Consider the following 54,058-nt stretch of genomic DNA (forward strand, 5'->3'; position numbering starts at 1 on the left):
CCCGCCGGTAAAGTGCCACGAGCGGTTAAAGATGCGCGCGGCCGTCAAAGAGGGATTCACGCCGGTGTCGGTTTGTGCTTGTATTGTTCCCATGTTCCAGCCAGATTTCTTCTCGCTCGAAGAGCAGGTTGCACCGGCCGTTCCCAAGGAGCGCCGCCGCCCGCTCGATCTGCCGGCTATTCTGGAACGGTTGACGGCGATGTGCGAGCGACCGCGCTACAGCTTCATGGTCCTCAATCTGATCGCCCAGGCCAGCGCGAAGACAGGCTCGGCCGGTCCGTATGTCCGCGAGGGCGATCAGCATATTCCGGTGCGCGACTGGCTCTGCGAAGCATTGGTTCCCGTGGCCCAGCGCGACCCCCGGCGGCTGGCGATCACCGACAAGGTTCGAGAGGAGCTGAAGGCGAAGCACGCGCTGCCGACGGACCGCGAGGCGGCGGATCGGCTGGTGCAGAGCGAGGTTCGCAGGCGGATCAGGCTTTCGGGGCGGACCAATGTCAGCCGCGCGGTTTCGGAGCTGGTCCGCGCCGGCTTCGTCCGCCGTCATTATCAGGGCTACCGGGTCGACCATCAGAATCGCGGGGCGCAGCGGCAGGCGGTCTATACCGTCACCGAAGAGGCGATGCAGGCGCTCCACGCCACGCGCTGAGGGGTGTGGGTCGCTTCATCCTGGATTCGTCCAGCCATGGCCTCCGTGCCCCCGTCTCGCATATGTCGTCGATGCGCCGTGGCCTGGAGACCTTGGGGCTGACGAGCGCCAGGGACCGGTCGGCCCCTGGTCCTGCAATCCAGACGGGCGAGCGCGGGCAGGTCGCTCGGAATGACAGCAATCAGGGGCGAATATGATCCTTATTGTCGCGGCAGGCCGGGTGGGTTCGTCTGCGAGCGCGGGATCGCCTCCGACGCCAGATGCCAACGATCGAGCAGATGCCGGTAGTTGCCGTTCGCGATCTGGGCGTTGATCGCTGCGGTGATCCCCGTCGCCAGCCCCGAGTCCTTGCGGGTCGCGACAGCGATATAGGCGGTGAGCGGCCACCCTCCGGCGACGGTGCCGACCTTGCGGGTACGTCCATCGCGTGCCTCATAGGCCGAAATGGCATTGGGACCGAAGGAAACGTCGACGCGTCCCGACAGGACCGCCAGGCGTGCGATACCGGTATCGTCGTAATATTGCGGTTCGGCCGGCTTTAGCCCGGCCGCCACATTCTCCGCATTCCAACGGTCCAGAATCTGCGACTGGTTGGTGCTGGCGCCCACTGCCACCTTCAGACCCGCGATGTCTTTCGGCGATGCGACCGACTGGACCGGGCCATCGGCGCGGGTGTAGATTCCCAACTGATCGTCGCGATAAGTGGAAAAATCGTATTTGTCCTTGCGTTCCTCCGTCACCGTCACGTTCGACATGACGGCATCATATTTCCCCGATGTGAGGCCTAAAGGCCAATCGGCCCAGGCCACGGGAACGATCTTCAGCCGCAGTCCCAGAGCGTCGGCGACGAGTTGCGCGACACCGGGCTCCACTCCGACTACGCCCTTGCCGTCCTTGGCATAATCCGCGAGCGGAAGCTGGCCGACGGCCATGCCGACCGTCAGCGCGCCCGGTTCGGCGAGCCTCAGCCCTTTGGGCAGGAGCGCGACAGCGCGGTCGTCGCGTTGCGCGCGGATCGGTGGCAGCGTCTCGGCGCCGGGTTTTTCCTCTGGTGGCTTGCAGGCGGCAAGCGCCAGTAGCGTCAGGGCGACGATGGCACGGCGCATCACCGGACCTTCGACAGGAATTCGGCGGTGCGCGCCTCTCGCGGATTCTCGAACACGCGCGCGGGCGATCCTGTCTCGACGATGCGACCCTGATCCATGAAGACGACCGTATCGGCAATCTCGCGGGCGAATCCCATCTCGTGCGTCACAATCACCAGGGTCGCCCCTGATCGCGCCAGTTCCTTGATGACGTCCAGGACCTCCCCGACCAGTTCGGGGTCGAGCGCGGAGGTCGGCTCATCGAACAGCAGCACCTTGGGCCGCAGCGCGAGTGCACGGGCGATTGCGACGCGTTGTTGCTGGCCGCCGGACAAATGGCGCGGATAGGCGTCGATCTTGTCCGAAAGGCCGACCCGGGCCAGCAGATCGCGCGCTTCCGCCTCTGCCCGTGCGCGCGGCACGCCACGAGCATGGATCGGTGCCTCGACCACATTCTGCATCACAGTCAGGTGCGGGAATAGGTTGAAGCTCTGGAATACCATGCCAACGTCGGTGCGGCGACGCAGGATCTCCGCCTCGGGCAACTCGAACAACAGGTCCGCCTGCACGCGATAGCCGATCAGGCCACCGTCGATCGTGATATAGCCTTCATCGACGCGCTCCAGATGGTTGATAGTGCGCAGCAGTGTCGACTTGCCCGACCCGGACTGGCCGATGATCACGGTCACGCTCCCCGGCGCTGCGGACAGCGACACATCGGCAAGAACGCGATTGTCTCCATAGCTCTTCGAGACACGCTCGATGACAACGGCACCGCCCTGCACCGCAGGCAGGGGCAAACGCGCCGTCGCCGTGGTGGAGGAATGGGGGGTGGAGGAATGGGGACGCGAGCGGACGCGTGCGGCCGTACCCGCCGCGCCGCGCGCAAAATGCCGCTCGATCCGCCGTTGGACGAGCGAGAGCGCGGTCAGGATGACGAAGTACCAGACCGTCGCAACCATCAGCAGCGGCACGACGTCCAGGTTGCGCCGGTAGATGACCTGGACGGTATAGAATAGTTCAGGCAGCGCGAGGATGTAGACGACCGATGTGCCCTTGGCGAGACCAATGACATCGTTGAACCCGGCGGGCAGGATGCTGCGCATCGCCTGGGGCAGAATGATGCCGGACGCCTGGCGCCAGCGGGGCAGGCCGAGCGCGGCGGCCGCCTCGCGCTGGCCATGGTCCACGGCCAGGATGCCGCCGCGAATGACCTCCGACGAGAAGGCGGCCTGGTTCAAGGTCAGGCCGATGACGGCGGCGGCGAACGGGCTGATGAGCGCGGTGGTCGACCAGCTGGCAATCGTGATGTCGGTCAGGGGAATGCCGAGCGAGATCGTCGCATATAGATAGCCGAGGTTGTTGAGCAGCAGCAGCAATACGATGAGCGGGATCGAGCGGAACAACCAGACATAGCCGAATGCCACGGCCTTCAGCAGCGGCGCGCCCGACATGCGCGCCAGCGCGATCGTCAGCCCCAGGGTCGAACCCAGCAGCGTGCCGAGCGCGGTGAGCAGCAGCGTGCGACCCAGACCGACAATGACGGGCTCCGACAGGAACCAGCTGGCGAAGACGGGCCAGCCCCAGCGGGGGTTGCCCAGCACGGACATCGCGATCGCAGCCAGCACGAGCGCGGCGATCGTCGTGCCCAGCATCCGGGCCGGATGCCGGGCGGGTACGATTTTGTAGCGCGCCGGCGGCGTGCCGTGTGAGGACGCCGTCGCATCCGGCACGGGCAGGGGGTGGGCAAGCGCCACGTTCATGCCTCGGCCTCCGTATGAACGAGCGTCTTCTCGAACGGCAGGGTGAAGCGCGCGGCAAGATCCGAATCCGGATCGTAAAGGCCGGTATAGCCATGGCGATGGTAAAGCGCCGCGGCTTCCGGCTGGCGGAACCCGGTCGTCAGGTGGATGCGGGTATAGCCAAGAGCGATGGCCCTTGCCTCCAGCGCCTCCAGCACGCGCCGCGCAAGCCCCTGACGGCGATGCGCATCCGATGTCCACATGCGCTTGATCTCCGCCGTGCCCGCGTCGGCATGGGGCATGAAGCCGCCACCCGCGATCGGTGCCCCGTCGCGCAGGATCAGGATGAAGCTGCCGTGCGGCGGATCGAACAGCTCGGCGGGGTAACGTTCATAGACCTCATAGGCGGCGGCATTGGCGTCCCGCCCGGCAAGGTCATGATAGCGGCGCGAATATTCGGCCACCAATGCCTCCAGCAACGGTCGGGCGAGCGCATCCCGTGGCGAGGATTCGACAATAGTGTCTATCTCGCCGGGCGGCGGCGTTGGCCGCCGGTCGGTGGGCGAGGCGAGCGTGAAGCGCATCGGCATTCTCCGTGCTCCGCGGCGTCAGCGAAGCCAGGTTTCGGCAAGCCGTGCCCAGAAGGCGGCGGCGGGGGCGATGACGTCGTCGTTGAAGCGATAGCGAGGGCTGTGGAGAGGTTCGCCCTCGCCAGCGCCCACGAACAGGAAGCTGCCGGGTCGCGCCTCCAGCATGAAGGCGAAATCCTCGCTGGCCGTGCGCGGCGCGAGGTCGACGATCAGTGCGTCCTCGCCCAGAAGGTCGCGTGCGACCTCGCGTGCGAAGGCCGTTTCCGCCGCATGGTTCACGACGCTGGGAAAGCCGCGCTTCAGTTCGATTTCGGCACGGGCGCCGAAGCCATCGGCGATCATGTGCGCCAGGGCCTGGACCCGGCGCAGCAGCATCTCACGCACGTCGGGCCGGAAGGATCTGGTCGTGAGCGTCAGGTCGACGCTGTCCGGGATCACGTTCGCCGCGTCACCGCCATGAATCGCTCCGACGGTGACCACGCCCGTGTCGAGCGGAGCGACATTGCGCGCAACGATCGATTGCAGCGCGGTCACGAAATGGGCCGCGACGACCACGGGATCGATCGTCTCATGCGGTGCGGCGCCGTGGCCGCCCTTGCCAATGATCCGCACGCCAATCCAGTCGACCGAGGCCATCGCGGGGCCCTCCACAAAGCCGAGCTTGCCTGCGGGAAGGCCAGGCCAATTGTGGAGACCGAACACCGCGTCGCAGGGAAAGCGGTCGAACAGTCCGTCCGCGATCATGGCTCGTGCGCCTTGGCCGATCTCCTCCGCAGGCTGGAAGATGAGGTGGATCGTGCCCGAAAAGTCACCATCCTCGGCAAGGTAGCGGGCCGCGGCAAGTAGGATCGCGGTGTGGCCGTCATGGCCGCAGGCGTGCATCTGCCCCTTGTTCGCGCTCGCGAACGCGACGCCGCTCGCCTCCTCGATGGGCAGCGCGTCCATGTCGGCGCGGATTCCGATCGAGGCGGAGCCGTTGCCGCGTGTCAACGAGCCGACCACGCCGGTGCCGCCGACGCCGGATGTCACGCGATAGCCCCACTCCTCCAGCAACGTCGCGACCCGCCCGGCGGTGCGGTGCTCGTTCCAGGCGAGTTCGGGATGGCGATGCAGATCGTGGCGCAGCGCGATCGCCTCCTCAATCCGGGCCTCAATCCGGTCGAGCACCGGTGCGACATTGCGCTGCAATTCCGCGACGGCGCTCATGCCAGGCGCCGTTCGGCCGCTGGCTTCGCCGCCGCGTTATATCGGCTCTCCTTGAACGGGAGACCGAGATGATCGCGCAGCGTCGCACCGTGTAGAACCCGGTCGTAACGACCGCGGGCTTCCAGCGCCGGCAGGACATGGGCGATGAAATCGTCCAGCCCTTGCGCCGCGATCGGGAAGCCCAGGATAAAGCCGTCCGCCGCGCCGTCGTCGATCCAGCGGATCAACGTGTCGGCGACCTTTTCTCCGCTGCCCAGGAAGTTCGGCCTTGGTGTAGCGGAACGCAGTGCCACTTCGCGCAGGGTAAGGCCCTGGTCGCGCGCTTCCGCCTTGATGCGGTCGGTGGTCGAGCGGAAGCTGTTGGCGCCGATGTCGCCCAGATCGGGAAAGGGCGCGTCGAGATCATATTGACCGAAGTCATGGTGGTCGAAGAAGCGACCAAGATAGGCCAGCGCATCCTCGACGGTCAGCAAATCCCGGATCGCGGCGAGCTTTTCCTCCGCCTCGGCATCGGTCGCGCCGGTGATGATCTCCGCGCCGGGAAAGATCCTGACATGGTCAGCCGGTCGCTCGTGCACCACCGCGCTCGCCCGGACCTGGGCGCGGAAGTTGATCGCCTCCTCAAGCGTGGCGGGGCCGGTGAAGACGGCGTCGGCGAACTTGCCGGCAAGGCCGATGCCTGTGGCCGAGCTGCCAGCCTGGAAGATCACCGGCTGCCCCTGCGGCGAACGCTGGATGTTCAGCGGTCCCTCGACCTGGAAGAACCGTCCCTTATGGTCCAGCCGATGAAGGCCTTCGGGATTGAAGAAGATGCCGCTTTCGCGATCCCGCGGAAACGCCGCTTCGTCCCAGCTGTCCCACAGCCCCTGAACGACCGTCAGATATTCGTCGGCGATCTCGTACCGCAGCGCATGATCGGGATGCGCGCGGCTGTAATTGCGACCGGATCCCTCCAGCGGCGAGGTGACGACGTTCCACCCCGCGCGGCCCCCGCTGATGAGGTCGAGCGAGGCAAATTGGCGCGCGATGGTGAACGGATCACTATAGGATGTAGACACCGTGCCTGCGAGGCCGATCCGGCTGGTCGCAGTGGCGAGCGCGGACAGGATCGAGATCGGTTCGAAGCGGTTGAGGAAGTGCGGAATCGACTTCTCATTGATGTAGAGCCCATCGGCGATGAAGGCGAAAGCAATCCCCGCGGCCTCGGCCTTCAGCACCTGACCGGTGAGAAAGCCCAGATTGACGCTGGCGTCCGCTGGATTGCTGGGATGCTTCCATGCGTTCATGTGCCCGCCCGGGCCGTGGAGCATGATGCCGAAGGGGATGGATGCCTGGCTCATGTCGTATCTCCTCGTTTGAAGGTCAGGCCGCGCGCGAGACCGGTAGGGTGCGATTGAGGACTTCGCGCGCCAGTTCCTCCAGCGACGCGCGCCGCGCCGCATGGTCGGCGACCGGGGCGTCGAGAACGAATTCCTCCACGCCCAGTCGCTCGTGCAGGTGATCCAGCGCGGCGCGGACCTGCGCGCCCGTGCCCGACACGACGTTGGGAACGATCGCGGTGACGCTGTAGTCATCGACCCCCGACTGGCGCGCGAATTCGGCGGCCGCCTCCTCGCTTGGCAGATTGATCTGCGCGCCCGTCGACAGTCGCACCCGGTAAAGGCGCAACGGTCCGACCAGACGACGCGCTTCCTCCTCGCTCGAAGCGGCGAAAGCGACGAGCGAGAGCAGCGGCGTGCGGCCGGTGGCGCCACGATAGAGATCGAAGGCCCGAGCCATGCGATCCGGATCGCCATCGAAATGACCCGCGTAGCAGAATTGCCAGTCCATCTCCGCCGCTACGGCGGCGCTCTCCTCGCTTGCGCCCAGTAGGAAGCGCTGCGGCGGTTCAGGGGGGGATGGGGCTGCCAGCGCGCCCGCGAAGATGGAATCGTCCGGCACGCGCGCGGTGACGAAGGCGTCGAGCTCACGCAGCTTGTCGGTGAAATCCTGAGGCGCGGCGCCGGCCTGGTTGGCCCGCAATGCGCGCGTCGCGTGGGGCATCCCGCCCGGTGCCTTGCCGATGCCCAGATCGACGCGCCCCGGCGCCAGTGAGGCCAGGAGATTGAAGGTCTCTGCGACCTTGAACGGGGCATAATGCTGCAGCATCACGCCGCCCGAGCCGACGCGGATCCGCTGCGTGCGGGCCAGTACGAAGGCTGCAAGCGTTTCCGGCGCGGAACTGCCGAGTGCCGCGAGGCCATGATGCTCGGCGAACCAGTAACGGTGATAGCCCAGCGCATCTGCCAGCGTGGCAAGCGCGACCGTCGCCTCAAGCCCGTCCGCCGCTTCGACGTCATCAGGGATCAGCGCCTTGTCGAGCAGGCTCAACCGATAACTCATGGGAGCCGCACTCCATTGTCCATGCCGATGTTGGAGGCTTAACTCCTATCTAATCGGTATGATATAAACTTCAGCATTCCGCTCGCAAAGATATTCTTAGTGGCCTTCGATCCCGACTCACCGTCAGTTTTCCATGAAATTAGGAAATATATCGAACTACAGTGAATCATCATTGATAGTTCTATTGATTCATGAACCAGCATAAGATTCACGAAACTAAACATTCGCATCATGCGTGCGGAGAAAAACATTATGTATATTTCCTATATACATAGATATAATTCGGGGAATCGGAAAATGCCAAGATCGATGCTGCTTATAACGACACCTTTGCTTATATATGCATGCCCATCGGTTGCGGCTGAGCGGCATCCGGTTTCCTTGAAGATTCCTGCCAGCGACGTCCTGCCCAGTTCCGACGCCGTGCATGGCCCCACGGCGAAGGACGACATCATCGTCACTGGCACGCGCCAGACCGGCGTTCGTGCCGCCGACAGCGCCGCGCCGGTGCAGGTTTTCAATGCCGAGGCGCTGGCCCGCGTTGGGCAGCCGAACCTGAACCAGGTGCTGACGCAACTGGCCCCGTCCTTCACTGCGCAGGCGTTTGGCGGCGACGCCTCCAACCTCACGCTCACGGCGAAGCTGCGTGGATTGAGCGCCAACCATGTCCTGATTCTGATCAACGGCAAGCGTCGGCACGGCACCGCCAACCTCCACGTCGCGAGTGGCCCGTTCCAGGGCGGCGCGGCGCCGGACCTCGACCTCATCCCGCCCGAGGCGATCGAGCGCATCGAGGTCCTGCAGGATGGTGCGGCGGCGCAATATGGCTCGGACGCGATTGCGGGCGTCATCAATATCATCCTGAAGTCGGACCGGACCGGCGGCGCGGCGAGCGCCACGGCGGGGCAATATTATGCGGGCGATGGGACGACGGCGGCGGGCAGCGTACGGCTCGCCGTGCCTCTGGGCGAGAGCGGGTTCCTCGACGTGACCGGCTTTCATCGCTTCCACGACTTCAGCCAGCGGGCGGGCGCTGACCGTCGGCTCGTCGCGCCGGACGGCACGCCGCTGAGCGGGCTTCCTGCCGCCTGGCAGGCGATCCCCGGCTATCCGCGGCTCAATCCGATCATCGGTGACGCGCGATCATCGCTGACCACCGGCTTCGTCAATGCCGGCTATGATTTCGGCTCGATCGAGGCCTATGCCTTTGGCAGCTATTCACGCCGCGTCGCCCGGGCCAACGAACAATATCGACTGCCATCGCGCGTCAGTCGCACCGTGGCGGGCGTCAGCACCTTCCTCTTCCCGAACGGGTTCGTGCCGCAATTGGGGCTGGAGGAGGATGATTACGCGTTCACTGGCGGGGTGCGCGGCGTCGCCAGCGGATGGAACTGGGACCTGTCGGCAACCTATGGCCGGGACACGGCGCGGATCAGCACCCTCAACTCGGCCAATGCCTCGCTCTACGCCGATACCGGGTTCACGCCACGGGACTTTTATGACGGGCGTTTCGTCGCGCCGCAGTTCACCGGGAATCTGGACATCCGGCGCAAGGTGGAACTGGGCCTTGCCCAGCCCGTCACGCTGGCGTTCGGCGGGGAATTCCGGCGCGACAGCTACGCGATCGGCGCAGGGGACGCGGCCTCGACCTACAAGGAAGGGGGGCAATCCTATCCTGGCTTTCAGCAGACCGACGCTGGCAGCTTTTCGCGCAACGCCTGGTCCGCCTATGGTGACGTGGTCGTGCATCCGGTCGCGGCATGGACGCTCGACCTGGCGGGGCGCTACGAACATTATCAGGGGATCGGCGACACCCTAATCGGCAAGGTGACGACCCGCTACGACTTTTCCCCTTCGGTCGCGGTGCGCGGCACAGTCAGCACCGGGTTCCGCGCGCCCACGCTCGCCGAATCCCATTATTCGGCGACCAACGTGTCGCCTGTCGTGGCGGTCATCCAGCTACCGGCGAATTCCGCAGCGGCGGCGATCGTCGGCTTTTCGCCGCTCCGCTCGGAACATTCGACGAGCCTGTCGGCCGGCGTCGTGTTGCGTCCGGTGGAGCGCTTGACGATCACACTCGACGCCTATCACATTTCGGTGCGCAACCGTGTCGCGGGGTCGGGCGTGATCCTGGGCAAGATCGGGACGACGATCGTGGATCAGCGCGTGCTGGACGCGATCGCGGCGCGCGGCAACGTCGTCGATCCCACCGCGACCTTTGTCGGTGTCAGCGCCTTCACCAACGGGGTCGATACCCGCACGCGCGGTGTGGAACTGTCGGCGACGTACCCGATGGAGACCGGAGTGGCGGCGTTGGAATGGTCTCTGAGTGCGAATTACAACCGTACCGAGATCACGCGCAACCACCTGGGTGACACGCTGTTCAACGCCATCGCGCGCAGCAACCTCGAAACTGCCTCGCCGCGCTTCAAGGGCATTCTCGGCCTCCTGGCTCGGCGTGGCCGATTGTCGGCCAATCTGCGCGAGACATTATACGGGTCGTCGCGCGCATTTGTCTCGCCATCGGGCGCAGCGCCCTTCTATGAGACGAAGGTCGGGACCGCTTTCCTGACCGATCTGGAATTGACCTACGCGACGCGGCTGGGGCTCGATCTGTCGGTCGGCGCCAACAATCTGTTCGATCGGCGTCCGGAAACCGCGGGACTGGTGCCGGGCTCTGTGACGACCGCGACCGCCGGGCCGGTCTCGATCAGCGGCGCGCAGGTATATGATGCACCCTTCTCCTTCTCGCCCTACGGCATCAACGGCGGCTATTATTACGGGAGAGTGAGCGTGCGGTTCTGATCCGGCGCCGTCGCAATGTGGCGGCGTGCCACGCGCGGGCATCGTCTCCCACCAGATGCCGGGACTGAACACCTGATGCGCACTGCCGCCGATCGCCGGGAATTGGGCGATCAGCGAACCGCCCGATGCTATATGGAAGGGATCGATGCAATTGTCGGGCAGGGGAAATCTCTGCTGCACTGGCCTGGTTCTTGTCAATTCAATGACGGCTTGCGCGCTGCCCCTTTCGCGAAGCGCTGGCGAAAACCGGTCAGCGTGACGGTGAAGTCGTCCTTCGCCCGATAGTCCGCCGCGCTGGCCCGGGGGGCGTCGTCGGCCTTGTACCAGGCCGCATAGGCCGGAACCTGCGTGCTGTACGCCTTGTAATAGGTCGAATAGGTCCGCACCCGGATGACCGGCGAGGCGGGCCGCATGTCGAACGAGAGCATCCGCAGCCAGCCGTCCCCGGTTGGCCGCGCCGTGGTGGACGATCCGTCGCCGCTGGTGTTGCGATAGCTGGCGTTGCGGTCCTGATAATCGGCCATCATCTGATAGACCGGATGGCCGAAGGCATTGGCGTCGACCCGGTAAGCCTGCCCGCGCTCATGCCCGCTCAGCACGAGGAAGATCTGGTCGTGGCGGCGGATGAACTTGCGCCATACATCCTCGGGATTGTTGTTGGCGGGATCGACCGCCTTCATGTCGACGACCGGATTGGGGGTGCGCGATCCGTCCGAGTTCAGGAAGTCGTGCGTCGTGACGATGGTCGGCAGGCCGGGATGCCGGGCCATGACCCGCGCGGCCCAGTCCAGCGCATCGTCGGGCGCGGCGAACTCCAGCCCGATGTGAAGGAAGCGATAGCCCCCGGCGGTGAAGATCTGCGCGCTGTCCGCGCCGCCGCGATAGGATGCCACATACCATGGCTTGCCGCGGAAGAACGGCGTGTCCGCGCCGAAGACGCTGGTGAAATTGCGCAGGCCGCCGACATGCAGCATTCCGTAATAGGCGGGGGTCGCCGCGCGTTTCATGGCGGGGTCGGTCGTGGGCGGGAATTTCGCGCTGGTGAACTGGGCGTCGTAATCGTGATTGCCCGGCACCACCGAGAAGGGGAGCTTGCCCGCCAGCATCGCATAGCCGCGCCGTGCCGCGGGCATCTCGACCGTGCGGGTGCGGGGCGTGGCTTCGAGGATGCCGCGCAGCTTGGGATTGTCGATGGCGTGGATGCCTTTGGCGGTGTTGTCGGGGTCGACCGGCAGGCTCTGATGCTCCCACACATCGCCGACCGCTGTGGCGAAGGCGATGTCGCCGCCCGCCGCGACGCTATGGTCGGCGATGAAGCGCATCTGGTCGTAGAACAGCGCGACCCCATCGAACGGATAGCCCGCCCCGGTCTGCTTCCGGTAATCGAGATAATGCTGGGTGTCGGGGATCACCGCGATCCGAAAGGTGAGGGGGGCATCGCCGCCCCCCGGTTGCGCGGCGCGCGTCGATGCGGTGCCCGGCATTGTCAACGCGATCAGCGCCAGCGCCTGCCGCGCTCCTTTGCTCAGAAGCGCCATGCGATCTCTCCCCCCAGCGTGCGCGGCGTGCCGACGATGCGCTGCGTTCCGATCACCGATCCGCCGCTGACCGCCGGGACCAGGCCGACGAAATAGGTCTTGTCGGTCAGGTTACGGCCCCAGAGCGCGAAGGTCCATCTGGCCCCCGGCGGGGACAGTTCGATCCGCGCATCGAGCAGCGCATAGGCGCCATTCTCGATATAATGATCGATCTCCTTATACTGTTTGCCGACATAGGAGATGTTGGCGCCGGGCGAGAGCGTCCAGCCGCTACCCAATTGCTGGCGGTACTGGACGCCGGTGGTGAATGACAGGCCGGGCGCGTTGGGCAGCGGCTTGCCCGCGCGCCGCGCCGCCTCCGCCGCATTGGCGGACAGGACATCCTCGATCCGTGAATGGAGCAGCGCGATACCGCCGGTCAGGTCCAGCCCTGGCAGCGGGCGCACCCCGAACTGCATGTCGCCGCCATAGATTTTCGCGGCGGCGATGTTGGTGCGGACATTGGTCGGCAGCCCGCCGACATTGACCACCGCCGTCGCCTGAAGATCGCTGAAGTCGTTGTAGAAGCCCGACACCGTCAGATGATAGGGCTGGTCGTGCGGAAACCATTTCGCCCCCGCTTCATAGGCCCAGACCCGCTCCGACCGGAAGGGCAGCGCCTTGGCCGCCGTGAAGATCGTCGCGCCGTCGAACCCGCCGCTGCGGAAACCCCGGCTGGCCGAGGCATAGAGCGTCGCCCCCTCGACTGGCTGCCAGCTAATCAGCGCGCGCCCGGACAGCTTCTCGTCCGAAAAGCGGTTGTCGAACGTCACCGGCAGCGTGAACGCGCGTGACAGGATCGTCGTGCCATAGGGGTTCAGGTCGGTGGTCGCGCCGCGATAGGTCGCCGTCTCCCAATTATAGCGCAGGCCCAGCGTCGCGGTCAGCCTGGGCGCGACGTGCCAGTTCGCCTCGCCGAAGATCGCGGTGCTGCGGCGATGCTGGGTCGCATCGGCATCGATGACGGTGCGGAACAGGTCGGACACGTCCTCATTCTGGTTGCTGTGGACGCGGTCGCGGAAATGATAGAGGCCGACCTGCCAGTCGACCGCGCCGCCCTGCGGGCTGGCCAGCCGCGCCTCCAGCGTCGTCTGGTTGAGCCGGTCGCGATAGAGGATGTCGAACGCGCGCAATGGCGATCCGGGATCGAGCGTATAGGTGCGCGTCAGATGCTGCTGCGCGGCGATGGCGGTCAGCGTATAGCCGCCCAGTTGTTGCTCCAGCATCAGCCGCCCGCCGACCTGATCCGCATGGATGAAGGGCAGGACGTTGGCATAGAAGGTATAGGGATCGCGGTCCGGCTCGGTAAAGCCGGTCGCGGATCGGCCGAGCACGTCGGTCTGGCTGTTGGCACCGCGATCGCGACCGTAACTCGCTTCGGCGGTGATCGTCGTCGTCGCGGATGGCGTATGGCGCAGCGTGCCGCGCGTGCCCCAGTAATCGCGGTCGCCGAACCCGGTCTGCCGCCCGACCAGCGGCAGCGGAGGGACCTTGCCGGGGACGGGCGTGTATCCGGCCTGCGCCGCATTGCCCTCGCTGGTCAGGAAGCCGCCGCCCGACTGGCGCAGCACCGCGATCCGGCCGGTCAGGTCGGTGGCGACGGTGCCGCCGACCGCGCCCTCGATCCGCAGCGCGTTGTAGCTGCCATAGCTGGCGGTCAGGAAGCCCCTGGTCGCGGCGGTCGGCTGGTTGGTCAGGACGTTGATCGCACCCGCCGTCGTGTTCTGGCCGTACAGCGTGCCCTGCGGCCCCTTCAGGATCTCGACATGGTCGATGTCGAACAACTGGCCCGCGATCCAGGCGTTCGACCCCTGATAGACCTGATCGACATAGACCGCGGCGGACGGGCTGCCCAGCGCATGGTAATCGTCGAAGCCGATGCCGCGGATCGTGATCGACGGCCCGGCCCGCCCCCCGACATCCTCGCGGAAGCTGACCCCCGGCGTCACGGTCGCGATATCGGACAGCGTCGTCAATCCGCGATCGCGCAAGCTGTCGCCGGTGATGGCGGTAACCGAAATCGGCGTCTGGCTGAGCGGTTCGCTGCGTTTGCGGGCGACGACCAATATGTCGCCGGCATTGCCACGGCCCTTTTCCTCCAAGGCCGCAGCCGGGGCTTGCCCGGTCCCGCCGGACTGGCCCAGCGCGGTGGTCGGATACAATACCAGACTTAAGGCCGTCATGGTCGCGATGGGCAAAGGCTTCATAGGATCCCCCGATAAAGATACATTGATGTATGTATCCTCATTGGCGATCATATGAGACAGGGTGATGACATTTCGGGTAGCGATCCGGCGCGTCGAGGAATCGAAGGAACAGTTTTTGCGGGACCGAAATGACAAGCGAAGCGCCGAAACCTTCGGCCGCCTGATGCGGGCCACGGTGGAGGAGGTGTTCGCGCATGGCTATGCCGGGGCGACCATGACCCGGATCGCGCGGCGGGCGGGCGTCACGCGGGGCGCGATCCAGCATCACTTTGGCGACCGGCGCGTCGACATCGTCGCGCGCGTGACCGAGGACATCATCGCGCGTCGGCAACGGGCCTATGAAACCGTCTATGCCTCGACGGGCGCGATGCCGATCGACCCGCGCGCGGCGATGAAGGCGGCCTATCGCGACCCGGAGACCTGGTTCCTGATCGAGGTGTGGATCGCGGCGCGCGCCGATCCCGACCTGCATGAGCGCGTCAACGCGCTGCTGAGCACCGGCAACGACCAGCGGGATCGGGAGTTCTTTCCCACCCGGATGACGCTGGACAGCGAAGAATTCCGGACGTTGAAATATCTCCTGCGTTCGCTGACGCGCGGGCTTGCCCTGGAATATAGCCGCAAGCCGGACGACCGGCTGTTCGATGCGGTGGTGGATCTCGCCTTCGATGTGCTGGGTCGGTCGATCGACGGGATCGAGGCCGCGTCCTAGACCGATCTGGCCCAGGCGGCGATGGGCAAGCCGGAAACCAAGGTCGCCGAGCTGTGCGCCGAACTCGGGATCACCCGCCAGACGCTTTACCGCTTCGTCGGACCCAAGGGAGAGATCAGATTGGACGGCGAGAAGCTGTTGAAGAGCAAATCACGATCACTGGTATAGGGGGGGCACAAGAATGCCGAAAATACGGGCCGCATACCGCTTCCTCGCCATGTCGCTGGTATTGATGGCAACGTCAGCCCTGGCCCAGCACCAACAGAGTACTTCCCTGCCGCAATCCTTAGGGCGTGGCGTGGCCTCCGTCGATCTCCAGCGACAGGATCGGTGGATCGAGCTAAATGCGGACGCGGACGGCCTCGTCATCATGCCGATCATGCTGAACGGTCAGCGTCTGATGGCGATGGTCGATACCGGTGCCCCGACGACCACAATCGATGCCGACTGGGCGACGCAACACGGTCTGCAGCTTCAGCCTTATCAGAAGATCCACGCGATGGGCGGTAATGCGGTGCAAGCCTTTATAGCGCCCATAGACCGACTTCAGATTGCCGGGTTTCAGCAGGCCGGTGGTGCCGTTCAGGTTGCGGACCTCAGCCCCTTGTCGTCGACTGCGGGCATACCGATCGACGCCGTGATCGGTGTGGACGTCCTGTCAGCCTATGCCGTCACGCTGGACCTCGACAAGCATCGTATTCGCTTTCAGCCTAGCGGCTCGCCGCGTCCTTCGGGGGATGTCGTGCCGGTCGAACTGCGCGACCGCGGACGCGAATTGAGCACAAAGCTCTTCATTGGGAAACGCCTGCTGTCACCCGTCATGATCGACACCGGAGATGACGCCAGCATGGCGATCACCAAGGGTGCCTGGCACGCGTCGGATGTGCCACTGCGTCTGACGGATATCGCATCCACCGGTTTGAGCGGGGATGTGATCCTGTCGGAGTTGGGCCACGTCGACGGCGTTCGGTTCGGGAGTAAGGTATTCGACAAAGTCCCGATGATGTTCGAGCCGGCGCCGCTTGTTCCTGGAGATGAAGCCCGCATCGGCATGAAGCTGCTCGACCGCTTCAACATCTTCCTGGACATCGGGCAGCGGGTGATGATCCTGTCGCCCCGATCTGTTCCCCCGACGCCCGCCCCCGTCACCATGTCCGGCATACAGGGAGTATGGTCGGACGCCGGCTTGCAGATCGTCCATGTGATGAAAGGCTCCCCTGCCGAAGCCCTGAGGTTGCGCGCTGGCGACCGCATCTGCGCGATCGACGGAACGAGGATCACGGCCGATGATCAGTCGCCGCTCAGAACGTGGAGTTTGGGGCCAGCGGGCAAGGTGATTCCGCTGACGATGTGCGACGGCCGTATCCTACCAATCACGCTGCGGGAGTTTTACTGACGCGGCTTCCTATCCCAACGCCAATCAGCCCTTAGCGTACGCGGGTGAAGAGATTCTGCGATCACGCCGATCTGGCGCGATATCCTCGGCTTGGATCGATCTCCTGGGATCAGCTGCAAAAAAGGGGCATTCCACCCCGCTGGCCCAGTCTGCGCGCGTGGCGGTGCCCCCGTCCTGGGGCCGCTACAACGCCGCCGTCCGCTCCAACGGCGCCCCGCAGCGCGCCGTTGGAGCGGATGGTCCGGCCTAGAAAACGACCTTCATCGGCTTGCCCGTATAGGTCACGCTGCGCGATTCGGGCAGGGGATTGGTGCCGCCCGCCATGCCGGGCTTCACGACGACGATCTGCAATTGCCGGGTCGCCACCATGCCGGGGAAGCTGCCCTGCCGCGCGCCGATGGTCAGGGTGCGGCGGCCGTCGTTCCAGCTCAGGTCGTAGGTGGCGCGACGGCCCTTCTCATAGGCATAGGTTTCATTGTCGTCCTCATAGATCGTGAACTGGCCGTTCGCGCCGGGATAGACCCGGATTTCATAGGGGGCGTCGGGCTTTTCGGTGGCATATTGCTGGAGCGGACCGAGCGGCAGGATCGCCCCCGCGCGGGCATAGAGCGGCATGATGTCGAGCGGGACGTCGCGCGACACGTCCGTCCCGCCGCGCAACCGTTCGTTCGTCCAGAAATCATACCAGTCGCCACCCTGGGGCAGATAGGTGCGAACCGTCAGATCGGGCGCCTTGCCCGCTTCCGCGGCCAGCGCCCGCAAGTCGGTGGGCGTCCGCCATGCGAGGCGCAGATCATGCCCGCCATCGCCCTGGAAATACTCGATCCGGATCGGCACCCGCTGGCCTTTGCGCAGCGTGATCCGCCCGCCATGATAGCGCGACGCCCCCTTCGTCCAGTCATCGACCAGTGTCTTGCCGTCGACGAACAGACGGACACCGTCATCGCCCTGCAGGCCCACCTCATATTCGCCATCCTCGGGTGCTTCCAGCATCCCTTCCCACCGGGCCGAGAAGTCGGTGAGTTTAGACAGCCCCGGCGGCAATGGCTGAAGCGGCGGTCCGGGCCAGGTCTTGTCGATGATCTCGTCGACCACGCGCCCCGCCGGCCTGTCGAAGTTCCCGCCCTCGAAATACTGGCCCGCCAGGCCGGGCTTGCCGTTCGGCATCGAAAGCGCGGAGGCGGGTATGGTGGCGGCGGGTTCGGGCTCGACCCGATAGATGGCGTGGGTGACGGGGTGGACCAGCAGCGCGCCGCCGAACATGAATGCATCGTTGATGCGATGCACCCGGGCGTCGTCGGGAAAGTCCATCGCCAGCGGCCGCATCATCGTATAGCCGTTGGAGGTGACCTGCCACCCCATCCCATAGATATAGGGAAGCAGGCGATAGCGCAGGTTCACCGCGTTGAGCAGCGAGGTATAGACCTGGGGATCAAGCGTCTTGAAGATATAGGGCTCGCGTTCGATGCTGGTGCCATGGACCCGCATCAGCGGGTTGAACGTGGCATATTGGAACCAGCGCGCGAACAATTCCCGGTACATCGGGTTGCGCTGCCCACCCGGATAGGCATTGACGAAGAAGCCGCCGGTGTCCTGCGTCCAATAGGGGTTGCCGGTGATCGTGACGTTCACCCCGCCCGCGACCTGGTGGCGCAGCGTTTGCCAACTGGCCGACGTATCGCCCGACCAGGACGTCGCGGCGGTCCTCTGCGCCCCCGCCCAGGCCGAGCGGGTCAGGGTCAGCGCGCGCTTGTCGCTGGTCGCGCGTTGCCCCTCATAGGTGCCCAGCGTGGTCATCAGCGAATAGGCATTCAGATAGCGTGAGAAATCCCCCATCGCGTTGCGGCCGAGCGACTTGATATCCGCCACCGCCGCCTTGGCGTCGTGCATCGCGGTGCTGACCTCGACTTCGGTTCCGTCCATCCACAGCGCATCGACGCCCTTGTCGAGCAGGCCGGACTTCACATATTTGAAGTAGATCTGCCGCCCCAGCGGGCTGAACGCGTCATAGATGCGCGCCTTTTTCGAAATCCAGTGCAGCGGCGGAAAGCGCAGGCCGTGCTCGTCCAGTTCCTTGCCCAGCATGGTGTCGTTGCCGACCGAAGGCCAGATCGACACCATCAACTTCATGTGCAGGTCATGGATGCGGCGGATGGTGCCGACGGGATCGGGGAAGCGGGTCTTGTCCCATGTCATCCCGCTCCAACTGCCGTCATTGCCGCCCCAATATTGCCAGTCCTGGACGATGTAATCGAGCGGGAAGCGTTCGCGACGGAACGTCTCGGCCACCTCGAGCAGGCGATCCTCGGTCGGATAGCGTTCCTTGCTCATGAACAGGCCGAACGCCTGTTTGGGGTACATCGGCGCATCGCCGGTCAGCTTGCGATAGGCCTGGACCACGCCGTCCATCGTGTCGGCACCCATGAAGAAATAATCGACGCCGCCCGGCGCATCCTCGGCCCATAGCCGCGCGCCACCCGCATCATCGGTGAAGCGCATGTGCGAATAGGTGTCCCACATCACGCCGTACCGGCGGCTGGACACCATGACCGGGATGATGATGCCGATATTGGTCTGGATCAGATCCAGCTTCGCGCCGCGCCGGTTGATCGTCCCATCGTCGGTGAAGCCGAAGCCGTAGATCGCCTCATCGTCCTTCAGGCGGAAGCGATTCTCGACCTCATAGCTGGAGTCGTTCTTGCTGGTGATTTGCTGGATGCTCTGCGGCGCAGCGCGATCCTCGCTGGTATAGAGCTTGCCCGTCGCGTCGAAGAAGCTGACGGCACCGGTCGTCTTGTCGACCGTCAGCCTGATCCGGCTGCTCGCGATGGTGAGCGCCTGCGCGCCATCGGTCAGCGTGAAGGCGATGTCCGCCGGTGGCGCGACCACGACGATGCTCTTGGCGGTCCAGTAGTTGCGGCCCAGATTGCTGTTCACGCGAACCGTCGAGGGGCCGTAGAACAGGATGGTCTTCGACACCCCGTTGAGCCGAACCTGCACGCCGTTGCGGAGGCGGGTATAGGCAAAGCCGTTTGCCGGGATCGCGCCGACCGCCTCGGGCTGGCCATCAGCGTCGAGGGCGGTCGGCATGCCCGACTGCGTCGCCGCTGCCGCCGGTCGTGCGATCGCCGACCCACTGGTCGCCAGTGTCGTCAACGCCGTACCGACAATCAACGCCGTCCAATATCGCCGATGGCTCACAAACATCTCTCCCTTGCTTATCTCTTGGCTTATCGGTGACCGCCGGGCGGCGACCGATCGTCGACGCTTCAACCCCGTTGTCGCCAGCCGATCCGCATCTCCGCACGACGCGGATTCCGCACATGGCTGGACTTCCAATTGTCCAACTTAAAGGGATGGTATCGCGCCTCGCTGAAACTTCAAGGGCCAGTCCGTGAAAAACCGGAACCGTGCAGGGGTTCGCGGTTGGTTCGCGCATGGGTGAGAGGGGGTGGCGGAGGGCGGGCGCCGACAGGTCCGCCACGTCCGCCGGTGTTCCCGCTAAGGCCTGTCGGCCTCGCCATCCTCTTCGATCAATTCGTTTTTATGATCGTGGATCGCACGCCATGCGGCCGCGCGACGGTCGCCTGCCGCCTGGAGGCGACGCAGGACGATCCGCGCCTTGTGCCGTCCGCGACGACTTTGCGGCCATGGCAGGGTAGCGTCGTCCAGCGCTGCTAAGATCGCCTCACGCACCGCCCGGTCTTCCGCCGATTCGAAGCGTCGGAGCAACGGCGCGAAGGCGGCGTCGGTGCGGGGACAGAAGAGCCGACGCTCGCCGAGCGCGGTTCGCCACGGCGATGGCGGGTGCAGCGTCAGCGCCGATTGCCATCCCGCCGGGATCGGCGTGTTCGCCGAATGCGGGCGGTCCTTCGCGATCAGCCCGGGCAGGAGATGGGTGTGCGGCCCGGTCGGACTCGTGCCGCCGGGCATCGGGATCGACTGGTACACCTCGATCCGCCCGGCCGGGGACAGAAGGACACGGTGCGGCTGGGATCGCAGGACGCATCCCATGACATCGGATTGGCCCAACACCGGTTGTCCCGCCGCGTCGTCAAGCGCCGCGATGAGTTCTGCATCCCGCGTTCGGACCGCCATCGTCACGCATCCCGTTCCCACGCCAAGATCGTAGAGCGACGCGGACCGATCCTCGTCGCGCAGGGCCTGGTGGTCGGGTCCCAGCGCCCGGACCACGCGGCCGGATGCTGGGGGCATCGGAACGCAGAAGGCCAGCGCATGGCCCCATGTCTCGCCATCGCCCGACAGGCTGTCCCACGCGATGCCCGCCAAGGGGGTGTCGACTACGCGAACGCCGCCGCGTGCCGTCACGACCTCGATCCGATCGGCGGACCGGCGGATGCTGGCCGGCTCGTCGGGGTCGCGCAGGAATTCCCCGACCGCGCCGAAGCTGCCGATGCTCCAGCCATGGGCCGGGTCTGCGATCAGGTCCGCGATCAACGGGAAAGGGGCGGGCGATGCGATGGGCAGCGGCGGCATGGCGGTCTCCGGTCAGCCGTGGAAGCGGATCGCGACGCCGTCGACGGTTCGGGCAACGTGCGCCTCAATGTCATACAAATGACCCAGATTGGCAGCGGTCAGCACGGCGTCCGCCGGACCATGCGCCTCGATCCTGCCCGCCTTCAGCGCGACGACATCGTCGGCGATCCGTGCCGCGAGGTCGAGGTCGTGCAGCGCCACGACCACCGCGCATCCCGCATCGGCCAGGGCCCGGAGTCGGCGGCCCGCATCGAGCGCATGGCGCGGGTCGAGACCGGCGGTCGGCTCGTCGACGATCAGCAGCGCGGGGTCGCCGATTGTCGCGCGGGCCAGCATCACCCGTGCCAGCTCGCCGCCCGAAAGCTGGGTGGCGGGGCGATCGCGCAGATCGGCGAGGTCGAAACGGTCGAGCGCGGTGTCGATCCGCGCCCGCCATATGCCGGGAAGCCCGCCAAAGGCCGGAAGATGCGCCGTAAGCCCGAGCGCCACGACACGCTCGACGCTGATCGCCCAGTCGACCTGCGGATTCTGGGGGAGATAGGCGCGCCGGATGGCCAGGTCGCGTCGGGACAGCGCGGACAGGGGCTGGCCGTCGAGCATCACCCGTCCGGCGCTTGGCGGCAGCAGCCCGGCCGCGACGTCGAGCAGGGTCGACTTGCCCGCGCCGTTCGGGCCGATGACCACCGTCAGCCGCCCCGCGCGAAAGGTCGTGGAGGCGCCGTGCAGCACGGTGTGACGGCCGCGCGTGACGGTGATGTTTTCCAGTGCGACCATGATCATGCCATCGTTCTCCGCACGTGAAGGACGAGCCACAGGAAGAAGGGCGCGCCGATGACCGAGACGAAGACGCCCAGCCTGATGTCCGGCCCGAAGCGCAGGCTGCGCGTCGCGATGTCGGCGGCCAATATGATCGCCGCGCCGGCCAGCGTCGCCGGGACCAGCGTACCGCCCGGTCGATGCCCGACAAGGGGGCGGACCAGATGCGGGGCGATCAGGCCGACGAAACCGATCGCCCCGGTCACCGCCGTCGCGGCGCCCACGCCCAGGGCGGTTCCGATCATCGCCAGGAGGCGGATCCGTGTCAGGTCGATGCCGAGGCTTTCGGCCTGCCGCTCGCCCAGCGCCAGCGCGTCGAGGCCCCGGCCGGTGCACAGGAGCAGCGCGGCCCCCGCGACGATGAACGGCCCCGCCAGCACGACATGGTCCCAGCTGCGATCGCTGAGCGACCCCATCAGCCAGGTCATGATCTCATAGGCCGCGAACGGGTTGGGTGCGAGGTTCAGCGCCAGCGTGATCCCCGCGGTCGCGATCGCGGATACCGCGACCCCGGCGAGGATCAGCGACAGGGTTCCGCCGCGCCGCGACAGCAACAGCGCGACGCCGATCGTGACCAGCGCCCCGGCCAGCCCGAACAAGGGCGTCGCCAGCGTGAAGCTGGCGGCAAAACCGTAATAGAGCGCGACCACCGCGCCCAGCGATGCCCCCGACGAAACACCCAGCAGGCCCGGCTCGGCGAGCGGATTGCGCAACAGCCCTTGCAGCACCGCGCCGGACAGGCCGAGAATGCCGCCGACCAGCAAGGCGAGGACGAGGCGGGGCAGGCGCACCTCGACGATCACCAGCGTCGCCAGATCGGGACCGGGATCGCGCAATGCGGCCAGCGTCCGCCCCGGCGACAACCAGATCGTGCCGGCCAGCAGCGAGGCACAGGACAGGAGAAGCAGCAGCAGGATCAGGCCCGGCACCAGCCATCGGTTCACCCTGTCGTCTCCTTGATGGGGGGCGTCGTCCCCGCCCGGCGGGCGGCGGCGCGCAATTGGCCGCGAAGCCGGATCGCCGCGTCGGCGATCATCGGCGTGCCGCAGATATAATAGGCCTGCGCGATCGGCAGGATGCGATGGCCCCAGAGGCGCCGGACCACGCGGTGGCGCAGCACATCGTCCCCCAGTCCCAGCCCGTCCGCCGCGACCGATCCCTGGACCAGCAAGGGGGGATCGGCCTTCAGCAGGAGCTCGACATCGGGCTTGCGGTAGCTGAGCGTCGTCGGTTCGCGCACCAGATTGCGCGCGCCCGCCGCCTGAAGAATGATGTCATACAGCGTGCCCTGTCCGGCCGCGAAGCCGGTGCGGTCCCAGGCGACGACCTTGATCGGGGGCCCCGGGGCGCGGGCCAGCGCCGCCAGCTGCGCGTCCATCCTGGCGATCAGCGCCTCGCCACGCGCGCGCTCGTCCACCGCCGCGGCGACCTGTCGGGTGATGCGGCGGATGTCGTCGATGCTGTTCGCATGGTCGACCTCGATCATCGGATAGCGCAGGCGCGTCAACATGCCGCGCAGGGCGGGCGTCGTGAAGGTCCCGGCGATCACCAGGTCCGGCTTCTGCGCCAGCACCTCTTCGGCCAGCCCGCGATTCACCCGGACCCGCTTCGCCGCGGCGGCCATGACCGAGCTGCCCGGATCGCGCGACAACCAGCTGACCGAGGCGATCCGCTCGGGCGGCAGTAGCGCCAGGACGAGCTGGTCGGTGCACTGGTTCATGCTCATCACCGCCAGCGGATGCCGCCGGGGCGCGGGGATGGCCGATCCGCCGCCGCTACAGCCGCCCGCCAGGACGGGCAACGTCAGCGCGAGCAGGATCGACCGGAGCCGCATCAGAAGCGGACCCGCATCCCGCCATAGGCGGCCCGGCCGGGGGTCGCGAAGCTGAACACTTCCTCATAGCGTTCGTCGAACAGGTTCTCGACGCGGCCGAACACCGAGACCCGGTTCGTCAGCTTGTAGTCGGCGTTGAGGTTGACCAGGACGAATTCCTGCATCGACACGCGGACCGGCACATAGCTCGGATCGGTATAGGCGACGTCCGTGTTGCGTCCGTTGTACCGCATGGTCAGGGTGCCGCTGAACCGCTGGTCGGCGCTGAACACGGTGGTGTTCAGGCTGGCGACGTGCTTGGGGCGACGGACCTCCTCCATCCCGTTTTCGCGGGCATGGAGATAGGTATAGGCAAGGTCGAACTTGATCTGCGGGATCGGTCGCGCCGACACGAACGCCTCGACGCCATGCTGTCGCGATTTCGTCGTGCGGTTCGACGGCGTCGCGATAAAGGCCGGGGCGGGATAGGCCGTGTAGATCTCGTCTTCGAGCTGGCTGTCGAAATAGGTCGCGCCGATCGTCGCCTTGCCGCCGGCGAAGTCCTGATCGACGCCGGCCTCCCATCCTTTCGACTTTTCGGGCCGCAGGTTCGGATTGCCGATATAGCGGCCGTCGGCATAGCCATAGAGTTCGAAATAGCCCGGATTCTTGACGCCGGTTCCATAGGCGCCCCGCACGCGCAGGCCGAAGGGCAGGCGGTATCCGGCCTGGGCGCGCCAGGTCGTCGCATCGGCGAAGCGGTTATTCTCGTCGCGGCGGATGCTCGCGCCCGCCGAGAAGGCATTGTCGACGGTCAGTTCATACTGGCCGACAAAGCCCCAATTGTCGGTCGAGCGGCGGCCCTGGAAGGCGAAGGAGGATGGCGTCGTGTTCTGGAATTCTTCCCGCTCGAAATCGACCGCGCCGGTCACCCGGTTGACGATGCGATCGGTGCCGAAGCGGTAGCTGGTCTCGAACGTGCCCTTGTAGCGGCGTCCCTTGTCGCCATAGTCGAAGCCCCGGGCCTTGTAGCCGCGCCGCGTCGTGTCGGCGAACTGCCCCGTCAGGGCGTTGGTCCAGCGGCCGTCCGCCAGCGCCAGCTCGGCGCGGGCCAGACCGTAAAACGCCTCGTTGACGAAGCGCACGCCGGGGCTGTCGACGGTATAGCCGAACCGCGGACTGGCGGGATCATTCTCGCTGTTGTTCGTGTCGGCGGCGGTGTTGCTGTAGCGGCCGACGCCGGTGAGCTTGAAAATGGCGGACGGCGTCCATGTGACCTTGCCGCTGGCCCCGACGCTGGTCGACCCGATATCGCGGGTGCCACCCCGCGCCGTCGGTGTGCCATCGGTCCGATAAAGCGAGCCGGACAGGGCGTAATCGAGCGTGTCGGTGAAGCCCGCCGCCCGCGCGCCTCCGGAGAAGGTGCCGAACGAACCGCCCTCGGCCCGTGCCGAAAGGCCCGGCGCCTCGCGGCCGGTCAGCGTGATATACTGGATGACGCCGCCGATCGCGTCCGATCCGTAGAGCGAGGATTGCTGCCCGCGCAGCACCTCGACCTTCGCCGCCTCGTCGGCGATCAACGTGCCGAAGTCAAATTCGCCATAATAAGGGTCCGACGCCTTGATGCCGTCGATCAGGACCAGGACATGGTTGCCCTCGCTGCCCCGAATGCGGATCTGGGTCTGGCCGCCGATCGCGCCGGTCCGGCTGACCGCGACGCCGGGCACGTCGCGCAGCACGTCGGACACGATGCGCGTCTGTCGTTCCCGCAGATCCTCGTTCGTGATGAGCGTGACCGAGGCGGGCAGGGTCTTCACCTCGGTCCCGTCTCCCGAGCGCGACGCGGTCACGACGATGTCGTTCCCGGCGGCATCCCGGGTGGGCAGCGTCGGATTGCTCTGCGCCATCACGGGCATGGCGACCGTCCCCGATAGCGTCAATGTCAGCAGCGATATGAATGTCCTGGTCATGCCTGTTCCCCCCGCGTCGAGTCGCAAAGACGTGGCGGGGCCGTCCGCACACGCGAACGCCGGCGCGCGAGGACGGGCGAACGCGGTGCCCGCCATCCCACGGCCGTCTGCGGCCCCGGGCCGCGCCGCTTTCGTCGCTCGAACGGAAGGTTCCGTGCCGTGGCCATTCCCTGGACCCAGGCATTGAGCGACCCACGCCGGCAGGTCTCCTGGCTCGCGGGTCGTCGCCCGATGCGCGCCTTCCCAGGTTGCCCCAGTGGCTGCCCGGCGCTTTCGGCCGGTGCATGCGCATCGTGCTCGCCGCTCACAGTTGCAGGGACAGCTGCGGATTGGGGCGGCCTCGCACCGCCCGCACCGCATTCCCGTTTTCATCCCCTTTCGGGGAACCGGCGCGATCTGTCGTCCCGATTTGGCCGGAACGACGGATCGCCTGTATCCGAATTCGACCGGTTGGCCAATATGAACCCGATGGGACCGGCGCAATTGCCCCGCCCAGGGCCCCAAGGGAACATGGCCATAGGGGCTATTGACTATCACTCGCAACATTCATAGGCGATGTCCCACGCAACCTGGGGGAAATCATGTCGAGTATCTTCGTGGCGGTCGCTGCCTTCGTCGCAGCGGCCCCGGCGGACGCGTCGTCCGTCGAACATGCGGCTGCCACCGCCGCTGAGGTGAATACGGATCAGCGGCACCGGGAGCCCGAGATCATCGTCGTCGGGCAGCGCGACCCGGCGGCCCCGCCACCGCCCTATGCTGGCGGACAGGTCGCCTCCGGCGCGCGCAACGGCCTGCTCGGCAATACCGACATCACCAAATCCCCGTTCAGCATCGCCAGCTATACCGAACAGTTCATGCTCGACCGGCAGGCGGATACCGCGTCGGAGGCACTGGCCCTCGACCCGTCGGTCCGCGCGACGCAGGGCAGCGGCGCGCCGTTCGACACCTTCTACATTCGCGGCTTCCCGATCAACGAAGGCACCAGCGGTGAAATCGCGTTCGACGGTACGTTCGGCGTCGCCCCCAGCTTTCGCATCTTCACCGACTATGCCGAACGGGTCGAGGTGCTGAAGGGGCCATCGGCGGCGATCACCGGCATGTCGCCCAATGGCGGGATCGGCGGCACGGTGAACATCGTTCCCAAAAGCGCCGAGGGTCGGCTGCGCCGGTTCACGGTCGATTATGGTTCGGCCCTGCGTTTCGGCGCACAGGCCGATGTCGCCCAGCGTTTCGGTGCCGGAGAGGCCTGGGGCGTGCGCGCGATCGCGTCGGTCCGCGACGGCAACACGCCCTTCGACCATCAGGACGAACATAGCAGCGTGGGCGCGCTGGCGCTGGACTATCGCGGCAGCCGGCTGCGGGCCTCGCTCCACGTCGTGGCGCAGACCGACCGGTTCGTCGCCCCCTTGCGTCCCTATTTCGCGTTGGCCGGGGTGGCCATTCCCGATGCGCCCGATGGCCGCCGTAATCCGACGCAGCGCTGGGAATATTCGCATATCGACGATTATGGCGTGCTGGCCCGCGTCGACTACAAGATCAACGATGCGATCACCCTGTTCGCCGCCGCCGGTGGACGGCGCAGCACCGTCGATCGCTTCTTCGCCTCCGCGCGCGTGATCGCCAGCAGCGACGGGCGGACACAGACCGCGCCGCAGCTTTACGAGATGGACATCGACGCCCGCGTGGCCGAAGCGGGGCTGAGGGCCAAGTTCGACACCGGGCCGATCGCGCACCAGTTCGTCGTGCAGGCCAATGTGTATGACGAGGATACGACGCGATATCTCTCGGCCGTTGCCGGGGCCTATGGCGGCAATCTCTATCGGCCCGCCCCGGCGCTGTATCAGGCACCGGTACGGCGCGGCGACCGCCCGCGCCTGTCCGACAGCACGCTGAAGGGCGTGACCGTCGCCGATGTCCTGTCCGCATGGGATGAAACCATCCTGCTGACCATCGGCGCGCGGCGGCAGAATATCCGCGCCAACAACTATGTCGCCAATGTCGGCACGCTGTCCGCCGCCTATGACCGGAGCGCGACGACGCCGTTCGTCGGGCTGGTGGTGCGTCCGGTGCGCGGAATCTCGCTCTACGGCAATCATGTCGAAGGACTGAGCCGTGGCGATGTCGCGCCGGCGCTGGCGAGCAATGCGGGCGAAATCCTCGCCCCCTATGTCGCCCGGCAGATCGAGGCGGGCATGAAGTTCGATTTCGGCAGGATCGGGGGATCGATCGGCGCGTTCCGCATCACCCGCCAGATCGGCGAACTGGCGGGCGGCCTCTATGGCCAGACCGGCGAACAGCGCGTGCGCGGGCTGGAATTGTCGACCTATGGCCGCATCACGCCCCGTTTCGGCGTGGTCGGCGGGCTGACGCTGCTCGATGCCGAACTGACCCGGACGGCGGTTCTGGCCAATCGTGGCCATCGCCCGATCGGCGTGCCGGAGGTCCAGTTCAATCTCGGCGCCGACTGGGACGTGCCGCTGCTTGCCGGGCTGAACGTCAACGCCGCGGCGGTCCACACCGCGTCGCAGTTCGTCGACGCCGCCAACCGGCAGACGCTGCCCGCATGGACCCGTTTCGACCTGGGAGTGCGTCAGGCGGTCGCGCTGGGCCGCCAGCGCATGACCCTGCGCGCGGCGGTGACGAATGTCACCGATCGGCACTACTGGACCGGCGTCGCCTCGTTCGGCACCTTCTTCCAGGGGGCACCGCGCACCATTTCCCTGTCCGCCGCGTTCGACCTGTAAGGCTCGGCGGGCTTTGTTCGCGTGGTGGCGCCCCATTCAGGCGGCACCACGCCATAGCTGTTTCCGCCGGACATCCACGCCCAGGGCCTGGTCATGCGCGCGGCCTCCGGGTCGGCGCGGGCTCAACCGCCGAGCGCGAGGCGTAGCTGGATGCGGGCCAGCGCGCCGGCGATGGTCTGGCGCAGATACGCCCGGTCGGCCGCGATCTCCGCCGCTTGCGCCTCGATCAGCGGCGCGGCCGCGATGTCCCCGCGGCGATAGCGCGCCTCGAGCGCGGCCACGGTCTGCGCGCATGCGCTCCGGTCTTCCGCTGCCAGGTCACGCCGCCGGTCGAGCGCGTGGACCATCCCCAGCGCATCGTCCACCTCGCGCCACGCCTCCAGCACGGTCTTGCGATAGGTCAGCGCGGCGGCCCGCTCCTGGACATGCCGCAGCGCAAGCTGGCGACGCAGCCGCCCGCCGGTGAAGATCGGGAGGGACAGGGCTGGCCCGACGCTGGTGCTGCGCGCGTCCCAGCCGAAATCGGCGAGATGCAGCACATCGATGCTGAACAGCCCGGACAGGTTGAGGCTTGGATAGAAATCGGCCTGCGCCGCGCCGATCGCGGCGGTGGCGGCGTGCAGCGCGGCTTCGGCCTCAAGGATATCGGGACGTCGCCGCGCAAGGTCGCTGGGCAGGCCGGGGCCGGGCGCGGCGAGATGCGGGGCGGCAAACGGGGTATCGTCGGCCACTGGCGGGCTGTCGGGGCGGCCGCCGGTCAGGACCGCCAGCGCCCGGGCGGTGCGGGCGATCTCATCGTCCAGCGCGATCAACGCGTCCCGGCGCGCGCGCTGCTGCCCCTCGACCGTGCGGACGGCGATGCCGGTCGCCAGCCCCCGGTCCTTCAGGGCGCGGGCGATGGCCAGGTTCCGCTTACCCAGCGCGGCGTCACGCCGGGCGAGCGCCCGTTCCGCGACGAGCCCGCGCCATTGCCAATAGGCCTGCGCCACGGCGGCCTCGACCGACAGCCGCGCGCCGCGCGCCGCCGCCTCGGCCTGCGCGATCCCGGCGGTGGCGGCCTCGACCTCGCGGCGGTGCCTGCCCCACAGGTCGATGTCCCACCCGGCGCTGATCCCGGCCTGGTAGAGGTCGAAATCATAGCCGACGGGGGACGCGCCCGCCGCCTGATCCGGCTGGACGCCCAGAAGCGGGGCGAGCGCACTCGCCAGCCCGGCGGTGCCGATCCGGTTGCGACTATAGCCAAGTTGCCCGCCGACCTGCGGCAGCGCCTCGCCCTGGCTGGCGGCGCGGGCGATGCTTGCGGCGTCCAGCCGCTGGCCCGCGAGGCGCAGGTCGAGATTGCCCGCCGCCGCCGCGTCCTCCAGCCGGTCCAGCACCGGATCGCCGAAATCCCGCCACCAGGGCGTGGTCCCGACCGCCGGGGACGCGGTCTCATACCCCTGCCACCGTGCGGGCAGATCGGCGACCGGCGGGTGGAAATCGGGCCCGACGGTGCATCCGGCGAGCGACAGGGCCAACAGCAGCGCGCGCCGCGCCGCGCGGGTTCCCGGGCGATCAGTCATGGGCGGTCTCCCCGGCATTGTCCCTGCCGCCGAACAGCAGCAGATAGAGGGCGGGCAGCGCGATCAGCGTCAGGATCGTCGCGCCGATCAGGCCGCCGATCATCACGATCGCCATCGGCCCCCAGAAGATGTTGAAGCACAACGGGATGAACGCCAGCACGGCGGCCAGCGCGGTCAGCACGACCGGCCGGGCGCGACCCACCGTGGCCTCGACGATGGCGGTCCGCAGCGCCAGCCCTTCGGCCAGATGGCGCTGGACCTGATCGACCAGGATGATCGTGTTGCGCATGATCATCCCCGCCAGCGCGATCAGGCCGAGCAGCGCGACGAAGCCGAACGGCGCACCGGTCAGCAACAGCGCCGCGACCGCGCCGATGATCCCCAATGGCGCGGTTGCCAGCACCAGCATGGTCCGCCCGACGCTCTGCAACTGGATCATCAGCAGCAGGAGCATGAGGCCCAGCGTCACCGGCAACAGCTTGAAGATCGCGCGGTTGGCGTCGGCGGACAGTTCGCCATCCCCGCCTTCCTCGATGCGATAGCCGGGGGGCAGGGTGGCGCGGATCGCCGCGATCCGGGCACGCGCGGCATTGACCACTTCCGAGGCCTGGACGTCGCCGATCATGTCCGCCTGCACGGTCATGGCCAGCGCGGCATCGCGCTTCCACACGATCGGCTGTTCGGTGTCGGGGGCCAGCGTCGCGACCTCGCCCAGCGGCACCATGCCTTGCGGGGTCGCGACGGGCATGTCGCGCAGCGCGCCCAGATCATGCCGATCCTCCGCCCGGCCGCGCACCATCACGCCGATCCGCCGCGTCCCCTGCAACACCTCTCCGGCCGGGGCACCGGACAGGGTGGCGGCCAGGTCGTCCGCCAGCTGCGTCCGGTCGACGCCCAGCCGCGCGGCGCGGGCGGGGTCGACGAGGTAGCGGGCGACGGGCATCGCGATGCCCCAGTTGATCTGGACGGCGGTGGTGGTCGGCAATGCGCGCAGCGTCGCCGCGATCCGTTCCGCAATGGCGCGCAGCCGGGCGGGATCGCGCCCGATGACCCGGTATTGCACCGGCGCGCCCAGTGTCGGCCCCAGCGACAGGCGACGCACATGCAGATCGGCCCCTGCGATGCCCGGCATCCGCTCAAGCGTGGCGATCAGCGCGTCGCGCGCCTTCAGGTCGGTGGCGACCACCATCACCGTCGCCCGCGCCGGATCGGGCAGCGCCGGACCATAGGGCAGGTAGAAGCGCGGTGCGCCGCGCCCGATATAGCTGTCCACGCTGCGAATGCGGGGATCGCCGCGCAGCCGGTCTTCCAGCCGGGCGACGGCACGCGCGGTGGCCTCCACCGCGCTGCCCGGCCGCATCGCCAGGTCGATCATCACTTCCGCCCGGTCGGAATAGGGGAAGAATTGCTGGCGCACGAAGCTCGCCCCCCACAGGCTGACCGCCAGCAGCGCGGTCGTGACGCCGACCACCAGCCAGCGCCGGGCCAGCGCGGCTTCGATCGCGCGGCGCAAATGGCCGGAAAGCGCGGACTGCGCCGCCGAATGGCCAGGGGCGGACGCCATGTCGGGCAGCAGCCTGATCCCCAGGAACGGGGTGAAGACCACCGCGACGATCCAGCTGACCAGCAGTGCCGAACCCGTCACCCAGAAGATGCCGCCGGCATATTCGCTGGTCGTCGACCGGGCGAGGCCGACCGGCAGGAAGCCGACCACGGTGATGAGCGTGCCGGTCAGCATCGGAAAGGCGGTGTGGGTCCAGGCATAGGCGGCGGCCTCGCGCCGGTCGACGCCCTGCTCCATCTGGACCACCATCGCCTCGACACTGATGATCGCATCGTCGACCAGCAGGCCGAGCGACAGGATCAGCGCGCCGAGCGAAATCCGCTCCAGCCCGATCCCCGACGCCCCCATCATCAGCGCGACGATCGCCAGCGTCAACGGCACCGACAGCGCCACGACGATGCCCGTGCGCCAGCCCAGGGTGACGAAGGCGACGACCAGCACCACGGTCAGCGCGCAGAAAAACTTGATGAGGAAGGTGTCGACCGCCTCGCGGATATTGGCGCTCTGATCCTCGATCTGGGTCATCGCCGCCCCGGCGGGCAGGGTGCGGCGAACCTGCTCGGCCGCCGCGCGGATCGCCTTGCCAAAGCCCAGCCCGTCCGCGCCGGGGGCCATCGACACCGCCAGCACCACCGCCTGCCGCCCGGCATGGCGCACCAGCGCCTCGGGCGGATCGGCATAGCCGCGCGTCACCCGCGCGATGTCGCGCAACCGGACCGCGCCCGCCGGGGTGGCGATCGACGCGCCTTCCAGATCGGTAGCGCTGTCGATCCGTCCGCCCAGCCGCACCGGCGTCTGCATCGCGCCCGAAACACTGGCCGCCGGGCCGATCGCCTGCCGCTGCGCCAGCGCCTGCGCCAGCCGGGCGGGCGACAGGCCCATGGTCGCCAGCCTGCGCGGATCGACCTCGACGAACAGCCGCCGGGGCTGTTCTCCGATGATCTCGGCCTTGCCCGCGCCGGGCACGCGCAGCATCGCGTCGCGCGCCTGTTCGGCCATGCGGACCAGCCGCGCATTGTCGGCACCCGTAAAGGCGAAGACATAGCCATAGACATCGGCATTGTCCTCGCTCGCCGCCAGCACCGCGCCGGGCGGCAGCGCGGGTTCCAGATCCTTCAGCTTGCGGCGGACCTGGGTCCACACCTCCTGCACCCGCGCGGCAGGAGCGGCGTCCTTCAGTTCGACAGTGATGACGCAGGCGCCCTCCAGGCAATAGGTCTGGAGATAGTCGAGATAATCGATGCCGTGCAGCGTCCGTTCGACCGGATCGGCGACCTGCGCCTGCATCTGCGCCGGGCTGGCCCCGTCCCAGCGGGCGGAGACGATCATCTCCTTCAGGGTGAAGCCGGGATCCTCGTCCCGGCCCAGCCACAGGAACTGGACCGCGCCCGCCGCGAACAGCAGCGCGATCAGGAAGCCGACCAGCGCGGGATGGCGGACGGCCCATCGGGACAGGTTGAACCGGTCCACGGATCAATGAAATCCCGGCTCGACGCCGGCATCGACCACGCTTTGTCCCTCGACCAGCGTGTCCGCGGCGGTGGCGACGATCGACTGGCCGCCCTGCAACCCGGTGACCAGCGCGTCCTGCCCGCGCCAGTCGGTGATCACGACCCGTTGATGCCGGATGCGGTGGGTCTGCGGCGCGATCACCCAGACATAGGGATGGCCGTCGCGATCGTCGATCGCCGACAGCGGCACGCGGATCGGATGCGCCGGGCCCGAGGGGCGCAGGACCAGCGTGACCGTGCTGTTATACGGCAGCGACGGCGTCGTCGCGTCCAGCACGAAGCGGGCCTTGCGCAGGTGGAGCGCCGGATCGCCCTCGGGCGACACCAGCCGCAGTCGGGCCGATACCGGCTGGCCGTCATTGGGGGGAGAGGCATTGGCGGTCATGCCGGGCGTCAGGCGCAGGTCGGCGGGGGCGCGGATCTCGACCTCGGCCGCACCGCTCGCCAGCTTCAGCACCGGGGTGCCGGCATCCACGACGCCGCCCGGATCGACCAGCTTTTCGGTGATTACGCCGTCCTGCGGCGCGACGAGCAGTGTGTCGGACAGCAGCGTGCGATGCTGCCGGGCGGCCGCGCGGGCGGCGTCAACCTTCGCGCTGGCGGCTCGGGCAGTCAGCGTCCGCTGGCGCACCTCCGCGCCCGAGAGCGCGCCCATCCCGTCGAGCCCGGTCGCGCGGTTTGCCGCATCCTGCGCCGCCTGCGCCTCGGCCCGCGCGGCGGCCAGCTCCGCCTCGCCCTGCGCGTTCCCCGCCTGGGCCTCCAGCCGGTCCAGCCGACCCAGCACCTGGCCCGCGCGAACATGGTCGCCGATCTCGACGGTCAGCGCCACCACCCGGCCGGGCCGCCGGAACGCCAGCGTGACCTCCTGCCGGGGGCGGACCACCCCGCTGAACCGGCGCGCGGCCTCGTCCGTGTCGTGGACGGGTATGCTGTCGACCACCGCGACATGGCGGTCGGGGGCTGCTGCGGGCGGCGACGAACATCCGGCCGCGAGGGCGGGCAACAGGATGGTGAACATGGAACGTGAAGGGGGAATCGGCATGGCGGCCTCTGGAATCGGGATGGACCACGCCATGACCGGACGCGGGGGCCCCGCCTCCTCGATTTCGGGTTTCGCACTGATCGATTCCGGAATTGATCAGTCGCACGCGCCAGATACGCCGCCTTTCGATTCGCGCCCCGGCCTTGGGGTGCAGCCTTGTCGATCAGGGGGCCGCGCCCTCCAGATGGCGGCGGCGATAGGCGCTGGGCGTCTCGCCCTGCCGGGCCTTGAACGCGCGGTTGAACACCGCCAGGCTGCCAAAGCCGGCATCCATCGCGATGGTCAGGATCGGCACCTCGGCCTGGTCATGGTCGGCCAGCGCCTCGCACACCTCGGCCACCCGCAGGCCGTTCAGATAGTCGTTGATATTGCGATAGCCGAAGCGGCCATTGACCAGTCGGCGAACACGATATTCGGGCACGCCCAGCCGCGTCGCGATCGCGCCGATGGTCAGGTCGGGGCTGCGGTACAGCCGCTCCTGGCCCATCAACCCGTCCAGCGCCAGCGCCAGCCCCTGGTCGATCGCCGCGTCCGGCGCGGGGGTGGTCGCCAGCGTTGCGGCGGGCACCGCCACCGGATCGGCAAAGGCGAACATCGCGGGATGACGCAGCCCGAACAGCAACAACGCGAGCCCGAACATGCCGATCAGCATCCCCGTCGCGCCCAGCGCATCGGCCAGCGCGAAGGCGCGCGTCGTCCGGCCAAAAATCTCCGCCCCGATCGTCCAGACCGCGACCATCGTCACGATGACGACGAACGCCCCTCTGGCCCGGCGGCGTTCCTCGACCAGATCGATCGCGCGGTTCTGCCACGCATGGCGCAGCGCATCGGCAGTCAGCGCCATGCCCCACAGATAGAGCAGCCCGTCCATCGGTTGCAGCGACGAATGCGGACCGCGCCCGCCCGATATCTGCCAGAGATTCAACAGGAGATAGACGATGGTCAGGGCAAGGTCGGTGACGCTGGGCCGGAAATCGTCGTTGAACCAGCTGCGCGCGAACAGCCAGAACAGCGGCAGGCTGGCCGATCCGGCCAGTTCGAGGATGTCGCCGACGATCGGCCATTGCGCCGCCAGCGGCCACCGCGCCAGCTCGGCCAGCAGCGCCGACAACGCCAGCGCCGCGCCATATCGCGCCGGGCGCGAGGGCCCCGCGCTGAGGAACAGCGCAACGGCCAGCGCGAGCAAGGTCGACGCGCCGCCGTGCAACCAGGCTTCCATCACGCTCAACCGATCACACCCCGCCAGCGACGCGCCGGGGCGAGGGGCGCCCCGCGCGGTGCGATATCCATGGTCCAGCCGATCATTCTGCGCGCCTCATCTCAAGGCCTTATCGCCAAGTGGGCGAGGGCGGCAAGACGCTCTCGCGGCTCCCCGCACAGCCATTCCCGTCGATGGCCAATGGCCCGACGCTTGCGAACGATGCATGCCCCGCGACGCGGTTCCGGCCTGTCCTCAATAGGCAAAGCCGAGCGTCGCGCGGAAGGCCCTGCCGAATTCGGGGCGCGCGACGAAATAGCCATTGGCCCGGCCGCCCGCGTCGAACGCGCCCGCGCGCGGATTGCCTTCCGTCAGGCCGAGCGTGTTGGTCAGGTTGTCGACCTGGAGCGCGAACGTCACGCGATCGGCGGGCGTGGCGTTGATGGTCAGGTTGACCATGGAGAAGGGCGGCAATCGCTGCGTGTTCGCAATGTCGGCATAGCGTGCGGAATAATGGGAGAATTCCGCCGCGATGCGCAGCGTGCCGGCCAGCAGGTCCAGACTGGGCGTGACGCGGAACGACAGGCGGGGCACGCGGATCAGCTGGTTGCCGCTATAGTCATGCGTCACCGGCCGACCCGCGACCAGATCGACGAAGCGGAAGTCGCGATATCGCGGGTCCTGCCATGTCGCGATCAGATCGGCGCCCAGCGGGCCGATCAGCTTCGCATGACCCGCCACCTCCAGCCCCCAGGTGGTCGTGCTGGCGATCTCCGTCTGGTCGATATAGGCGTTGCTGACGGGATCGAAGCGGTGATCGGTGAAGGGCAGGCGCGAGAAGCGGGTGCGAAACCCGACCGCCGAGACGTTCCACCGGGGGCGGTGGAGGATCAGTCCGGCCTCGGCCATGATGATGGGGATCGCCGCCTCGTCGGTGCGATCGGGATTGGCGGTGAATTCCGAGGCGCTGGGCAGGCGGGCGATCCGGGTGAGGCGCGCGAACAGGCCGGTGTCGCGGCTGGGGCTGAAATTGGTGCCGATCGTCGCGTTGAAGCCGGAATAGCGCCGCCGGATCGGAAGGACCAGGCCGGTTCCGGTCAGCACGGCATTGTCCGCCAGCGTCGCGGGATCGCCCAGATCGACCGCCTGGCTCTGTTCCACCCCGCCGCCGATGCGCACCCGTTCCCAACGCGTCCCGAGATCGAGGCGCCAGCGCGGCGCGAGCTTCCATTCATCGGCCAGATAGGCGGCCAGGCTGGTCGGCCGCAGCGTCGCATTGTCGAACAGCGATCCATAGCGGACAAAGCCATTGTCGGTCAGCGCGCCGACCGTCCGTCCCTCGCCATCCACGGCGATCACGTCCAGGCGGCGGGCCTGGCCGCGCACGTCGAGGAGCACCGTGCCCATCGTCCGACGAAAGCCCATCCTTGTGTCGTCATAGGTCATGCCGGCCGCCAGATCATGATGCCCCCCCAGATCGAATGCATGGGTGAGACGCGCATCGGCGATCAGCTCGCGCATCGGCATCGTCACCGACAACAGGTTGCCGCCGGTCACCAGCCCATTGCCGTTGCTGTCGATGGGCAGGGCCGGCCCCGGATCGGCTCCCGGATAGGTGCCGCGATCGGCCCCTCGATCAGCATAGCGCATGATCGCGGTCGCGGCGCTGGGGAAGGCGGCGGCGATCTGTGGCCAGATGCTTGCGACATAGCCGTCCTGCGTCATCGGACGGCCGATCGGGAACAGCCCGTTGCGAAGTGTCGATCCGGTGCGTAGCCGCGCCTTGACCTCCAGCGCGCTGTCGGCCGCGAACGCCCAGCGACCTGTGATCGTATAGAAGGTAATGCGGCTATGTGTCCCTTCCGAAAGGTCAAAATCGCGTGGGCCCTGCGCGGTTTTGAACGGCACATGGACCTCGTCCGGGCCAGCCAGCGTGTCGCGGAGCGGATCGAAGCCGGGAATGGCGTCGACCTTGCCCGTCGCGTCCAGCCGAAGCGGGACCGGGAGATAGAGGATGACCCGGTCGTCGAGATGCTTGACGTTGAACCGGAGGTCGAGCGCGCCGCGCCGGTAATCCACGCCGACCCGGAACTGGCCACCGCGATCCGCCGGAAAGCCGGGATCGCGCAGGCCCCGGTCGCGCCGGTAGAAGCCGCCCAGCGACAGGCCAAGGCTGGGCGTGACCCGGACACCGGCATAGCCGTCGATCCGGCGATAGGCGAAGCTGCCAAGCGTGCCCGACAGGGTATAGCCGGGGTCGCGCAGCGCATCGCGGGTCAGGAAATTGACGCTGCCGCCCGGCGCATTGGCCATGAAGATCGCGGACGGCCCGCCGCGCACCGCCTCCACGCGTCGGATCGTCGGATCGATGCGGAACACCTGATCGGTGTTCTGATAGCCCAGCCCGCCATCATATTGGACGGGCAGCCCGTCCTCGATCAGCGCGACCGAGGAATAGCCATCGGTCGGTATCCCGCGCGACCGCACATTGTTGCTCGCTTCGCCGCCGGTCGACTCGACCCAGAAGCCGGGTATGTCCTTGAACAGGTTCGCGGTCGATACCGGCCCCTTGCGGTTCAGCGCCAGCGGGTCGATCCGCGTGACGGCGTAGCTCAACTCCGTGTCGCCGACGGGCGTCGCGGCGGCCCGGCCCGTCACCACGATGTCGGGGGTGGGGGTGGGAGCGGCCGGCGGGACAGGAGAAGCGGGGGCACGCATGGCCGGACGGCGCGGTGCTGCCCGGCGTTCCGCCAAGCGGACCGGCGCCGCAACCGGGCTCGCGCGCAGGATGATGACGCGATCGGAGGCGAAGGCGATCTCCAGGCCGCTGTCCGCGATCAGGTGGCGCAGCGCGGCGCGCACCGCCATCGCGCGGTGCAGCGGGCGGCCCTGCCGTTTCACGGCGATGCGATAGGGGTAGAGGATCTGCATCCCCGACTGGCGCGCGAGCACGTCCAGTGCCGCCGCCAGATTCTGCGCCGGAATGGCGAAACGGACCGTCCTGTCCGCCGGTGCCGCCTGCACGCGCGTCGGCATCGCCATCCCCGATCCCACCGCCGCAAGGACGGTCAGGCATGTCAGGTCACGGCGCAGGATGCGCCACGGACCGGACGGAAGAGGAGTGCGAACAGGACGCATCGTGCCCATTTGACCCCGGCGCGAGACAGCTTCATGTCACTTTGCCGGTGCGGAAATCGCCGTCATCCCGCTTGGCGGTACAGCATGATCCGGTCGCCCTCGCGGCGATGCGCGATCCCGAATCCCTCGTGCAGCGCGAACAGGAAGCTGTCGGGATCGGCAATCCGGAAGGTGCCGCCCAGCGGAATGTCGGCAAGGCCGGGGTCCTGCAACGCGATCTTGCGCGCAAGATAGCGGTTGAACTCCGCCACCGCATGGCCGAGCGCCATGCCGTTGAAGACGATGCGGCCGCTCTGCCAGGCGGTGGCGGCGGCCATGGCGTCGGCGGACAGGGGGGCGACGCGCGCCTGCTCGCCCGATACCGTCAGCATCGTGCCCGCGCCCATGGTCTGCGCCATGGTGCCGCCCGTCGCGGCCGCCTGTCCCGCCAGCACCAGCAACCGCCCGCCATCGGCATCGATCCGAAGGTCGAACCGCCCGTCACCGAGCCGGGCGTCGATCGGCGTGCTATAGACGCGAAACGGCCGTGCGCCCGGACGCACGAGCAGCGTCGCCTCGCCGCGTTCGATCCAGAAATCGCGCGCGTCCTCGAACCGCCAGGCAAGCCGGGTATCGGTGTTGAGGAGCGCGCTGCTGCCATCGGGAAGCTTAATGGTGCGTTGTTCGCCGATCGCTGTTTCGGCATAGGACCGGCGCGGCCAGGCGACCAGCGCGCCCGTCACGCCCAGCCCGAACATCGCGGCCATCGCCCCGCCCGCCACGACGCGGCGCGTGACCATGGTGGCCGGTGCCGCAGGGGGTGCCACGAATGGGGCAGGGGGCGCAACCGGCTCCGCCGGTCGGGCCATGTCCGGCTCCCCGGGCCGGTCGATCATCGTCGCCAAACGGGGATCGGCGGTCCGCCGCCATGTGGCGGCCACCTGCGCGAAGGCGGCGGCATGGCGGGGATCGGCGCTGCGCCAGTCTTCGAACGCCCGTTCGTCGGCGGTGCCGCCATCAAGCGCCACCAGCCAGTCCACCGCCTGGTCCTTCAGCCCTGATCCTGCCGCTGCCGCGTCGTCCTCCATTCCGGTGATCGCTCCGTCTTCGCCTGTCTGCCCTGCCGGTCCGTCCTCTGTACCAACAGACGAAGAGCCTTGGTCAAATGCGTCTCCACCGTGGAAACGGAAATGTTCATCCTTTCCGCGACCTGCCCCGGAGGCAAGCCCTCAATTCGCCGGAGCCGCAGCGCCTCCCGCATGCGCGGGGGCATCTGCGCCATGATCCGCGCCACCAGGGCCAGTTCGGCGCGATCCATCGCGACCCTGTCCGGCGGGGGCTCGTCATCGGCGACCTCCAGCGCCTGGAGCAAGGCCCCCTGGTCGAGCCGGACCACGTCCGCGCGCCGGAAACGCTCGATCGCCAGGTTGCGCACGATCCGCAGCGTGAAGGCATGGGGGTGCGTGATCGACGCCCAGTTTTCCAGCGCGAACAGGCGGGCATAGGCCTCCTGCACCAGTTCCTCGGCCTCTTCGGGATGGCGGACCAGGCTGACCGCGTAGCGATGAGTCTGGTCGTGAAACGCAAAGACATGGTCGGCGAACCAGATATCGATGTCGCGCAGCCAGGCCATGTCGTTCCGCCGTCTCCATCCCAATGCCGATTGACCCGCGCCTAGAGGGTGGGTGTGACAGTTGCTTGACAATCGGCGCGACGGCCATGCCGCCCGCGCCCTGACGCCGCGTCCGAAAATATTTTCCCGCCGCGATAGTGGAAATCGCGTCGTCGCCCGTCTGCCGGGGGAAAGCAGACAGGAAAGACATTCGTCGGCGCGCAGCAGCGCGCCGGGATGGGTGGCCGCGCGCCCTGGGCGTGGCCGTCCTTGCATCATCATATCCGTTCGAGGGGGAATGACCATGAAGTCCTTGTTGATGACGACCTCTTTCATCGCGCTGGTGCTCGCCGGTGCCGCGCAGGCCCGGGCGCAGGATCGCGGCGCGCCACAGGCCGACCAGCGGGACCAGGCCGATGGCGGCGGCGACATCATCGTCACCGGCCGCGCGGGCACCGGCGATCGGACCAAGGCCGAGATGAGCTATTCGGTCACGCGCATCGGCGAGGAGGCGCTGCGCCTTCAGGCCCCGACCAGCGTGACCGAGGCGCTGAAGTCCGTCCCCGGCTTCTGGGTCGAGGCGTCGGGCGGCGAGGCGAGCGGCAATGTCCGGGCGCGCGGTGTGCCGGTCGATGGCTATGGCTCGATCCAGTTGCTCGAAGACGGGGTCCCGGTGCAGCATGATCCGGCGCTCGGCTATCTCAACGCCGACCAGGCCTTCCGCCTCGACGAGACGATCGAACGGATCGAGGTCGTCCGTGGCGGTCCCGCCTCGCTCTTCTATTCCAACGCCCCGGCCGGCGCGGTCAATTTCATCCCGCGTCAGGTCGGCGACCATGCCGAAGGGCTGGTCAAGGCGACGCTGGGCGCCGACAGCCTGTACCGCACCGATTTCTGGGTCGGCGCGCCGGTCGGCGAATGGAAGCTGGCGGTCGGCGGCTTCTATCGCTCCGAAGGCGGCGTGCGCGATCCCGGTTTCACCGCCGATCATGGCGGGCAGGTTCGCGGCACGCTGTCGCGCGCATGGGATCGCGGGACCGTCAGCTTCGACGTCAAGCGGATGGACGATACGGTCGGCTTCTACACCGGCATCCCGATGCGCACCGATGCCGATGGAAAGATCCGCGCGGTGCCGGGGTTCAACGGCCATTATGGCACCGTCGCCGGACCGGAGACCGAGCGCGCCCGGATGATCATGGGCGATGGCAGCCTCTATGATTTCGACAATACGCAAGGAACGCACGTCAAGCGCACCCAGATCACCGGCAAATTCACGTTCGAGCCGTGGGACGACTGGAAGATCAGCAACACCTCGCGCTACACCGACACCTGGACGCAGCGGAACGGCGTCTATCCCAACGCGCTGCAAAGCGCGGCGAGCCTGTTGACCCAGCAAGCCGGGCTGCTGTCCCAGGCCCCGGGCGCGACGGCGTTGCAGCTTCGCTATGCGACGGCCCCCGATCAGGTCTTCGATACCGCAAACCAGAACGGCAACGGCCTGGTCATCATCGGCGGCCTGCGCGGCCTGACGCTGCCGGTGAAGGAATTCATGAGCGACACCCGCATCTCGCACCGATTCGACATGGGCGGGACCACCCATGACCTGACCTTCGGCTATTATTTCGCGCATCTGGACGAGGATTTCGGCCGCTACTCCTCGACCTCGCTGCTCGACGTGCGGGACAATGCGCGGCGTCTCGACCTGGTGGCGGTCGGCGCGACCGGCAATATCGTCAAGACCTTCACCGATCACGGCATCTACAAATATGGCTATGAATGGGAGGATGCGCATGGCCAGCAGACGACCCACGCGCTCTATCTCGCCGACGAATGGCAGATCACGCCGAAGCTGCGCATCGATGGCGGCGTGCGCTGGGAAACGATGCGCACCCGCGGCACGGTGGCGCTGAAGACGAAGGTCGATCGCGGCACGCCGGCGACCTCGTCGATCATCACCGGCAATGGCCTCTATGCCGATTATGACGACAGCTTCAACCACGCCACCTGGACGCTGGGCGCGAATTACCAGTTCACCCGCCGCGCCGGGCTGTTCGCCCGCTACACCAGCGCCAACCGCCTGCCGGGCCTGGGCAATTACGTGACCAACGCCACCGCCAAGCCCTTTGTCCAGACCATGGACCTGGGCGAGGTGGGGCTGAAATATGTCAGCCCGCTGGTCGAACTCTACGCCACCGGCTTCTGGACGAAGTACAATAATATCTCGTTCACCAACTATCGCTTCGACCTGAACAGCGGCGCGTCGGTCACCGAGGCGCTCTATGCCGATACGCAGACCTTCGGACTGGAACTGGAAGGCGCGCTGCGGCCGGTGCGCTGGTTCGACCTGTCCGGCACCGCGACGATCCAGGATCCCCGCTACAAGGGGCTGACCTATGTCGATGCCGCGGGCAAGACGAACGACTATGACGGCAATCGCCTGATCCGCATTCCGACCCTCAGCCTGCGGCTGGTGCCGGGCTTCAACCTGCTCGGCGACCGCCTGCGGGTGCAGGCGTCGTGGGAATATGAAGGCGCACGCTATGTCGATACGGCGAATTCGGTGCGCCTGCCGGCCTATGCCACGGTCAATCTCAGCACGCGGTTCAACATCTCGGACCAGCTTTCGATCTTTGGCTATGTCGACAATCTCAACAATTCGCTGGGCCTGACCGAGGGCAATCCACGGGCCGGCGAGGTGCAGAACGGCGATGCCGGGGCCAACAGCTTCATCGCGCGGCCGTTGATCGGACGGAATTTCCGCGCGGCGCTGATGTATCGGTTCTGAGCCGTGACGATCCGTTCCGCGCGCGCTGGCACCGCCGCGCTCCTCGCGCTTGCCCTGTCCCTGTCCCTGTCGGCGCCCGTGCCCGCGTTCGCGCGGGACGGGGGCGGGGACGGGGGCGCTCCCCTGCGCCCCTCTGAGGCGGCGACCAGGCCGTGGCGGGTGATCAGCGGGGAACTCAACCGCGCCGGGTATGAACATTATACCGAAGTGCCCTTCGACCTTCCCGCCGGGGTCACGCGGCTGACGATCCGGTTCCGCTATGGCGGGAAGGAGCAGCGGTCGGTCCTCGACCTCGGCCTGCGCGATCCCCAGCGGTTTCGCGGCTGGAGCGGGGGCGCGCGCGACCATATGACGTTGAGCGTCGAGGATGCGACGCCCGGCTATCTGCCGGGGCCGCTGCCCGCAGGCCGCTGGGCCGTGATCCTCGGCGGGCCCAATATCCGCGAAGGGGCGCATGTCCCCTATGAGGTCCGGATCTTCCTCGAACAGCGCCCGACGATCACCGAATTCGCCGACGCGCCGATCGCCGCCACGCCGGGCTGGTATCGCGGCGACCTCCACATGCACAGCGGCGACAGCGACGGGAAGTGCCGGGCGCAGTCCGGCGTGGTCATCCCCTGTCCGGTCTACCGCACCGTCGAGGCTGGCGCGGCGCGCGGGCTCGATTTCATCGCGCTCAGCGATCACAACACCACCGCGCACTTCAACGCGCTGCGGGCGTTGCAGGGGGCGTTCGACCGGATGCTGCTGATCCCCGCCCGGGAGGTCACGACCTTCTGGGGGCACAGCAATGTGTTCGGGCCGACCGACTTCCTCGATTTCCGCATGGACGCGCCACGTTGGGACCATGCGCGCAAATGGATCGACGCGGTCCATCGCGAAGGCGGCGCGGTGTCGATCAGCCATCCCGGCGCCCCGTCCGGCGAAATCTGCATGGGCTGCGGCTGGCGTGTCCCCGACCTGCCAAAGGGCGCGGTCGACGCGGTCGAGGTAGTGAATGGCGGTACGATGCGCGAGACCGGAGGCGCCGATGGTCCGCTCCAGGGCTTCGCCTATTGGAAGACGCTGCTCGACGCCGGTTGGCATGTCACCGGGATCGGCGGCAGCGACAGCCATGACGCCGATCGCGCCGCCACCGAACCCGGCGCGGTCGGTCGGCCGACGACCGTCATCTACATGCCCGAGCTGTCGGTACCGGGATTCCTATCGGGCCTGCGGTCGGGCCGGGCATTTATCGATGTCGAAGGGACGCGCGATCGGATGCTCGACCTGCGCGCGGCGACCGATGCCCGGCGCGCGGTCATGGGACAGACGCTGGCCGTGGCGGCCGGGGATAGCGTGCGCTTCATGGCCGATGTGAAGGGCGTCGCGGCCGGATGGGTGCAGCTGATCGTCGATGGCCAGACGTCGGCCGCCTATCGGGTGGCGGTGCAGCCGGGCCAGCCGACCGCGCTCGCGCCATGGCGCGCCGATGGACGCAGGCACTGGGTCCGGGCGGACGTGCGCGACGCGCAAGGGCGACTCTTGCTGATCGGCAATCCGATCTACATCGCGCAATAGGAGCGCATGCGCGGTCGCCGGAGCGGGGGGCACGCATCCATCCACCCCTCCACGGAACGGCAACACAATCTCCCGCATCGCGCGATCTTTCCGTGCCAGACAATGGACAGGATTGCAGGGAAGCAGCGAAATTGAGTCCGAACCAAATGGCGACGCCTTTCAGCGGCGTTTTCGCGCTCCGTTCGCGGACGACCGGGCTCGCGACGGTCCGGCGGACCTAGTTTCCCATCCGGGCAAGCCCCCGGGTCGCGGGGCCGGGTTACTCCCAACCGGTCCCGCTCCCCCGCCCTCCGTGCCCCCGGAGGGCGGGGGCCGTATCCGGAGGGCCTGGCCGCCTGTTGCCCTGTTCGATCGACGGACCCATCATCGCCATGACCTCCCATTCCGAAGCGCTCCCCCGCGACGCGCATGTCAGCCGGCGCCATGCGGCCTAAGCCACGCCATGTGATGTGGGCGATCATCGGCATCGGCGTTATGGCCCTTGCTGTCGCCGGGTTCCTGTTCCTGCGCCCTTCGCCGCCGGAGCTTGCCACCGCATCGGTTCGGATCGGCGACATCGAACAGACGGTGCTGGCGACCGGCAAGATCAGGCCGAAGGAACTGGTGAGCGTTGGCGCCCAGGTCTCGGGGCAGGTCAAACGCCTCTATGTCGTGCTGGGGCAGCGCGTGCGGGCCGGGGATCCCATCGCGGAGATCGACCCGCGCCCCCAGCAACTCGCGCTGCGCAACGCGGAAGCCTCCGTCACGGCGCTGCGCGCGCAACGCGCCGGTCGTGAAGGCGCGCTGGTGCAGGCGGAGCTGGCGTTCCGGCGGCAACGCACCATGCTGGCGGCGGACGCCAGCGCGCGGGCGGATTATGAGGCGGCGCACGCCGCGCTGTTGGCGCTACGCGGCGAGATGGCGTCGCTCGACGCGCAGATCGAGGCCGGCCGGACCCAGGTCGAAACCGCGCGCATCAATCTTGGCTACACCAAGGTTTCCGCACCGATGGATGGCGTCATCGTCGCCGTGGTGACGAAGCAGGGGCAGACGGTGAACGCGTTCCAGTCCGCCCCGACCATCGTCATGCTGGCCCGGCTCGACGTGATGACGGTGCGCGCCGAGATCTCGGAAGGCGATATCGCGCGCGTGCGGCCGGGACAGCCTGTCTGGTTCACCACGCTGGGCACCCCCGACGAGCGCCGCGATGCCCGGATCGAGCGGATCGAGCCCGCGCCGGAATCGATCGCGACCGAAGCCAGCGGGTCGCAGACCACCACCAGCGCGGCGACGCCGACCGCCATCTATTACAACGCGTTGTTCGACGTGCCCAATACCGAAGGGCGATTGCGGCCGTCGATGACGGCCCAGGTCACCGTGCGGCTGGCACAGGCGCGGCGGGCGGTGCTGATGCCGCTCGCCGCACTCGGCACGCGCGACCGGCAGGGGCGGTATAGCGTCCGGGTCGTCGATGAGCGGGGGGACGTCGAAACGCGCAAGGTCCGCACCGGGATCAGCGACGACAGCGATATCGTCGTGCTGGCCGGCCTCCGGCCCGGACAGAAGGTCGTGATCGCACAGGCTGCGGCGGCGGCGCCCCCCGAAGACTCGGGCGGATTGTTCTGATGGCCCTGTTCTGATGGCCCTGTCCCTGCGCATGACGAAGGTCTGTCGCACCTTTCCGGCCGGGGAGGGGGAGATCACCGTCCTCAAGGATATCGACCTCGCGATCGGCGCGGGCGAGATGGTCGCGATCGTGGGCGCGTCCGGGTCGGGCAAGTCGACACTGATGAACATCCTCGGCTGTCTCGACCGGCCGTCGCGCGGGCTCTATGCCATCGATGGACGCGATGTCGGGACGCTGGAGCCGGATGAACTGGCGGCGCTGCGCCGCGAACGGTTCGGTTTCATCTTCCAGCGCTATCATCTGCTCGGCGACCTCACCGCGCAGGCCAATGTCACCGTTCCGGCGATCTATGCCGGGGCCGATCCCGCCACGCGGGAGGCACGGGCGCTCGCCCTTCTCTCGCGGCTCGGTCTCGGCGACCGCACCCACCACCGCCCGAGCCAATTGTCCGGCGGGCAGCAGCAGCGGGTGTCGATCGCCCGCGCGTTGATGAACGGCGGCACCGTCATTCTCGCCGACGAGCCGACCGGCGCGCTCGACACCGCCAGCGGCGAGGAGGTCATGCGGATCCTGCGCGACCTCAACGCCGAAGGCCATACCATCATCCTCGTCACCCATGACATGGCGGTCGCGGCCCATGCCGACCGCATCATCGAGATCAGCGACGGTGTGATTGTTGCCGACCGGCCGAACGGATCGGCGCCGCCACGGCGAGCGGAACCGCCGCTGCCGCCCAGCCCTGCGCCAGGCTGGCGCGCGGTTGCCGACCGCCTTGCCGAGGCCTTCCGCATGGCGCTGCTGGCGATGGCCGCGCACCGGCTGCGCACCTTCCTGACGATGTTGGGGATCATCATCGGCATCGCCGCGGTGGTGTCGGTGGTCGCGCTCGGCAAGGGCGCGCAGGCGATGATCATGAGCCAGATCAGCGAGCTGGGCACGAACACCATCGACATTTATCCGGGCAAGGATTTCGGCGACATGCGCGCCGCAGCGATCCCGACGCTTGTCGATTCGGACGCCCGTGTGCTGGCGCGCCAGTCCTATGTCGACAGCGTCTCGCCCAACCTGTCGACCACCGCGACGGTCCGCTATCGCAGCCTGGCGGTGAGCGCGCAGGTCAATGGCGTGGGCGTGCACAGCTTCCGCGTGCGGGGCCTGCGCGCGAGCGAGGGCAGGCTGTTCGATCAGGGGGACGAGGACCGCGCCGGGCAGGTCGCGGTGATCGACCAGAAGACGCGCACGACGCTGTTCGCGCGGGACGGCTCGCCGATCGGGGCGACGCTGCTGCTCGGCACGATGCCGGTCAGGGTGATCGGGGTTCTCCAGCCTTCGCGGGGCGGCGATTTCGGTGGCTCCAATCCCACCGTCTATGTGCCCTACAGCGCCGCCGCCGCAAGGCTCGTCGGCAAGACACGGCTCGACAGCATCACCGTGCGGGTCAGCGACCGGGTGCCGAGCGCGGTCGCGCAGGAAGCGGTGACGCGCCTGCTGACGCAGCGCCACCGCGCCAAGGACTTCTTCATCTTCAATTCCGACCAGGTGCGCAAGACGATCGCGCGCACGAGCACGATCCTGACCCTGCTGATCTCGGCGATCGCGGTCATCGCGCTGCTGGTCGGGGGGATCGGCGTCATGAACATCATGCTGGTGTCCGTCACCGAGCGCACGCGCGAGATCGGCGTCCGCATGGCGGTGGGCGCGCGGCGCAGCGACATCCTCCAGCAATTCCTGATCGAGGCGGTGCTGGTGTGCCTGATCGGCGGGGCGATTGGCGTCTCGCTCGCGCTGGTGCTCGGCGGCGTCGTGGCGCTTTCGGGGAGCGGGTTCCGCATGGTCTTTTCGCTGCCGTCGATCCTGCTCGCCTTTGCCTGTTCGACGATGATCGGCGTGCTGTTCGGATTCCTCCCCGCCCGCAATGCCGCCCGGCTCGACCCGGTCGAAGCGCTGGCGCGCGACTGATGCGGCCGTCCGTCTCCCTGCTCGTTCCGGTCATGCTGCTGACCGGTTGCGCGTCGCTGACCCGCACGCCCTATGTGCGCCCGGACGCGCCTTTGCCGACGGGCTTCGCCCATGCGGCGGCCGGGGCCAGCTCGCCGGTGCGCGACGATCGCTGGTGGCGCGGTTTTGGCGACCCGTCGCTTGATGCGCTGATCGATCTCGCCATCGCACGCAATCCCGATCTGGCCGCCGCCGCCGTTCGGGTCAGGCGTGCCAACCTCCAGGCGCGGCTCACGGGCAATGCCTTGCTGCCGATCGCCAGCGGCACGCTCTCGACCGGGCTTTCGCGTCCGCTGTCGGGCGATCGGCGCGGGGCCGAGACGGCCACCGGCACGGTCGGGGTGAACTGGGAGGCCGATCTGTTCGGCAAGCTGGCGGCCGATCGCGATGCGGCGCGGTTCGAGGCGCTCGCCACGGCCGAGGACCGCGATGCCGCGTTCCTGTCGCTGGTCGGCACGGCGGCGTCGCTGCACTGGCAGGTCGCGCTGGCCAATGAACGCATCGGGCTGGGCGAGCAGAGCCTCGCCTATGCGCGCCGGGTCGCGACGCTGGTCGAGACGCAATATCGGGCCGGCGCCGTCTCCGCGCTGGAGCGGCGCGAGGTCGAGCAGGTCGTGACGGCGCAGGACGCGGCGCTCAGCCAGTTGCGTCAGACGCGGACCGAGGCGCGGCAGGCCTTGATGGTGCTGCTCGACGGTGCGGCCCCACCGGGACGCGAGCGACAAACCCTTGAGGGCGTCCGGCTTCCCGCGATCGCCGCCGGGCTGCCCGCCGACCTGCTGGGCCGCAGGCCCGACCTGCGCGCGGCCGAGCTTCGCCTGCGCCGCACGCTCGCCAGCAGCGATGCGACCCGCGCCAGCTATTATCCCGCGCTGACGCTGACCGGCGGTCTCGGCACGTCGAGCACCGCGTTGCTGAACCTTGTCAGCAATCCGGTCGCGACGCTGGGCGCGGGGCTGACGCTGCCGTTTCTCAATGTGCGGGCACGGCGCTTCGACACCGCCATCGCGCGGGCCAATTATGACGAAGCGGTGATCCTGTTCCGCAAATCGCTCTATACCGCGCTGGCGGAGGTCGAAAACGCCCTGTCGGCGCGGACGGAGCTTGCCGCGCAGGGCGAAGCGTTACGGACGGCGCGGGACGCGGCGGCGGCAGCCGAGCGGCTGTACGAGGTGCGCTACCGCGCGGGCGCCGTGCCGCTCAGAAGCTGGCTGGACGCGCAGGAGCGACGCCGCACCGCCGATCTTGCCTATTCGGGCAACAGGTTCACACTGCTTCAGAACCGGGTCGTGCTGCATCAGGCGCTGGGCGGCGGATTCGCGCGATAATGAAGGTGATCCCATGATCGAGCCCTTTCGCGGTCCCCTCGCCGATGATCGCATGGATGCAGACGGCGAGTATTCCGAACTGGCGGAGAAGCATGTCTCGCTGCGTCGGATCGCCGCGTTGTTCCGGCCCTATGCCGGGCGGCTGGCGCTGGTCCTGGGACTGATCGTCTTTTCGTCGATCGCCGGCGTGGCATCGCCTTTTTTGCTGCGCGCGATCATTGACCAGGCGTTGCCGGCGCGCGATCTCGGCCTTCTGGCGATACTGGCGGGCGGGCTCATCGCCATCGCCGTGGTCGCGACGGTGGTCGGCGTCGTGCAGGTCGCGATGACCTCGAAGATCGGGCAGTGGATCATGCACGACCTTCGGGTCCGCGTGTACGGCCATCTGCAATCGCTCTCGCTGGGCTTTTTCACCACAGCGCGGACGGGCGAGGTGCAGTCCCGCATCGCGAGCGATATCGGCGGCCTGCAGGCGCTCGTCACCCACAGCGCCAGCGAGCTGACCCGCAATATCAGCATGGTGGTGGTGACGATCGCCGCCATGCTTGCGCTGGAATGGCGCCTGGCGCTTTTTTCCTTCCTCGTCCTGCCGCTCGCCATCTGGATCAGCCATTATGTGGGGCGACTGCGCGAGGAACTCACCTATGAACAGCAACAGCGGATCGCCGACATGGCGTCGGCGGTGCAGGAGTCGCTGTCGGTGTCCGGCATCATCCTGGCGCGCACGATGGGGCGCACCGCGCATTTGACCCGCAAGTTCATCCGCAGCTCGGAGAATGTCGCGGCGCTGGAGGTGCGGTCGCATACCGCCGGGCAATGGCAATGGGCGATCATCGGGCTGGTGTTGCAGGCGCTTCCCGCGCTCACCTTGCTGCTCGGCGGCCTGCTGATGAATCCGGGCGCGGGCGGCGTGACCATCGGCACGCTCGTCGCGATGATCGCGTTGCAGGAACAGTTGCTCTGGCCGCTGGAGGAAGTCCTCGAATCCGGCGTGGAGATGCGTACGACGCGGGCATTGTTCGCGCGGATCTTCGACTATCTCGACCGGCCCGTCGAGATCCGTGAGCGAGAGGATGCCGTCACCCCCGATCCGGCCACGACGCGCGGGGCGGTATGCCTTCGCGATGTCGGCTTCGCCTATGACAAGGACGGGCCACGCACGATCGACGGTGTTTCGATCGATATCCCGGCAGGATCGCACACCGCGATCGTCGGCGCGACCGGGTCGGGCAAGACCACGCTCGGCTATCTGCTGGCGCGGCTCTACGATGTCGATACGGGATCGATCACCTATGATGGTGTCGATGTCCGGGCGCTGAGCTTTCGCGCCTTGAGCGACATGCTGGGCGTCGTCGCGCAGGACCCCTATCTGTTCAACGCGACGATTGCCGACAATCTGCGCTTCGCGCAGCCCGAGGCAAGCGACGACGCGCTGATCGTCGCGGCCCGCGCCGCCCAGATCCACGAGATGATCGTGGCGCTGCCCGAGGGCTATGATACGATGGTCGGCGAGCGCGGATATCGCTTCTCCGGCGGCGAGAAACAACGGCTCGCGCTGGCGCGCACGATTCTGCGCAATCCGCGCGTGCTGTTGCTCGACGAGGCGACGAGCGCGCTGGACCCCGCCACCGAGCGTGCGATGGCCGATGCGCTCGATATCCTCGGCAAAACACGGACGACGATCACCATCGCCCATCGCCTTTCCACGGTCCGGCATGCCGACCAGATCATCGTCATGCAGCGCGGGCGGGTGGTCGAGCGCGGGACCCATGCGGTGCTGATGGGGCTGGGCGGCGTCTATGCCGGGCTTGTCCACTCCACGGATTGAACGGGCCGGCGGGCATCAGTGGGCCTGCAATTCAGAAAAGACACATTCTCCGCCAGATAGAAATGACCCCGCTTCGTAACAGCGGAGGCAGCGTGGGGCCCCCAAACAGCGCAGCGCTGCCCCCGCTGATGCGAGCACCTCTCGGCTCCAGTCCCCGGACCCGCTGCGCCAGCAGCGGGCTCGGTCACGCCGCGACCGCTTTCCAACGAGGATGGTATTTTGGGAAAGGCGCCAGCAAGCCGCCGCAGATAACATGAAGTGTAAGAGGCAGGTGAAGCAGCCTGACCGTTATTCGGTGAGACAAAATCGGCGGTCGGACCATGCATATATCATCCGATCGCACGCCCCGTCGCGACACGCCCGACCGCTGGCGAACAATTGAGCGATTGATCGACAGCTTGGCTCCTACGTTACGTAGCGGCTTGCATGTCCACATCCTTCCACTATATTAAGACAAATGAACAAACACATGACCCTCAACGTTCGCATCGGCGGCGCGCTGGGCGATTTCGTGGCCACCAATGTCGGCGACCATGGTGTCTATGAGAATGTCAGCGAATATGTCCGCGACTTGATCCGCCGCGACAAGGAGCGAACCGAAGCCGAGCGGTTCGACCGGCTCAAAGCCGAGCTGACCCGGGCCTTCGCTGTCCCCCAATCCAGCTATGCGCTGCTCGATGCGGACACGGTGATCGCGCGCAACCAGCGGGCCTGATATGACCGCCTTCACGGTCTCGGCAATCGCCGGGCAACGCCTCGACGAGATTTACGTTTATACCCGCGACACCTGGGACGAAACGCAGGCGGAAACCTATGTGCGGGACCTCTTCGAGTGCTTCGACCGTATCGTGTGCCGCGATCAGCTCTGGCGCGCGGTGCCGGCCGAGTTCGGTGTGGATGGCTTCTACTGCCGGCATGCGAATCACTACATCTATTGGCGCCTATTTGCTGATGGCACGGTCGGTATCGTGACGATCCTGCACGAGCGGATGCACCAGATGGATCGCTTCCGCGAAGACAGCGCGCCTTGATTACCACTTGGTAGCTACGGCTAGTGGATTGATCGGAACGAAAGAGTCCGCTTGAGGGATTTCCATGCTTTCGGTGCCGTGCGACGATGGGGCATGCGAACGGGTATCGAGATCGAGGTCACAGCACCGGACACGAAACGGCTTGAGGCGATTGTTGCGGCGCGGGGTTCGGCGCAGAAGCATGTCTGGCGGGCGCGCATCATTCTCTTGACGGCTCAGGGCTTGGGTACCCAAGCGATCATGGCGGCGACGGGAAAATCGAAGACATGCGTTTGGCGCTGGCAGGAACGGTTCATGGCCGAAGGCGTGGATGGGCTGCTGCGCGATAAGACCCGGCCTCCGGGGATAGAGGTGGCTCGGGGAATCTGGACAGCGGGGATAAGTGGATTGCCGATCTGACAGCGGCCATGGTGGCGGCGAGCAGGAGGCAAGATGAGCAAGCGACCGCGCCGGAACCACAGCCCGGCGTTTGAGGCCAAGGTGGCGCTGGCTGCCGTGAAAGGCGAGAAGACGCTGGCCGAACTGGCGCAGCAGTATGACGTGCATCCGAACCTCATCAACCAATGGCGGGCGCGGCTGCTGGAGGGCGCGGCGGATGTGTTTGGCGGGGAACCCGCTCCGGCCGGGCCTGTGGTGGACGCCACGGCGCTGCACGCGAAGATCGGCGAGTTGACGCTGGCGAACGATTTTTTGGCCAGTGCGCTCAGGAAGGCCGGTCTGGCCCACGCGCAAGGCGATGATTGACCGTCGTCAATCGCGGTGACCGACAGCCCCTGTCGATGCAGTTCCAGGATCATCATCAGTTCTCCAAGTCGGATCATCGGCGCCGCCTCCTCACGAGGCAGATGGCGCCGATCTCGGCTCAGCCCATTCCGGCGGGGTTAACCCCGCCGGAATGGGTCGTGTCCGTCAATGTGGTGTAATTTCGGGTGTGGCCCCGGGCTGCATCGATCAGGCGGCCTTGGGTGTAATCTGTAGCGGCGTCACCTCCTCGATCTGTGGTGTGGCGAGAGCGGCCATTCCCTCGATCTGCATGTAGCGGCTCTGGAGCTGGTACTCGTCGTTCTGTTCGAGCAGCACGGCGCCGATCCGGCTGGAGGAAGATCTGCCGGATGGCGGCAGCGACCACGGTGGTCTGGCCCTTGGGCACATGGGCCAGCGCGTTCCTCATGAAATGCACGCGGCAGCGCTGCCATGTGGCACCGACGACGCGCGTGATGGCGGCCTTCAGCCCTTCGTGCGCATCGGAGATGACCAGCTTCACACCCTTCAGCCCGCGGCGGACGAGGTCACGCAGGAAGGTCGAGCAGAATGGCTCAGCCTCGCTGGGGCCGATGTGCAGGCCGACAATCTCGCGCTTGCCCTCGGTGGTGACGGCCACAGCGATTATGGCGGCGACCGAGACGATGCGGCCGCCCTCGCGCACCTTGAGGTAGGTGGCGTCCAGCCAGAGGTACGGCCACTCGCCAGCGAGCGGGCGCTTCAGGAAGGCGTTCACGCGCTCGTCGATGTCCTTGCACAGCTTGGACACGCTCGACTTCGAGATGCCCGACATTCCCATCGCCTGCACCAGATCGTCGACGCGGCGCGTGCTGACGCCGGCGATCCAGGCTTCCTGGATGACGCTGACCAACGCCTTTTCGACGGTCTTGCGGGGTTCGAGAAAGCCGGGGAAGTACGCGCCGGTCCGCAGCTTGGGGATCTTCAGGTTGAGCGTACGGGTTTCCATCTCGCGGACCTGCCGGTTGCTGGTTACGTCGTCGTCGCCGGCAATCGCAACGCTCCCGCCCTCCAGCATCAGCTGCTGCCAGCGGTACAGCAGGTTCGGGGCCACGCCGTTGCGGCACGCCACCACCGATATGCTCTCGCGGCCATCAAGCGTCTCCTCGACGATCCTCAGCTTCTCAGGCGTGCTCCAATGACGGCGACGACCGCCGTCGGTGATGATCTCGGACACGGACATAAGCCTATGCTCAGGGTATAGCCCCAAGCCTCCTTCTTAGCATTACAGTTGCATATTGATCGGAACTCTGGATCAATAGGTCTCCATGGTAAGGAGGCCGTGGATGGCGGGCGCATCGATCGAGGCGACACTGGAGCTGTGGGCGACATCGCTGCGCGATGT

General features: G+C 67.3%; 35 protein-coding genes, 3 pseudogenes and 1 riboswitch. Of the genes and pseudogenes, 16 read left to right on the top strand and 22 right to left on the bottom strand.

The features are described from left to right. The first annotated feature begins 91 nt into the window (after positions 1-91). Entirely contained in the window at positions 92-649 is a 558-nt protein-coding gene (locus RN629_RS14120) for a hypothetical protein (RefSeq protein ID WP_407035788.1), read from the top strand. 200 nt (positions 650-849) lie between these two features. Here the strand turns inward: RN629_RS14120 and RN629_RS14125 are convergent, their stop codons facing one another. From RN629_RS14125 to RN629_RS14155, 6 genes are read right to left on the bottom strand one after another with little or no spacing between them, the layout of a single operon-like run. Then, on the bottom strand, positions 850-1,755 hold the full coding sequence (locus tag RN629_RS14125) for an ABC transporter substrate-binding protein (RefSeq protein WP_407035789.1): 906 nt from the start codon (positions 1,753-1,755) through the stop codon (positions 850-852). Beyond that, positions 1,755-3,497: an amino acid ABC transporter permease/ATP-binding protein gene (locus RN629_RS18355; protein WP_455189838.1), complete on the bottom strand. Its 1,743-nt coding sequence runs from the start codon at positions 3,495-3,497 to the stop codon at positions 1,755-1,757. The genes RN629_RS14125 and RN629_RS18355 overlap by 1 nt, the downstream gene beginning before the upstream one ends. Then, a complete protein-coding gene (locus tag RN629_RS14140; RefSeq protein WP_407035790.1) occupies positions 3,494-4,060 on the bottom strand; it encodes a GNAT family N-acetyltransferase in 567 nt (188 codons plus the stop codon). The genes RN629_RS18355 and RN629_RS14140 overlap by 4 nt, the downstream gene beginning before the upstream one ends. A gap of 24 nt (positions 4,061-4,084) precedes the next feature. Continuing rightward, entirely contained in the window at positions 4,085-5,272 is a 1,188-nt protein-coding gene (locus RN629_RS14145) for a M20 aminoacylase family protein (RefSeq protein WP_407035791.1), read from the bottom strand. Beyond that, the gene (locus RN629_RS14150) at positions 5,269-6,612 is read right to left on the bottom strand and encodes an LLM class flavin-dependent oxidoreductase (protein WP_407035792.1); all 1,344 of its coding nucleotides are present in this window, start codon (positions 6,610-6,612) and stop codon (positions 5,269-5,271) included. Before RN629_RS14150 ends, RN629_RS14145 begins: the two co-directional genes overlap by 4 nt. 22 nt (positions 6,613-6,634) lie before the next feature. Then, positions 6,635-7,654, bottom strand: a complete 1,020-nt coding sequence (locus RN629_RS14155; protein ID WP_407035793.1) for an MsnO8 family LLM class oxidoreductase — start codon at positions 7,652-7,654, stop codon at positions 6,635-6,637. Between the two features lie 381 nt (positions 7,655-8,035). On the opposite strand from RN629_RS14155, the gene RN629_RS14160 reads away from it, so the two are divergent. Next, positions 8,036-10,459 carry a TonB-dependent receptor plug domain-containing protein gene (locus tag RN629_RS14160; RefSeq protein ID WP_407035794.1) on the top strand — a complete coding sequence of 808 codons (2,424 nt, stop codon included), beginning with the start codon at positions 8,036-8,038 and terminating at the stop codon, positions 10,457-10,459. Between the two features lie 194 nt (positions 10,460-10,653). On the opposite strand, the gene RN629_RS14165 is transcribed toward RN629_RS14160, so the two are convergent. Next, complete coding sequence (locus RN629_RS14165; protein ID WP_407035795.1) at positions 10,654-11,997, bottom strand: metallophosphoesterase family protein; 1,344 nt, start codon at positions 11,995-11,997, stop codon at positions 10,654-10,656. Continuing rightward, a complete protein-coding gene (locus tag RN629_RS14170) occupies positions 11,985-14,243 on the bottom strand; it encodes a TonB-dependent receptor (RefSeq protein ID WP_407035796.1) in 2,259 nt (752 codons plus the stop codon). The genes RN629_RS14165 and RN629_RS14170 overlap by 13 nt, the downstream gene beginning before the upstream one ends. A gap of 64 nt (positions 14,244-14,307) precedes the next feature. Here RN629_RS14170 and RN629_RS14175 point away from each other — a divergent pair, with 64 nt between their 5' ends. The 3 genes from RN629_RS14175 to RN629_RS14185 are packed head-to-tail and all read left to right on the top strand — an operon-like array spanning position 14,308 to position 16,351. Continuing rightward, the gene (locus RN629_RS14175; RefSeq protein WP_407035797.1) at positions 14,308-14,955 is read left to right on the top strand and encodes a TetR/AcrR family transcriptional regulator; all 648 of its coding nucleotides are present in this window, start codon (positions 14,308-14,310) and stop codon (positions 14,953-14,955) included. A 21-nt stretch (positions 14,956-14,976) separates the two neighbouring features. After that, complete coding sequence (locus RN629_RS14180; protein ID WP_455189839.1) at positions 14,977-15,123, top strand: hypothetical protein; 147 nt, start codon at positions 14,977-14,979, stop codon at positions 15,121-15,123. A 13-nt stretch (positions 15,124-15,136) separates the two neighbouring features. Then, entirely contained in the window at positions 15,137-16,351 is a 1,215-nt protein-coding gene (locus RN629_RS14185) for an aspartyl protease family protein (protein WP_407035798.1), read from the top strand. 246 nt (positions 16,352-16,597) lie between these two features. On the opposite strand, the gene RN629_RS14190 is transcribed toward RN629_RS14185, so the two are convergent. The 6 genes from RN629_RS14190 to RN629_RS14215 all read right to left on the bottom strand — a co-directional run bounded on the left by RN629_RS14190 (position 16,598) and on the right by RN629_RS14215 (position 25,447). Then, positions 16,598-19,552 carry a glycoside hydrolase family 31 protein gene (locus RN629_RS14190; protein ID WP_407035799.1) on the bottom strand — a complete coding sequence of 985 codons (2,955 nt, stop codon included), beginning with the start codon at positions 19,550-19,552 and terminating at the stop codon, positions 16,598-16,600. 300 nt (positions 19,553-19,852) lie between these two features. After that, positions 19,853-20,848, bottom strand: a complete 996-nt coding sequence (locus RN629_RS14195) for a DUF6925 family protein (RefSeq protein ID WP_407035800.1) — start codon at positions 20,846-20,848, stop codon at positions 19,853-19,855. Between the two features lie 12 nt (positions 20,849-20,860). Then, on the bottom strand, positions 20,861-21,628 hold the full coding sequence (locus RN629_RS14200; RefSeq protein ID WP_407035801.1) for an ABC transporter ATP-binding protein: 768 nt from the start codon (positions 21,626-21,628) through the stop codon (positions 20,861-20,863). After that, on the bottom strand, positions 21,625-22,608 hold the full coding sequence (locus tag RN629_RS14205; protein ID WP_407035802.1) for a FecCD family ABC transporter permease: 984 nt from the start codon (positions 22,606-22,608) through the stop codon (positions 21,625-21,627). Before RN629_RS14205 ends, RN629_RS14200 begins: the two co-directional genes overlap by 4 nt. Continuing rightward, positions 22,605-23,498 carry an ABC transporter substrate-binding protein gene (locus tag RN629_RS14210; protein ID WP_407035803.1) on the bottom strand — a complete coding sequence of 298 codons (894 nt, stop codon included), beginning with the start codon at positions 23,496-23,498 and terminating at the stop codon, positions 22,605-22,607. The genes RN629_RS14205 and RN629_RS14210 overlap by 4 nt, the downstream gene beginning before the upstream one ends. Beyond that, positions 23,498-25,447 carry a TonB-dependent receptor plug domain-containing protein gene (locus RN629_RS14215; RefSeq protein ID WP_407035804.1) on the bottom strand — a complete coding sequence of 650 codons (1,950 nt, stop codon included), beginning with the start codon at positions 25,445-25,447 and terminating at the stop codon, positions 23,498-23,500. The genes RN629_RS14210 and RN629_RS14215 overlap by 1 nt, the downstream gene beginning before the upstream one ends. Before the next feature lie 182 nt (positions 25,448-25,629). Continuing rightward, a riboswitch (cobalamin riboswitch) is annotated at positions 25,630-25,852 on the bottom strand. 176 nt (positions 25,853-26,028) lie between these two features. Here RN629_RS14215 and RN629_RS14220 point away from each other — a divergent pair. Next, positions 26,029-28,191, top strand: coding sequence for a TonB-dependent receptor (locus tag RN629_RS14220; protein ID WP_407035805.1), 2,163 nt, complete (start codon positions 26,029-26,031; stop codon positions 28,189-28,191). A gap of 122 nt (positions 28,192-28,313) precedes the next feature. Here the strand turns inward: RN629_RS14220 and RN629_RS14225 are convergent, their stop codons facing one another. The 7 genes from RN629_RS14225 to RN629_RS14255 all read right to left on the bottom strand — a co-directional run bounded on the left by RN629_RS14225 (position 28,314) and on the right by RN629_RS14255 (position 40,133). Beyond that, the gene (locus RN629_RS14225) at positions 28,314-29,753 is read right to left on the bottom strand and encodes an efflux transporter outer membrane subunit (protein ID WP_407035806.1); all 1,440 of its coding nucleotides are present in this window, start codon (positions 29,751-29,753) and stop codon (positions 28,314-28,316) included. After that, entirely contained in the window at positions 29,746-32,787 is a 3,042-nt protein-coding gene (locus RN629_RS14230; RefSeq protein ID WP_407035807.1) for an efflux RND transporter permease subunit, read from the bottom strand. The genes RN629_RS14225 and RN629_RS14230 overlap by 8 nt, the downstream gene beginning before the upstream one ends. A gap of 3 nt (positions 32,788-32,790) precedes the next feature. Beyond that, positions 32,791-33,870 carry an efflux RND transporter periplasmic adaptor subunit gene (locus tag RN629_RS14235; RefSeq protein WP_407035808.1) on the bottom strand — a complete coding sequence of 360 codons (1,080 nt, stop codon included), beginning with the start codon at positions 33,868-33,870 and terminating at the stop codon, positions 32,791-32,793. Between the two features lie 163 nt (positions 33,871-34,033). Continuing rightward, positions 34,034-35,089, bottom strand: coding sequence for a helix-turn-helix domain-containing protein (locus RN629_RS14240; protein WP_407035809.1), 1,056 nt, complete (start codon positions 35,087-35,089; stop codon positions 34,034-34,036). Positions 35,090-35,323: 234 nt separating this feature from the next. Beyond that, positions 35,324-38,110: a TonB-dependent receptor gene (locus RN629_RS14245; RefSeq protein WP_407035810.1), complete on the bottom strand. Its 2,787-nt coding sequence runs from the start codon at positions 38,108-38,110 to the stop codon at positions 35,324-35,326. A gap of 158 nt (positions 38,111-38,268) precedes the next feature. After that, entirely contained in the window at positions 38,269-39,273 is a 1,005-nt protein-coding gene (locus RN629_RS14250; RefSeq protein WP_407035811.1) for a FecR family protein, read from the bottom strand. Continuing rightward, the gene (locus tag RN629_RS14255) at positions 39,237-40,133 is read right to left on the bottom strand and encodes an RNA polymerase sigma factor (RefSeq protein WP_407035812.1); all 897 of its coding nucleotides are present in this window, start codon (positions 40,131-40,133) and stop codon (positions 39,237-39,239) included. Before RN629_RS14255 ends, RN629_RS14250 begins: the two co-directional genes overlap by 37 nt. Here RN629_RS14255 and RN629_RS14260 point away from each other — a divergent pair. The 10 genes and pseudogenes from RN629_RS14260 to RN629_RS14305 all read left to right on the top strand — a co-directional run. Continuing rightward, positions 40,117-42,582, top strand: a complete 2,466-nt coding sequence (locus RN629_RS14260; protein ID WP_407035813.1) for a TonB-dependent receptor — start codon at positions 40,117-40,119, stop codon at positions 42,580-42,582. The genes RN629_RS14255 and RN629_RS14260 overlap by 17 nt on opposite strands. A gap of 3 nt (positions 42,583-42,585) precedes the next feature. Then, positions 42,586-44,142 carry a CehA/McbA family metallohydrolase gene (locus tag RN629_RS14265; protein ID WP_407035814.1) on the top strand — a complete coding sequence of 519 codons (1,557 nt, stop codon included), beginning with the start codon at positions 42,586-42,588 and terminating at the stop codon, positions 44,140-44,142. A gap of 474 nt (positions 44,143-44,616) precedes the next feature. After that, positions 44,617-45,747 (top strand): efflux RND transporter periplasmic adaptor subunit, encoded by a 1,131-nt coding sequence (locus tag RN629_RS14270; protein WP_407035815.1) that lies wholly within the window; start codon positions 44,617-44,619, stop codon positions 45,745-45,747. Positions 45,748-45,760: 13 nt separating this feature from the next. Further along, positions 45,761-47,707 (top strand): MacB family efflux pump subunit, encoded by a 1,947-nt coding sequence (locus RN629_RS14275; RefSeq protein ID WP_407035816.1) that lies wholly within the window; start codon positions 45,761-45,763, stop codon positions 47,705-47,707. Continuing rightward, entirely contained in the window at positions 47,707-49,074 is a 1,368-nt protein-coding gene (locus RN629_RS14280) for an efflux transporter outer membrane subunit (protein WP_407035817.1), read from the top strand. The genes RN629_RS14275 and RN629_RS14280 overlap by 1 nt, the downstream gene beginning before the upstream one ends. Positions 49,075-49,087: 13 nt before the next feature. Further along, the gene (locus RN629_RS14285; protein WP_407035818.1) at positions 49,088-50,902 is read left to right on the top strand and encodes an ABC transporter ATP-binding protein; all 1,815 of its coding nucleotides are present in this window, start codon (positions 49,088-49,090) and stop codon (positions 50,900-50,902) included. A gap of 469 nt (positions 50,903-51,371) precedes the next feature. After that, positions 51,372-51,617, top strand: a complete 246-nt coding sequence (locus RN629_RS14290) for a ribbon-helix-helix domain-containing protein (protein ID WP_407035819.1) — start codon at positions 51,372-51,374, stop codon at positions 51,615-51,617. 1 nt (position 51,618) lies between these two features. Then, positions 51,619-51,933: a type II toxin-antitoxin system RelE/ParE family toxin gene (locus RN629_RS14295; protein ID WP_407035820.1), complete on the top strand. Its 315-nt coding sequence runs from the start codon at positions 51,619-51,621 to the stop codon at positions 51,931-51,933. Between the two features lie 93 nt (positions 51,934-52,026). Beyond that, positions 52,027-52,281 (top strand): annotated as a pseudogene (locus RN629_RS14300) (helix-turn-helix domain-containing protein); the annotation flags it as partial. Between the two features lie 84 nt (positions 52,282-52,365). Then, a pseudogene (locus tag RN629_RS14305) lies at positions 52,366-52,681 on the top strand (transposase); the annotation flags it as partial. Between the two features lie 203 nt (positions 52,682-52,884). Here RN629_RS14305 and RN629_RS14310 read toward each other — a convergent pair. Then, positions 52,885-53,923 (bottom strand): annotated as a pseudogene (locus RN629_RS14310) (IS256 family transposase). Positions 53,924-54,058: the final 135 nt, after the last annotated feature.

Source organism: Facivitalis istanbulensis (genome assembly GCF_040560405.1).
Taxonomy (GTDB): domain Bacteria; phylum Pseudomonadota; class Alphaproteobacteria; order Sphingomonadales; family Sphingomonadaceae; genus Sphingomonas; species Sphingomonas istanbulensis.

Bases quoted from the DNA above. Each gene is read 5' to 3' on its own strand.
- RN629_RS14125 (WP_407035789.1), bottom strand. From the start codon at position 1,755: ATGCGCCGTGCCATCGTCGCCCTGACGCTACTGGCGCTTGCCGCCTGC.
- RN629_RS14185 (WP_407035798.1), top strand. From the start codon at position 15,137: ATGCCGAAAATACGGGCCGCATACCGCTTCCTCGCCATGTCGCTGGTA.
- RN629_RS14290 (WP_407035819.1), top strand. From the start codon at position 51,372: ATGACCCTCAACGTTCGCATCGGCGGCGCGCTGGGCGATTTCGTGGCC.
- RN629_RS14165 (WP_407035795.1), bottom strand. From the start codon at position 11,997: ATGGCGCTTCTGAGCAAAGGAGCGCGGCAGGCGCTGGCGCTGATCGCG.
- RN629_RS14200 (WP_407035801.1), bottom strand. From the start codon at position 21,628: ATGATCATGGTCGCACTGGAAAACATCACCGTCACGCGCGGCCGTCAC.
- RN629_RS14140 (WP_407035790.1), bottom strand. From the start codon at position 4,060: ATGCGCTTCACGCTCGCCTCGCCCACCGACCGGCGGCCAACGCCGCCG.
- RN629_RS14225 (WP_407035806.1), bottom strand. From the start codon at position 29,753: ATGACTGATCGCCCGGGAACCCGCGCGGCGCGGCGCGCGCTGCTGTTG.
- RN629_RS14250 (WP_407035811.1), bottom strand. From the start codon at position 39,273: ATGGAGGACGACGCGGCAGCGGCAGGATCAGGGCTGAAGGACCAGGCG.
- RN629_RS14195 (WP_407035800.1), bottom strand. From the start codon at position 20,848: ATGCCGCCGCTGCCCATCGCATCGCCCGCCCCTTTCCCGTTGATCGCG.
- RN629_RS14275 (WP_407035816.1), top strand. From the start codon at position 45,761: ATGGCCCTGTCCCTGCGCATGACGAAGGTCTGTCGCACCTTTCCGGCC.
- RN629_RS14120 (WP_407035788.1), top strand. From the start codon at position 92: ATGTTCCAGCCAGATTTCTTCTCGCTCGAAGAGCAGGTTGCACCGGCC.
- RN629_RS14255 (WP_407035812.1), bottom strand. From the start codon at position 40,133: ATGAAAGAGGTCGTCATCAACAAGGACTTCATGGTCATTCCCCCTCGA.
- RN629_RS14220 (WP_407035805.1), top strand. From the start codon at position 26,029: ATGTCGAGTATCTTCGTGGCGGTCGCTGCCTTCGTCGCAGCGGCCCCG.
- RN629_RS14270 (WP_407035815.1), top strand. From the start codon at position 44,617: ATGGCCCTTGCTGTCGCCGGGTTCCTGTTCCTGCGCCCTTCGCCGCCG.
- RN629_RS14245 (WP_407035810.1), bottom strand. From the start codon at position 38,110: ATGGCGATGCCGACGCGCGTGCAGGCGGCACCGGCGGACAGGACGGTC.
- RN629_RS18355 (WP_455189838.1), bottom strand. From the start codon at position 3,497: ATGAACGTGGCGCTTGCCCACCCCCTGCCCGTGCCGGATGCGACGGCG.
- RN629_RS14175 (WP_407035797.1), top strand. From the start codon at position 14,308: ATGACATTTCGGGTAGCGATCCGGCGCGTCGAGGAATCGAAGGAACAG.
- RN629_RS14280 (WP_407035817.1), top strand. From the start codon at position 47,707: ATGCGGCCGTCCGTCTCCCTGCTCGTTCCGGTCATGCTGCTGACCGGT.
- RN629_RS14215 (WP_407035804.1), bottom strand. From the start codon at position 25,447: ATGACCAGGACATTCATATCGCTGCTGACATTGACGCTATCGGGGACG.
- RN629_RS14170 (WP_407035796.1), bottom strand. From the start codon at position 14,243: ATGAAGCCTTTGCCCATCGCGACCATGACGGCCTTAAGTCTGGTATTG.
- RN629_RS14150 (WP_407035792.1), bottom strand. From the start codon at position 6,612: ATGAGCCAGGCATCCATCCCCTTCGGCATCATGCTCCACGGCCCGGGC.
- RN629_RS14145 (WP_407035791.1), bottom strand. From the start codon at position 5,272: ATGAGCGCCGTCGCGGAATTGCAGCGCAATGTCGCACCGGTGCTCGAC.
- RN629_RS14285 (WP_407035818.1), top strand. From the start codon at position 49,088: ATGATCGAGCCCTTTCGCGGTCCCCTCGCCGATGATCGCATGGATGCA.
- RN629_RS14240 (WP_407035809.1), bottom strand. From the start codon at position 35,089: ATGGAAGCCTGGTTGCACGGCGGCGCGTCGACCTTGCTCGCGCTGGCC.
- RN629_RS14235 (WP_407035808.1), bottom strand. From the start codon at position 33,870: ATGCCGATTCCCCCTTCACGTTCCATGTTCACCATCCTGTTGCCCGCC.
- RN629_RS14210 (WP_407035803.1), bottom strand. From the start codon at position 23,498: ATGCGGCTCCGGTCGATCCTGCTCGCGCTGACGTTGCCCGTCCTGGCG.
- RN629_RS14295 (WP_407035820.1), top strand. From the start codon at position 51,619: ATGACCGCCTTCACGGTCTCGGCAATCGCCGGGCAACGCCTCGACGAG.
- RN629_RS14155 (WP_407035793.1), bottom strand. From the start codon at position 7,654: ATGAGTTATCGGTTGAGCCTGCTCGACAAGGCGCTGATCCCTGATGAC.
- RN629_RS14260 (WP_407035813.1), top strand. From the start codon at position 40,117: ATGACGACCTCTTTCATCGCGCTGGTGCTCGCCGGTGCCGCGCAGGCC.
- RN629_RS14180 (WP_455189839.1), top strand. From the start codon at position 14,977: ATGGGCAAGCCGGAAACCAAGGTCGCCGAGCTGTGCGCCGAACTCGGG.